Source organism: Candidatus Coatesbacteria bacterium (assembly GCA_014728225.1).
Lineage (GTDB): Bacteria > RBG-13-66-14 > RBG-13-66-14 > RBG-13-66-14 > RBG-13-66-14 > WJLX01.
This window is the reverse complement of record WJLX01000059.1, coordinates 1-45,853: the sequence shown is the minus strand read 5'-3', so window position 1 is coordinate 45,853 and position 45,853 is coordinate 1. Positions and strand designations below refer to the sequence as shown.

37 protein-coding genes and 1 tRNA gene are annotated in these 45,853 nt (G+C 66.2%); 18 read left to right on the top strand and 20 right to left on the bottom strand.

What is annotated here, in order from left to right; genetic code table 11:
- Positions 1 to 74: 74 nt before the first annotated feature.
- On the bottom strand, positions 75 to 2,039 hold the full coding sequence (locus GF399_04760) for a hypothetical protein (GenBank protein ID MBD3399623.1): 1,965 nt from the start codon (positions 2,037 to 2,039) through the stop codon (positions 75 to 77).
- A 180-nt stretch (positions 2,040 to 2,219) separates the two neighbouring features.
- On the opposite strand from GF399_04760, the gene GF399_04755 reads away from it, so the two are divergent.
- From GF399_04755 to GF399_04745, 3 genes are all read left to right on the top strand, one after another.
- The gene (locus tag GF399_04755) at positions 2,220 to 2,399 is read left to right on the top strand and encodes a hypothetical protein (protein ID MBD3399622.1); all 180 of its coding nucleotides are present in this window, start codon (positions 2,220 to 2,222) and stop codon (positions 2,397 to 2,399) included.
- A 719-nt stretch (positions 2,400 to 3,118) separates the two neighbouring features.
- Positions 3,119 to 3,478, top strand: coding sequence for a hypothetical protein (locus GF399_04750; GenBank protein ID MBD3399621.1), 360 nt, complete (start codon positions 3,119 to 3,121; stop codon positions 3,476 to 3,478).
- A 66-nt stretch (positions 3,479 to 3,544) separates the two neighbouring features.
- A tRNA-Met gene (locus GF399_04745) sits at positions 3,545 to 3,621 on the top strand.
- A 302-nt stretch (positions 3,622 to 3,923) separates the two neighbouring features.
- On the opposite strand, the gene GF399_04740 is transcribed toward GF399_04745, so the two are convergent.
- Positions 3,924 to 4,568 carry a hypothetical protein gene (locus GF399_04740; protein ID MBD3399620.1) on the bottom strand — a complete coding sequence of 215 codons (645 nt, stop codon included), beginning with the start codon at positions 4,566 to 4,568 and terminating at the stop codon, positions 3,924 to 3,926.
- Between the two features lie 174 nt (positions 4,569 to 4,742).
- Positions 4,743 to 4,985 carry a hypothetical protein gene (locus GF399_04735; protein ID MBD3399619.1) on the bottom strand — a complete coding sequence of 81 codons (243 nt, stop codon included), beginning with the start codon at positions 4,983 to 4,985 and terminating at the stop codon, positions 4,743 to 4,745.
- Between the two features lie 280 nt (positions 4,986 to 5,265).
- Here GF399_04735 and GF399_04730 point away from each other — a divergent pair, with 280 nt between their 5' ends.
- Positions 5,266 to 6,522 carry a radical SAM protein gene (locus tag GF399_04730; protein MBD3399618.1) on the top strand — a complete coding sequence of 419 codons (1,257 nt, stop codon included), beginning with the start codon at positions 5,266 to 5,268 and terminating at the stop codon, positions 6,520 to 6,522.
- A gap of 302 nt (positions 6,523 to 6,824) precedes the next feature.
- Here the strand turns inward: GF399_04730 and GF399_04725 are convergent, their stop codons facing one another.
- Positions 6,825 to 8,321, bottom strand: a complete 1,497-nt coding sequence (locus GF399_04725; protein ID MBD3399617.1) for an aldehyde dehydrogenase family protein — start codon at positions 8,319 to 8,321, stop codon at positions 6,825 to 6,827.
- Between the two features lie 175 nt (positions 8,322 to 8,496).
- Here GF399_04725 and GF399_04720 point away from each other — a divergent pair, with 175 nt between their 5' ends.
- Positions 8,497 to 8,688 carry a hypothetical protein gene (locus GF399_04720; GenBank protein ID MBD3399616.1) on the top strand — a complete coding sequence of 64 codons (192 nt, stop codon included), beginning with the start codon at positions 8,497 to 8,499 and terminating at the stop codon, positions 8,686 to 8,688.
- 49 nt (positions 8,689 to 8,737) lie between these two features.
- Positions 8,738 to 9,022 carry a hypothetical protein gene (locus GF399_04715; protein MBD3399615.1) on the top strand — a complete coding sequence of 95 codons (285 nt, stop codon included), beginning with the start codon at positions 8,738 to 8,740 and terminating at the stop codon, positions 9,020 to 9,022.
- A gap of 367 nt (positions 9,023 to 9,389) precedes the next feature.
- Here the strand turns inward: GF399_04715 and GF399_04710 are convergent, their stop codons facing one another.
- Positions 9,390 to 9,812, bottom strand: a complete 423-nt coding sequence (locus GF399_04710; GenBank protein MBD3399614.1) for a hypothetical protein — start codon at positions 9,810 to 9,812, stop codon at positions 9,390 to 9,392.
- A 317-nt stretch (positions 9,813 to 10,129) separates the two neighbouring features.
- Between GF399_04710 and GF399_04705 the strand changes: the two genes are divergently transcribed.
- Together GF399_04705 and GF399_04700 are read left to right on the top strand one after the other, a co-directional pair.
- Positions 10,130 to 10,663, top strand: a complete 534-nt coding sequence (locus tag GF399_04705; GenBank protein ID MBD3399613.1) for a hypothetical protein — start codon at positions 10,130 to 10,132, stop codon at positions 10,661 to 10,663.
- A 252-nt stretch (positions 10,664 to 10,915) separates the two neighbouring features.
- The gene (locus tag GF399_04700) at positions 10,916 to 11,083 is read left to right on the top strand and encodes a hypothetical protein (GenBank protein MBD3399612.1); all 168 of its coding nucleotides are present in this window, start codon (positions 10,916 to 10,918) and stop codon (positions 11,081 to 11,083) included.
- Between the two features lie 412 nt (positions 11,084 to 11,495).
- On the opposite strand, the gene GF399_04695 is transcribed toward GF399_04700, so the two are convergent.
- A complete protein-coding gene (locus GF399_04695) occupies positions 11,496 to 13,115 on the bottom strand; it encodes a hypothetical protein (GenBank protein ID MBD3399611.1) in 1,620 nt (539 codons plus the stop codon).
- A 55-nt stretch (positions 13,116 to 13,170) separates the two neighbouring features.
- Complete coding sequence (locus GF399_04690) at positions 13,171 to 13,905, bottom strand: type III pantothenate kinase (GenBank protein MBD3399610.1); 735 nt, start codon at positions 13,903 to 13,905, stop codon at positions 13,171 to 13,173.
- A 69-nt stretch (positions 13,906 to 13,974) separates the two neighbouring features.
- Between GF399_04690 and elbB the strand changes: the two genes are divergently transcribed.
- From elbB to GF399_04665, 5 genes are all read left to right on the top strand, one after another.
- Positions 13,975 to 14,637, top strand: a complete 663-nt coding sequence (gene elbB, locus GF399_04685) for an isoprenoid biosynthesis glyoxalase ElbB (protein MBD3399609.1) — start codon at positions 13,975 to 13,977, stop codon at positions 14,635 to 14,637.
- 48 nt (positions 14,638 to 14,685) lie between these two features.
- On the top strand, positions 14,686 to 15,681 hold the full coding sequence (locus GF399_04680; protein MBD3399608.1) for a radical SAM protein: 996 nt from the start codon (positions 14,686 to 14,688) through the stop codon (positions 15,679 to 15,681).
- 234 nt (positions 15,682 to 15,915) lie between these two features.
- The gene (locus tag GF399_04675; protein ID MBD3399607.1) at positions 15,916 to 16,542 is read left to right on the top strand and encodes a hypothetical protein; all 627 of its coding nucleotides are present in this window, start codon (positions 15,916 to 15,918) and stop codon (positions 16,540 to 16,542) included.
- Positions 16,543 to 16,729: 187 nt separating this feature from the next.
- Positions 16,730 to 16,900: a 4Fe-4S dicluster domain-containing protein gene (locus GF399_04670; protein MBD3399606.1), complete on the top strand. Its 171-nt coding sequence runs from the start codon at positions 16,730 to 16,732 to the stop codon at positions 16,898 to 16,900.
- Between the two features lie 190 nt (positions 16,901 to 17,090).
- Positions 17,091 to 17,546: a prepilin-type N-terminal cleavage/methylation domain-containing protein gene (locus GF399_04665; protein ID MBD3399605.1), complete on the top strand. Its 456-nt coding sequence runs from the start codon at positions 17,091 to 17,093 to the stop codon at positions 17,544 to 17,546.
- A gap of 173 nt (positions 17,547 to 17,719) precedes the next feature.
- Here the strand turns inward: GF399_04665 and GF399_04660 are convergent, their stop codons facing one another.
- Both GF399_04660 and GF399_04655 read right to left on the bottom strand, forming a co-directional pair.
- Positions 17,720 to 18,328, bottom strand: coding sequence for a hypothetical protein (locus GF399_04660; protein MBD3399604.1), 609 nt, complete (start codon positions 18,326 to 18,328; stop codon positions 17,720 to 17,722).
- A gap of 390 nt (positions 18,329 to 18,718) precedes the next feature.
- The gene (locus GF399_04655) at positions 18,719 to 21,295 is read right to left on the bottom strand and encodes a T9SS type A sorting domain-containing protein (GenBank protein ID MBD3399603.1); all 2,577 of its coding nucleotides are present in this window, start codon (positions 21,293 to 21,295) and stop codon (positions 18,719 to 18,721) included.
- A gap of 439 nt (positions 21,296 to 21,734) precedes the next feature.
- Between GF399_04655 and holA the strand changes: the two genes are divergently transcribed.
- Positions 21,735 to 22,796: a DNA polymerase III subunit delta gene (gene holA, locus GF399_04650; protein ID MBD3399602.1), complete on the top strand. Its 1,062-nt coding sequence runs from the start codon at positions 21,735 to 21,737 to the stop codon at positions 22,794 to 22,796.
- 103 nt (positions 22,797 to 22,899) lie between these two features.
- Here holA and GF399_04645 read toward each other — a convergent pair whose 3' ends face one another.
- The 5 genes from GF399_04645 to GF399_04625 form a co-directional block, all read right to left on the bottom strand.
- Complete coding sequence (locus tag GF399_04645; protein ID MBD3399601.1) at positions 22,900 to 23,523, bottom strand: hypothetical protein; 624 nt, start codon at positions 23,521 to 23,523, stop codon at positions 22,900 to 22,902.
- Positions 23,520 to 24,557 carry a hypothetical protein gene (locus tag GF399_04640; GenBank protein ID MBD3399600.1) on the bottom strand — a complete coding sequence of 346 codons (1,038 nt, stop codon included), beginning with the start codon at positions 24,555 to 24,557 and terminating at the stop codon, positions 23,520 to 23,522. The genes GF399_04645 and GF399_04640 overlap by 4 nt, the downstream gene beginning before the upstream one ends.
- Positions 24,558 to 24,696: 139 nt before the next feature.
- Entirely contained in the window at positions 24,697 to 25,830 is a 1,134-nt protein-coding gene (locus tag GF399_04635) for a hypothetical protein (protein MBD3399599.1), read from the bottom strand.
- Between the two features lie 326 nt (positions 25,831 to 26,156).
- Complete coding sequence (recG, locus tag GF399_04630; protein ID MBD3399598.1) at positions 26,157 to 28,556, bottom strand: ATP-dependent DNA helicase RecG; 2,400 nt, start codon at positions 28,554 to 28,556, stop codon at positions 26,157 to 26,159.
- The gene (locus tag GF399_04625) at positions 28,553 to 28,894 is read right to left on the bottom strand and encodes a cupin domain-containing protein (GenBank protein ID MBD3399597.1); all 342 of its coding nucleotides are present in this window, start codon (positions 28,892 to 28,894) and stop codon (positions 28,553 to 28,555) included. The genes recG and GF399_04625 overlap by 4 nt, the downstream gene beginning before the upstream one ends.
- A 238-nt stretch (positions 28,895 to 29,132) precedes the next feature.
- Here GF399_04625 and GF399_04620 point away from each other — a divergent pair, with 238 nt between their 5' ends.
- Entirely contained in the window at positions 29,133 to 31,658 is a 2,526-nt protein-coding gene (locus GF399_04620) for a T9SS type A sorting domain-containing protein (GenBank protein ID MBD3399596.1), read from the top strand.
- Between the two features lie 301 nt (positions 31,659 to 31,959).
- The gene (locus tag GF399_04615) at positions 31,960 to 32,487 is read left to right on the top strand and encodes an NYN domain-containing protein (protein ID MBD3399595.1); all 528 of its coding nucleotides are present in this window, start codon (positions 31,960 to 31,962) and stop codon (positions 32,485 to 32,487) included.
- Positions 32,488 to 32,663: 176 nt separating this feature from the next.
- On the opposite strand, the gene GF399_04610 is transcribed toward GF399_04615, so the two are convergent.
- The 4 genes from GF399_04610 to GF399_04595 all read right to left on the bottom strand — a co-directional run bounded on the left by GF399_04610 (position 32,664) and on the right by GF399_04595 (position 39,641).
- Positions 32,664 to 35,627, bottom strand: coding sequence for a hypothetical protein (locus tag GF399_04610; protein ID MBD3399594.1), 2,964 nt, complete (start codon positions 35,625 to 35,627; stop codon positions 32,664 to 32,666).
- 351 nt (positions 35,628 to 35,978) lie between these two features.
- Positions 35,979 to 36,713 carry an ABC transporter permease gene (locus tag GF399_04605; GenBank protein ID MBD3399593.1) on the bottom strand — a complete coding sequence of 245 codons (735 nt, stop codon included), beginning with the start codon at positions 36,711 to 36,713 and terminating at the stop codon, positions 35,979 to 35,981.
- Positions 36,706 to 37,686: an ATP-binding cassette domain-containing protein gene (locus GF399_04600; GenBank protein ID MBD3399592.1), complete on the bottom strand. Its 981-nt coding sequence runs from the start codon at positions 37,684 to 37,686 to the stop codon at positions 36,706 to 36,708. The genes GF399_04605 and GF399_04600 overlap by 8 nt, the downstream gene beginning before the upstream one ends.
- Before the next feature lie 839 nt (positions 37,687 to 38,525).
- Positions 38,526 to 39,641 carry a hypothetical protein gene (locus tag GF399_04595; protein ID MBD3399591.1) on the bottom strand — a complete coding sequence of 372 codons (1,116 nt, stop codon included), beginning with the start codon at positions 39,639 to 39,641 and terminating at the stop codon, positions 38,526 to 38,528.
- A gap of 106 nt (positions 39,642 to 39,747) precedes the next feature.
- Between GF399_04595 and priA the strand changes: the two genes are divergently transcribed.
- A complete protein-coding gene (gene priA, locus GF399_04590; protein MBD3399590.1) occupies positions 39,748 to 42,180 on the top strand; it encodes a primosomal protein N' in 2,433 nt (810 codons plus the stop codon).
- A gap of 337 nt (positions 42,181 to 42,517) precedes the next feature.
- On the opposite strand, the gene GF399_04585 is transcribed toward priA, so the two are convergent.
- Both GF399_04585 and GF399_04580 read right to left on the bottom strand, forming a co-directional pair.
- A complete protein-coding gene (locus tag GF399_04585; protein ID MBD3399589.1) occupies positions 42,518 to 44,002 on the bottom strand; it encodes an aminomethyl-transferring glycine dehydrogenase subunit GcvPB in 1,485 nt (494 codons plus the stop codon).
- Positions 44,002 to 45,357 (bottom strand): aminomethyl-transferring glycine dehydrogenase subunit GcvPA, encoded by a 1,356-nt coding sequence (locus GF399_04580; GenBank protein MBD3399588.1) that lies wholly within the window; start codon positions 45,355 to 45,357, stop codon positions 44,002 to 44,004. Before GF399_04580 ends, GF399_04585 begins: the two co-directional genes overlap by 1 nt.
- Positions 45,358 to 45,577: 220 nt before the next feature.
- Here GF399_04580 and GF399_04575 point away from each other — a divergent pair.
- A partial coding sequence (locus tag GF399_04575; protein MBD3399587.1) for a hypothetical protein occupies positions 45,578 to 45,853 on the top strand: 276 nt, incomplete at its 3' end.

Here is a 45,853-nt window from a genome sequence, read left to right as displayed (position 1 = left end):
TTTCATTACTTACGTCCTTAGCTTACTTATGACGTACTAATTTTACACGGATATCATTCCATAGTAAAGCATTATTACTCTCCCTCCCCCTCCTCCTTTTCCTGCCACGGTATCTGATACCTGATCGCGAAGGCCCGCTCGCGGGGCGAGCGGCCGCCCCAGACCGCCCCGGCCGCGGGAGCGTGCTCGGCGGTGTACTCGTAAGCGTACCAGCGGGGCCTGACGGAAACGGTCTCGCCGGGGGCCAGCTCGCCGATCTCGATCGTCCCGCCCTTGGTGACCGAGGAGTACCGGGTGGGCTCGGAGCGCACCTCGAGGTTGGTGACGGTCTCGCCGGAGATGTTGGTGACGTCGACGGGGAGTTCGAAGAGGAAGGCGCCGATGGGCTGCGGGCGGTGGACCTCGAGGGTGACGGGACAATCGCCCGTTGCGGCCCGGAGCTCGCTCATCGCGGCGGCCCCGGCGATGACGTAGTCGGCCAGCCACCAGCCGCCGTTGCGGTAGGCCATGCGCTCGAGGTCGTGGAGGAACAGGCCCTCGGTCAGGCCGTCGGCGCGCAGGGCGGCGTAGGACTCGGGCTCGGGGAGGTCGTCCCAGGGGCCTGCGGCGTGGGCGAGCTCGAAGGCGGCCTCGGCGGCGCGATTTCCCAGCTCGAGGGGGTAGGGGGCGCGGGGGTTGTAGGGGTTCTCGAGTTGGGGCGGGTCGGCGATGACCCCGGCGACGACGTTACCGCGGCCGTCGCGGTAGGCCTCGCGCCAGTCGGTGGTCATGCCGTCCCACTCGTTGCGCGAGGCGTCGTACATCATCACGGCGCAGAAGTCGGCGCCGGCGTCGGTCATCATCAGGATGTCCTGGCCGTGCTGGTGGCCCATCTCCCAACCGAGGGTGAAGCACCAGAAGGGTTTTGTTACGCCGGCTTCCTCTTTCACTTCCTTGAGGGTTCGGGCGGCCTTGGAGGCGCGCCACCACTGCCAGAGGTTGATCATCGCCCGGTTGCGGCCGCGCAGTTGGCCGACCAGCCAGGTCATCTGCTCTTCGAGGGGTGCTTCGAGGAAGCCCTCCCAGGGGACGAGGTTGAGTTCACGGGCGAAGTCGCTGACCAGCTCGTAGCCGCCGGGCCCGGTGCGGATGTAGTCCAGGCCGATGTAGTCGACCTGGGGCTCGGCCTCGAGGCGGCGGGCCATCGCGATGAGATGGCTCTTGCGCAGCTCGCAGTTGAGACTGGCGTTGAGCGTCCACCAGAATTCACCCTCGGAGGAGGCGGCGCCGTCGTCGGTTTCGGGGAAGACGTAGTTGCGCGAGTAGTCGTAGTCGATGGCGGGGCGCCGGGCGCCATAGGGGAAGAAGGCGGAGATCCAGGCGCCGAACTCGAGCCCGGCGCGGTGGGCCTCCCGGGCCAACAGGGGGGTGAGGTCGACGTTGGGCTGGTACCAGGGGTTCTCGGCGGTGGGGTTGTAGACGGCCTTGGTGAGGGCGGCGCCGAACCAGAAGGAATCGGCCCCGGCGTATTCGGCCCATGCGATGACGTTCTTCCAGCCGGGGACGCGCAACCGGGGACCCTGGAGGCCGGCGGTGAAGTAGTCGGCGTCGGTCTCCAGGGTCAGGGCGAAGTGGGGCAGCTTGACCCGGGTGCCGGGAGCCCGGCCGCGGAGGCGAAAAGGCACGGTCGTGGTCTGGACGACCGCGCCGGCGGCGTCGCGGCCCTCGACGCGCAGCTCGTAACCGCCGAGCTCCGGGTCCCAGGGCATGGCCCAGCAGGCCCGCCAGCGGCCGTCTCCCAACGGTTTGAAGGGCACTTCGTCAAGTCCGCTGACACCGGGGACGGCTTCGCCGTCGAGCAGCGGCAGGCCGACGAGCTCGGTAACGCTCGGATCGACGCCGTCGGCGAAGAACTCGGCCACCTCGTAGCGCCAGTAGGCCTCCTGGGTGCTGACGACGAGGAGTTCGGGTCCCTGGGCCGGGGCGCTCCAGACGAGTATTGCGACGATTATCCCCAGCGTTGTCAAGGCTATGGCGCTTTTTTTCAAGATGACGACCACGAATCCTCCCGCTTGGCCCGCTTTTTGCTTGTCTTGCAATCACTGCCGTTTTGTTATATGTAGTATACGCTGGGTGATGACACACGTCCAGGGGGCCAGACAGCCTTGCTGACGTGACCAATAGCACACCCGGCGACGGACTCATTCACCAGTACGAAGAACCGCCATCAGGAGGAGCCCATGACCCGGCCCAAGGGAGGCAAGAACGCGGAAGAGCAGGCCCGGAGTCTGCGCCAGATCATCAACCACGCCCTCGATCGACAGGCCAGGCTGCACAGCCGGGCGATGATCACGGCGCGCCACGGCCGCAGTCCGGGCGGCTACAAGCATTCCGAAGGCCGGGGATACCGCGAAAGCTGACCCGACTGGAACACCGCCTCCCGGGGAGCCCACGCGGGTTCCCCGTTTTTTTCAATCCCGCTGGTCGCCGCCGGTGAGACGGGCAATATTTTAAGGGATCATCACAGAAGCTGAACATCAGCTGTTGCAGTTGGATACTTCCAGCGGCGTGAACGGGTCTGTCAGCTCGCCACCGACGCGGGGGGCAATGTGGCGGGGAAGTGCGGGTCGGAGTACCGGCACGCCAGCTGTTCCAGCTGCAATTACCGCCATCACTAACGCTGCGCCGACGGACGTTAAAAAGGCGAGTGTCGCGGCAAGCTGTTCAAGCGTCGTCCCCAGGAACGTCGCAAAGCGCCGCCGCCGGCAAAACGCGGCGAGACAGCCCGTCTGTTCCGGCTCGGCGTCCCGACCGTCCGAGCCGCCGGGGATTTGGGCAGCCGGCGCAATACGGCATATCGCTACTAGAAGCTAATCCGCGAGCGCATCGCCGCCGAAAAGCCTGCCACGACGGCTTCAAGCACAGCTTCGGACTCTTGATCCCTGAAAGGTCGTTCAGCTTCATCCATCGAGACGCCGAAAGCACACTATACATTCTCAGGACCATACTTCGCGCTTGTTCATAATTAGGTGATAATCCCTAATTTAATATGTTCACCCAATCCCTAACCTGGAGGAGACTTCTGCGGATACCAATTGCTCTATCAGCGCTGCTGTTCCTGATGTTGTCGGCCGGCGCTGTGTCGGCCCAGGAAGACGAGTGGTACTGGGACGACGCCTCGCAGATGTACTACGCCATGGACGAGTACGGCGTCGTCTACATGTACGAACCCTACAAAAACGCCCTGTTCGCCTTCGAGATCTCGGACAGTTGCTACTACTACTACGAACCGGCCTACGACGAGTTTATCTACATGAGCTATATCGATGACGGCGGCACCTCGGGTACGGGCTACACCGAAGGCGAGGCTTACGCCGAGGGCGGCGGCGGTTCCGAGTACGACGAGGCGATGAACGGGTTGATGATGCAGAAACACATGGACTGCATGAACACCATCAACAACGCCATGGGCGATTTCGGCTACTTCTACGGCTACTAGCTTGCCAAACCCTCCGCCGGTGGCCTATAATACCCCTCCGCGGCAATCCTGCGGCGATCGGAGTACGGCGGAGTAGCTCAGTCGGTCAGAGCACACGGCTCATATCCGTGGCGTCAAGGGTTCGAGTCCCTTCTCCGCCACCACGGGGGCCTGGATTTGGGTCCCCTCCATTCTCGAGACCATGGGTGGTCCCGGCCGGGACCACCCGTTTTACGATTGCCTCGACTGACCGTGGGGGTCGAGTCGGATCCCGACCCCTCACCTGCGCAACGGGCGGTTCCAGCCGGGAACCGCCCGTTTTCTTCACCGTTCAGCCACCCGCCGGTCCCATCCCCAATCCGGGCCTGTGTCGTTGACCTATTGAACGCCGGGGGGGGTTCTCAGCTTCAGGGGGTTAGCTCGATAGCGCTGCTGTCAGCCCGCCGCGAGCCGACAGTGTTCCGAGTTAGAACTGGTAGAAGACCCCGAAGCCGAGGCCCAGGGCGTTGAGGTTGTCCTCGAGGTCGCCGGTCTGGACCTCGCCGTCCTCGTCCTCCCAGCTCAGCTCCTTGACGGTGTTGAGGTGGTACTCCGCCGCCAGGCTGAGGCCGAGACCCCGGCTGAGCCAGTAGCAAACCCCGCCGCGGAGCTCGACGGCCAGTCCGGTCCCCTGGCCGCTGTCCTCGTAACTGCTTTCGAGACCGCCGGTGTTAACGGTTAGCGTCGCGTTGAGGTTGGCCCAGCCGAGACCGACGTCGACACCGAACCAGGGTTCGAGGTCGCCGCCGGTGTATATCTGGTAGCGCAGTCCGCCGCCGAAGATCAGCTCGACCCAGTCCAGGTCGGAGTGGTAGCTGAAGCCGGCGGAATCCTCCGTGCGGCCGTCGCGGTAGAACAGCCCGCCGATACGCGGACCGAGGTAGAAGCCGGATAACAGCTCGAAGTCGTAGCCCGCGTGGAAGCCGAACTGCGCTCCGCGGTCGATGACGTCGCCCTCGTCGCCGTAGGGGTCGCCGAGGGGGCTCAGCAGGCGCAGGTGGAGGCTGCCCGTATCGAGTTGGGCCGCCGCCGCCGCGCAGACTATCAGGATCAGCACAAGGCTCCGCCGCACCGTTTCACTCCCGCGTAGGTTGTCGAGGCAATCTTACCCGAGCCGGAGACAACAGGCAACGGGGCCGTTACGGCCCCGTCGACTTGTTGGGCGATGGTGTGTCGACACAGTGACCGGGTGGGGTGGAAGCCGGTTGGCAGTCCGGCTTGAACGCAACCGGGCATCAAGTGGTAGTTAGAATTCCTCGATGGAGCGGATGTGATCGCCGTTGCCCGGGGCGCCGTGGATCAGGTAGCGGCGCGAGCAGCACTTCTGCGCCCTGGTGGGGCGCTGCTTGGGGTCCGGGGAGAGCCGGCCCATCATCAGTTGGTGGCAGTAGGGGCAGATCCAGGCCGCCGTGTCGCCGATGGCCATGGCCCGGCAGACCTCGCCGTCCTTCATCTTGACTTCGACGTAGTAGTATTCGTGGGGGTCCATCGCCACCCTCCCGTAGGTTGAAGCCTCACGATAATAATAACCCGAGAGCGGCGATGTGGCAAGGGGGGGGGATAGCAATTTAAAAAAAAGGTGACTATAGTCTGTAGACAATCATCATATAATACGTTTAAATCGCCTTATGTTACACAACCTAACTACCGGAGGTTAAGATGAGAAAGCCCGCAGATGAGAACGAAAAACCTAAGGTTATCGGAGTGATTGAAATTGTCCATCGTTGTGCAAGGATATGCGTCCTCGGCGCTTAAACTGATATATTGATATGAATAATAACTTATTATGCCCATCTGTTATAATTAACGAAAACAATGGACGCTATTATATAACTAATTTGAATATTGGTATGCGAGTTGAGTTAAATCATCAAGGTTACATTATAGCGAATATGCTTTTTGCAGGATATAATATTAATAATATTATAAGTAAGTTGAGCAAAAACAATAATATTGAACTAAATGATATCTATAATTTTATACACGAACTTAAACATTTACGATTTATGAAAGAACATGATGGTTATAACAACTGGACTGTTGAGTGGGATATAACATATGAATGCAACCTAAACTGCAAACATTGCATGGTAAATGCAGGTAATTCATTAGATAATGAATTAACATATGAAGAATGTAAAAATTTAGTAGATGAGTTATTTGATAATCATTTTAAAATAATTGTATTTAGTGGTGGCGAGCCACTAATAAAGCCATATTTTTATAAACTACTTAAATATATATATAATAAAGGTTTTATTGTAAAAATACTTACTAATGCATGTCTTATCAATGATAGTATTGCTAAATATATGTCACAGTGTAATGTTATTTATGCTCAAGTATCATTAGATGGTCATAATAAAGAACAACACGAGCATATACGTGGAGCTAATACTTTTTATTCTATGCTTAGAGGGGTAGAATCGTTAAAAAAGAGTAATATTAACTTTGGCATGGCAATGGTGCTTACAAATGATAATTATTACTATCTGGAAGATACAATTAATTGTGCAATAAAATGTGGCGCAAGCGCGTTTTCTTCAGGTGCATTAGTACAAGCTGGTCGCGCTTTATATGCTAAGCTGATGGCCCCAACAATAGATAGCAATAAACTTGATATGATCTGCTATAAATTGGCAGTCAAATATGCAAAATCAATTAATTATAACAACTATATATCAACAATAATACGTAATATCAAATTAGAAGAAGAGGGGTACTCGTTCAACGCTTGCTCAAGAATATCAAATGGTATTGCAGTATCACCTAATGGTGAAATATCCTTTTGCAAGGGGTTTTTTGGTAAATGCGATCTTGCAAATACATCATCTAATGTTTCATTTGTTTTAGGAAAATATCCGCAAGAATCTCTCAAAGATATACTAAATAAACGCAATAAGTACAACTTTGATGTAGTTGATAATTCATATGATTGTCAAAAATGTGAATATATTAAATATTGCAAAGGGGGGGGTGTCCAGCTGAAGTATACTCAAAGTATGGAAAATTTAAAATACCTATAAATAAATGTAACCAAAAAGAAAGATATAAACAACTCAAAAATATAATAGACGATTTGATGCCTAATTATGCTGAAAATTAATTAGCTATTTATACTGTCATTGTTGATAACTATTGAAACTACATCTGTTAGGTGGGAGGGGTATAAAACTCCGCCCTTCTTTTTTACACAAGGCGGGGCATGGAGCCCCGCCTTGTTAACGTTGGGAGACCGTCTACCTTACCCCGTTCCCCCTTCACCCCGGCCCGTGGGCTGGCTCCTCCCAGAGGGGAGAGGGCGAGGATATGATGGGGGTTACTTTATCTACTTGTTATCGATCTGGGCGCGTTGGAGCTTGCCCGAGTAGTCGACGTAGACGGTCTTCCACTCGCTGTAGAAGTCCAGCACGGTCCAGGCGGCCTCGCGGTGGCCGTTGCCGGTGCCCTTGACGCCGCCGAAGGGCAGATGCACCTCGGCGCCGATGGTCGGGCCGTTGATGTAGGTGATGCCGGCCTCGATGTCGCGGATGGCCTTGAAGGCGCGGTTGACGTCGCGGGTGTAGAGCGAGGAGGAGAGGCCGAACTCGGTGTTGTTGAGGATCTCGACGGCCTCCTCGAACTCGCGGAACTTGATCACGGCCAGGACGGGGCCGAAGACCTCTTCCTGGGCCAGACGCATCTCGGGGGTGACGCCGGTGAAGATGGTGGGCTCGATGAAGTAGCCCTTGTCGTAGGCGCCGCCGGTCAGGCGCTTGCCGCCGAGGACCAGCTCGGCGCCGTCCTCGTTGGCGGCGACGTCGACGTAGTGCAGGTCGGTCTTGAGCTGGTCCTCGCTGACGGCGGGGCCCATGTCGACGGACTCGTCGAGGCCGTCGCCGACCTTGAGCTCTTTGGCGCGGGCCACGAGCTTCTCGACGAACTCGTCGTGGATGTCCTTATGGAGGATCAGGCGGCTGGTGGCGGTGCAGCGCTGGCCGGTGGTGCCGAAGGCGCCCCAGAGCGCGCCGTCGAGGGCCAGGTCCATGTCGGCGTCGGGCATGACGATCTGGGCGTTCTTGCCGCCCAGCTCGGCGGAGAAGGGTTTTCCTTTGGCGCCGCACTGGCCGGCGAGGAGATTACCGATCTCGACGGACCCGGTGAAGGAGATGCGGTTGATACCGGGATGGTCGACCATGGCGCGGCCGACGGTCGAGCCGCCGCCGGTGACCATATTGACCACGCCGGGCGGGAAACCGGCCTCCTCGAAGGCCTCGATGAAGTTGCCCACGCTGGCCGGGGTCAGGGTGGCGGGCTTGATGACGCAGGTGTTGCCGCATATTAAAGCTGGAAACATTTTCCACGATGGAATTGCTATCGGAAAATTCCAGGGGGTGATCATGCCGCAGACGCCGACGGGCCGGCGGATGGCCATGCCGAATTTGTCGGGCATCTCGACGGGGGTGTGACGGCCGAACAGGCGGCGGCCCTCACCGGCGGCGTACATCCCGCAGTCGATGGCCTCCTGGGTGTCGCCCCGGGTTTCGGCGATGACCTTGCCCATCTCCCGGGTCATCATCTGCGAGATCTCCTCCTTGCGGCGCTTGAGGATCTCGACGACCTTGTGGATCAGCAGGCCGCGCTCGGGAGCGGGGACCAGGCGCCAGGTCTTGAAAGCCTCGGCGGCGGCGGCCACGGCGGCGTCGACGTCGCGGGCGTCGGACTTGCAGTGGGTGGCCACGACGTCGTCGGTGTCGGCCGGGTTGAGGTTCTCGTAGCGCTCGCCGGTGGCGGACTCGACCCACTTGCCGCCGATGTAGTTCTTGAAGTGTTTGAGTTCGGGCATGTTGCGGCTCCTTGTGCAGGTTGATGGTCAATCGGTCGGCGGGCCGCGGATACGCTGGGCCCGCAGTTGCTGGACGAAACGATGATAGCAGCCGGGGCCGGGGCGGTCAACGCGGCGGTCCGACCCCGTCAGGGGGTGGATTTACCATCGTCAGCGTAACCCCGATCAGCTTGATGTGAAACGAACCTATTCGCTCCCCGCCGCCGCCGTCTGGCTGACCGCCCACTGCCGGGCCCAGCAATGCACGCTGCGCGACGACGACGGCGTCCACCGCTGCCTGGCGGCCCTGCTGGACCGGCGGGAGCGGCTGACCACCGCCGACGCCCCGCCGGCAGGGTATTTACAAAACGACCCCGAGGGAGTATAATTCAACACTGTCAACAAGATAAACAAACAACCACCCAGCGGGGTTGACGATGAAGCACGCCATGCTGACCTTCGATCTGCGCGACGGCAGCACCAAACACCACGAGGCGGCCCGCGAGGCCCTCAAGGAGCTCGGCCTGGCCGACAGCTGGACCGGTGACGGCGTCCAGCGCCTCTGCCCCCAGAATACCTTCGTCGGCCTGGTCGCCGACGACGTCACCCGGGAGGGGCTGATCAAAACCCTCGTCGAGGCCGTCGAAGCCAAGGAGGGCGAAGTAACCAGCCTCTACTGCCTGATCGGCGACGAGACCCATAGCGACTGCGGGGGTATCTAACGCCGCCGCTGTGGGTCGGAAATCTGGAAAACGGGACGGCCCACGCCGTCCCGTTTTCCTCGGCCCCGGCCGCGGCCGCGCTCGCACCACCACCCTCAACCTGCACCGGCCGCTGAGCCCCCGGAACTGGCACGGTTTTTGCAACAGGATAACCCGGGGGACGGTCCACGGGTTGCGACGCTGCAAAAACCGTGCCAGTTCCGGGGGCGGGTTCTGGACATGGGCCGAGAAGTGAGCGAGGTCGCGGCCGGGGGCGTGAGCAATCTCGAAATGGTGTTCAGTTTGGCGTGACGGTTGAAAAAAAGCCGGGTCGGCAACCCGGTGCTATTACTGGGGGGGTGTGAGCGGGGGTCGATACTTCAGTCGTTCAGTCGTCGCGGAAGAGGGATTTCCAGGTACCGTTGCTGGAAACACGTCTGCTGTAGACCTCGGGTTGGGGCGGATTGACGTAGAGCGGGTCGGCGGAGGCCTCGTTCTTGTTCAGCAGGCCCAGGCGCTCGCGCAGTAGGAGGATGAAGGCCTCGGCACCCAAGCGCCGGGCGTCGTTGTGTTCGACGAAGTAGGAGTAGGTGATTTGCCGTTTCCGGGCTTCCAGGTAGGCGCGCAGCTCGGGATCGTCGGCGGGGTCGAGTTTCGCGTGTTGCTTGAGGGCGGCGAGGAGTTCGCCGGAGCCGGCGTAGACGATGCCGTCGTCGCTGAAGAGCAGATAGACGCCCAGCTCGCCGGCCCTGGGCTCGGCGGCCCTGGCAATGCCCTTCAACGGCTGTGCGGGGTTCCAACTGACCTTCATTGCGTACCGCCGGGTTTCGATTATTCTTTGAACCTGCATTGGTTAAGTATAGCGAAAAACTAAAATTGTTTCATGCCGTTGCGAAGCTGAGCGGCGCGGGTGAAACTGATGGACCTGCTTCGTATTCGACCATCACCGATGGCTGTTCGGCGGTGTCGTTTGCGGCAGGTTGTCGAACGATCGTCAGCTCCGAAGCTGCAAATAGCGGTGACTCATTCTCGCCGCTGTCGGTTTTTGGTATAGTGGTTAGGTGTCGTACTGAGCCTTTCGGCCGATCAAACTGCTTTGTTAGCACATGGTGCAAGGGAGTGACAGCAATGAGCGAGAACCTGAAAGGGATCATCATCGTCGTGGCGCGGGAGTATGCGAAACACAGCCTGGGTCCAAGGCGCACCCGGGAGTTGCTCGAGCAGTGCGGCCTGGCGGACAAGCCCATCCTGGCCACCAAGGATTACCCCAACAAGCTGGTCTTCGGCTTCATCACCCTGGTGGGCAAGGATCAGGAGATGAACATGCTGGAGGCCATCCAGGAGGGGGGCCGCTACTTCGCCAGCACCTACGCCCCGCAGAATTACCGCGCCTACTACCTGCTCAACGGGGACTTGAAGAAGGCGCTGCTCAACTTCCAGAAGATTTTCTCCATCGCCACCGAGGGTCAGGACGTGGGCACCTACGCCGCGCTGACCGTCAGGGAGACTGACGATGGCGCCGTCCGCATCCGCTACGACTCGCCGCTGCAGAACACCGCCTACCCCAAGGGGTTGGTCCAGGGGTTGAGCGATTACTACAAAACGCCGATTACCATCCGGGACCTCTCCAATATCGAGTTCGAGGTTCAGCTCAAGGGGTGAGCAACCGGGTCGACCGTGGCGGGCCGCCCGATATCGTCTAAAAAGGAAGTGAGGGAGTAAACGCCAAGTGGTAGACAACCTTAAGGCCGTCATCGTCGCTTCACGGGAGTACGCCAGAGAGCTCCTCGGCTAGGAGAAAACACGAGAGCTGCTGGAAAAGAGCGGCCTGGCGGACAAGGCCCTCCCGGCCACCAAGGACTACCCAACAAGCTGGTCTTCGGCTTCATCACCCTGCTGGGCAAGGACCGTGAGATGAACCTGTTGGAGGCCGTTCATGAGGGGGGGCGCTTCTTCGCCAGCACCTACGCCCCGCAGAACTACCGCGCCCTTTACATCTTCAACCGGGAGTTCCGCAAGGCGCTGCAGAATTTCCCGCGGGTCTGCTCCATCGCCCTCGAGGGCCGGGAGATAGGCAATTAAGCGGCCGTCGATGTCCGTCGGCCCGACGAGGGAACCTACCGGGTGCGCTACGAATCGCCCTTCGGCAGCACCGCCTACTCCAAGGGGTTGGTCGAAGGCCTGAGCGATTACTACAAAACGCCGATTACCATCCGGGACCTCTCCAATATCGAGTTCGAGGTTCAGATCAAGGGGTGAACCAGCCCGGAGGCGGCGTCATTGGCCTCCGCCGCCCCCGAGGGCTTGAAGCGGAAAACCCGGACGCCCGCCCCGCTTCGTCGCGACGGCGGACGGAGGGTGCGGTGGCGGTTGAGCTTCGGCGGGACCGTTGGCCCGCGGAACAGGATCCAGACGAACTGCAAACGACAGGAACAACGGGACCCGAGTCGGGTCCCGTTGTTCCGCGTGGATGGGCGACGGGTGCCGGTAAGGCTCAATACGCCGACGACGGGGCCATCCGCCGGGCCGCCAGGGGATGGATGAAGCCCCAACTGCGCCGCCAGCTCTCGTCGGGCAGACGCTCCAGACCGGCCTCGTCGTCGCGGCGGTGCAGCACGGCCCGGGTAGGTTCGACGGGCGCCAGGGCGTGGTAATCACGCCACAACTCGGGCCGGGCCACCAGGTCGCGGTCGGGCAGGAACTCGGGCACCGTGCCCGCGAACAAGGATTCCGTCGTCAGGCCTAGGACGATCCACTCCGGTGTCCGCTCCAACAGGTAGTCGTTGTCGTAACGCTCGTGGCCCGGCGAGGCCAAGCCGCCGAGCTCGACGCCGTGGCGGGCGATGTGGCGGTCGTTGAGACCCAGGGCGTCGATGGTCGTCAGGCGGGTGACCCAGGGCATGATCCCGGCGCTGGAGACGGCCATGACATCGTCGGGATCACTGACCGCGGCCAGCCACTCCCCCGTGGTGAAGTGGAGGGATTCGTGGAAGGTGAAGCCCTCCAGATGGGCGTACTCGCCCCGGGTCGTCGAGAGCGCCAGCAAACCGCCGCCGGCGACGACCGCCGTCAGCACGGCGGCCCACCTTCTGGCGGACCAGACCCGGCGCAGACGCTCCAGACCCAGCCCGGCGCAGACAGCCAGCAGGGGCAGAATCGGGACGAACAGGCGCCAGACGATCCAGTCCCCGCCGATCAGCACCAGATAGAGGACGTAGAGGCCGACGGCGATCAGCACGGGCAGCAAGCGGCGGGCCTGCTTGCGCGGCAGGGCCGGGGTCAACAGCACCAGGGGGGCGTGGCTGAGCAGGAACAGACCCAGATAACGCAGACCGCGCAGCAGCAGGCGTCCGCTGAGTCCGACCTTGGCGTAGAAGGTGTTGGGCAGCAGTTCGCCGTAGTAGGCCAGCCGGAAGACCTCGTGGCCGCCGACGAGGACGATGACGGGCAACAGATAGAGCAGCAACCGCTTTGTCCGGCCCTCCCGTCCCGGCCAGACGTAGGCGATGCCCGCCAGAGTGAACAGGTTGCCCTCGGGTCGCAGCAGCCCGGCCAAAGCGAAGAGCAGACCGGCACCCAACAGCAGGCGGCTGCGCCGCGTCCCGGCCTCGGCGTCCCTGAGCTTGAGCAGCAGGTAGAAACCCGCCGTCAAGGCCAGGGCCAGGGGGGCGACCTCCATCGCCCCGGCCAGACCCCAGAAAGCCGCCGTGCCGGACAGCGCCACGCCCCAGGCCGCCGCCGGTCCGGCCCAGCCCTCCTTGCCGCCCAGGCGCCGGCCCAGCAACCAGGCCATGATGATCGTTCCCAACAGGGCCAGCTCGGCCAGCACCTTGGCCGTCAACGGCCCGGGCAGCCCCAGCTTGAGCGCCAGGGCCAGCAGGCCCGTCCAGGCGAAATTAGTGTAGCCTTCGACGGGGGCCTCGCCGGGGTTATAGACGGGGCCGTGCCCCTCGGCCCAGTTGCGGGCGTAGCGCAGGCTGATGTAAACATCGTCCAGGGAGAGCCAGTCGAAAGCCAGGGCGAAGTAGACCGACAGGGCCAGCGAGACCGCCAGGGCGCCGATCAGCCACCATTGTGCGCCTTTCCCGCTCCGTGTCGCGACATCACCCATCATGGCCTTCTCCCGTTGCTGCAACCCCAACCAAGCCTACCCCAGGTTGGAGCCGCCTTCAACCCCGCTGTTCACCGGCCAGACGGGCCAGGGCCTCGAGGACGGCGTACTCCCGCCGTAAGACCCCCCGCCGCCCGCCGAGGTAGCGCGCGGCGTCGCCACCGTGGACGAGGACGGGCAGCCCCGCGGGCCCCGGAGCGCTGCGTTCGTTGTACTCCGCCAGCAGGGCGGCCACGGCGGCTTCGACCTGGGTTCGGGCGCCGTGGAGCATGTTGGCGGCCGTGCCGCCGTTACGTTCCAGTTCCGCAGCGCCGGGCGTCAGCTCGGGCAGGGTCGACAGCCCGCCCAGCGCCGCGAGGATCAGCCGCTCTCCGGCCAGGATGGCGCCGCCGACGAATAGCGGACCGTCGCGTTGCTCGACCAGATCGACGGTCACCGCCGTGCCGCAGCCGACCACGGCGCAGGGGGCTCCCAGGCGCCGCACGGCCTCGAAGGCGGCCAGGACGCGGTCGTCGCCCAAGCCGAGGCCGTAATCGACGGCCAGGGGGCAGCGTTCCCGGCCACGGATCAACGTTAGACCCCGCTCGGCCGCCAGCTTCGCGAGGGCCGCCGTCAGCTCCGGCCGCGTCGAGCTGTACCAGACGGCCTCGACGGTCGGCCGGGCCTCGAGCAGCGTCGCCGGGTCCTTCGCGATTCGCGCCGTCGAGCGCGCCTTTACCCGGCCGCGACCCCCCGTCGTCAGCGGGGCGGTTTTTACCCGGCTGTTGCCAATGTCGAGCAGGAGTTTTACCATGGTTGTAGTCTACTACAGTGGAACTGTCTGAGCAATCGTCGGCCCACCGCCGGCAACAAGGGAGGCAACATGCCCACGGTAGCCGTCATCCTGTCCGGTTGCGGCGTCAAGGACGGCGCCGAGATCCACGAGGCCGTCAGCGCCCTGCTGGCGATCAACCGCCGCGGAGCCGAGTACGTCTGCTACGCCCCCGACAAGACCCAGCGCGACGTCATCGATCACCTCAAGGGAGCCGCCGTCGGCGGCGAAACCCGCAACGTCCTCGTCGAGGCCGCCCGGATCGCCCGGGGCGAGGTGCGGAACCTCGTCGATTTCGACGCCGAAGAGCTCGACGCCCTGGTGATCCCCGGCGGCTTCGGCAGCGCCAAGAACCTCTCCGATTACGCCTTCAAGGGTGCCCGGGCCACTCCGGACCCCGAGGTCTCCAAGGCCGTGCGCGCCATGCACGCCGTCGGCAAGCCCGTCGGGGCCATCTGTATCTCGCCCACGGTCATCGCCAGCATCTTCCGCGGCAGCGAGGTCAAGCCCCGGCTGACCATCGGCCGTGAACCCACGACCGCCGCCGACCTGGAACAGATGGGCGCCGTCCACGTCGAGTGTCCGGCCACGGACTGCGTCGTCGACGAGGACAACCGGATCGTCTCCACCCCGGCCTACATGAGCGCCCGCAATATCGCCGAGGTCTACACCGGCATCGACCGCCTCGTCGAGGAAGTTCTCAAGCTGGCCTGAGCGCGGACCACGCTTCACCGGACCCAGCCGCCTCGCCGGACCCGCTGCATCAGACGGCCACGGCGACGTCCGGTGTTCCTCAGCTCCACCGCCAAAGGGAGCAGTGTGACCGACTTCATCTACGGACCCGTGCCCAGCCGCCGCCTCGGGGTCTCCCTGGGCCTCGACGTCGTCCCGGCCAAGGTCTGCAGTCTGAACTGCGTCTACTGTCAGCTCGGGCCGACGGCGACGCCCCAAACCCGGCGCCGCCGTTTCTTCGCAACCGACGTCTTCTTCAACCGCCTCGAACGCCGGGCGCCCGAACTGCCCCAACTGGACTACGCCACCTTCGCCGGCTCCGGCGAGCCCACCCTCAACGCCGACCTCGGCGCCCTGATCCGCGGTGCCGCACAGCGCCTCGACGCCCCGACCTGCGTGATCACCAACGGAACCCTGACCACCGACCCCGAGCTGCGCCGGGAGCTGAGCGCCGCCGATCTGCTGTTGCCCAGCCTCGACGCCGCCGACCAGCCGACCTTCCAACGGATCAACCGGCCCGCGGCGGGGCTCGAGATCGACGCGATCATCGAGGGCCTCAGCGCCCTGCGGCGGGAGAGCAGCGGACGCTTCTGGCTGGAGATCATGCTCGTCGCCGGACTCAACGATAACGAACAACACCTCGAGAAGCTGCGCGACGCCGTCGAGCGCATCGACCCCGACCTCGTCCAGCTCAACACCGTCGTCCGCCCCCCCGCCGAAGAAAACGCCCGGCCCCTCGAACCGCAGCACCTGCGAGAGATCGCCGCCACCTTCGACCACCCCGTCGAGGTCATCGCCGGTTTCCACGGCGCCACCACCAAACACCGCGCCCTGGACCTGGAGCGCGAGGTGCTGACCTACCTGGGTCGGCGGCCCGGACGGGTCGAGGACCTGGCCGCCATGCTCGGCCAACCCGCCGAGGCCGTCGCCGGGGCGCTCAAACAACTGGTCAGCGCCGGACGTGTCCGACTGCGACGGATGGAAGCCGGCGACTTCTATGTCCCGCGCCGCAACGCCCCCGAGTAGCCGCGCCCGGCGAAACCCGCCCCGGCGCACCGGTCGATACACCCGCCCCCCCGGAACCGGCACGGTTTTTGCGGAGGCGGACCGTTATCATCCTTCGTAACGGGCGCCGAGATGCAAAAACCGTGCCGGTTCCGGGGGGCGGCCGTCGCCGTAACGTAAGCCGAAGGCGGGTGGCGGGTTTCGCCGGGCGCGGCGGACGCGGTTTTTCCAGGTACTGAAACTGAAAGAGGTAACATGGATTATCGAGAGCTGGCCGAGGTATTCGAAAAACGTCGCAGCGTGCGGCGCTACACCGACGAGCCCGTTGCCGACGAAGACCTGGAACGGATGCTCGCGGCTTTCCGTTGGGCGCCCTCGGGCTCCAACAAGCAGCCGTGGTTTCTGATCGCCAGCCGCGACAGCGCAGTCAACAGTGCCGCCGCGGGCGCCATTCGCGAGGAGGTGGCGGCGATCGGTCAACGGCATCCCGCTTTCCGCGCCACCGGTGAGCGCCTGGAGCGCTATTCGACCTTTTTCGAGAACGCGCCCCTGGTGTTCTACGTCTGCGGCGAGCCGCAGCAGTCGAGCTGGCGCTCGACGTTGCGCGAGCTCGAGCCGGAACACCCGGCGGCCGGCAACAGCCAGTCCTGGCTGGTGTCGACGGCGGCGGCGATCCAGAACCTGCTGTTGGCCGTTCACGCCCTGGGCTACGGCGCCTGCTGGTTGGGGGCGCCGCTGATCGCCCGCGGCCGTCTCGAAACCCTGCTCGAACCGCCCGCTGGTCGGCGGCTGGTGGCGATCATCCCGGTGGGTCGGCCGGCCGAGGAACCGGGGGCACCGCGCCGTCGCGCCGCGGAGGAGACCGTCCGTCGCCTGGGTTGACATTCGCTAAACCTAATGCAATTGGAGCGATTTGTCTTCTTGGCCAACTTTTTAGCGGCGACAGTTGAGACAAATAATCGATTAGGCCTCGTTTCGGCCCATCTCTTGACCTGACCGGTCAAAAACTCTAGTATGCCTGCGGGTCGGCAATGCGCTTCCCAGACAAACCCCCAAGGAGGAACTGAAGATGGCCTACGTCATCAACGACGATTGTGTTGCTTGCGGCTCCTGCCTGCCGGAATGCCCGGTCGACGCCATCAGCGAGGGCGAGCCCTACGTGATCGATCCCGATCTGTGCACCGACTGCGGCGCCTGCGCCGAGGTCTGCCCCGTCGAGGCCATCAGCCCCGGTGACTAAGCAACAGCCAAATCGCTACGGGCCCCGAGGGGCCCGTTTTTCTATCCGGGAAGAACCGCCGATTTCGGCTCAAGCGTTGCTTGACCCGCCGCCCGAAGGGGGGCTATACTCTTTGTCTGTCTGACTCAACCTTGGAGAGTAAACGATGCGTCGCCTGGTCCGTCGTTGGATCCACAAGCTGGGCTCCACCTTGCGCCATATCAGCGAGCGGGGCTTCTCGCTCATCGAGCTGATGATCGTCTTGGCGATCATCGCCGTGCTGCTGGCCATCGCCGTGCCCAACATCATCGACTACATCAACGACGCCAACCGCACCGCCTGTATCACCAACCAGAGCAACCTCGAGCTGGAGGTCAGCCGGTACCTGACCACCCACCCGACGGTCAAGCCCGGCCCCGCCGGCGCCCGCCTCTCCGATCCCAACGCCCACCCCAACGCCACCGAGCTGATGGCCAACTCCGCCACCCCGGACAACATCCGCCGGATGATGGTCTGTCCCGAGATCGGCGAGGATGAAAATCCCGTCGGCTACCATTACGCCTACTCCGACGATGAGGGCCACATCGAGTGCGCCGTCGACAATACCGGCCGGGTCAGTTCCGCCGACGCCGACTTCAACCACGGCCGCCTCGGCGGCGGCGAGTAGTCACTGATCCGCCCTGATCGATTTAGGCCGTTTCTTACCGCGGCAAACCAGGCCGGTCGAGCCTGGTTTTTTTAATCGGTCGTTTAACAGCGGGCGGCGGTAACGGGTGGATCCGTCGACGCCGCACCGCTGATGCTCAGAGCTCGAGCCACACCTGAATAAAACCCCGGCGGTTAATCGAGAACCTTGATCCGCCCCCAACTGGCCGGCTCGATGTTGCTGCCGCTCCACTCGCCGTAGACGGTGAAGACCAGTTGGTAGCTGCCGGCGATTTCCTCCCAGCCCGAGCCGTCGTCCCGGTGGGCGTTGCCGTCGGTCTCGTCGGCGAACCAGTACCAGCGGTCACCGCTGTAGTGGACGCAGAGCCAGTAATCGCCGGGGTCCAGCAGGATAGGATCGGCCAGGACGAGGTCCGTTCGGTAGACCGCGTAGTCGTGGTAGCCCCAGGTATCGCCGCCCCAGTAGTTGTCCGGGTAGCAAACCTCCGCGATCAGCTCGGCTCCCGGCGCACCGCCGTCGTCAGTGTAGAGGAAAACGTCGAAGTCCGAACCCGGAGTACCGTTGATGTAGCAACCGTAAACCCGGACCGATTCAACCGACGCCGCATCGCTCAGCTCGAAGTCGTCGGCCATGTAAAAGTCGCCGTAGCTGCCGGGGAGGTTGTTGTTGCCCTGGTCGATGTCGTAGGGCCACTCCCAGAGCACCTCGGCGTAGGTCGGGACCGTCAGGGCCAGGAAGACGATGACCAGTAAAGCTGCGAATCGATGGTTGGTCTCAAACATCTTGATAAACCTCACTCGGTTGGCAGGTATGGTTGGTAAACAAAAAGGCTCTGATAATGATAACATAAGATATGATAAGCACTTGCGCATTAACTAAGCGCTGATGGATCAGCGCCGCCTGGAAAAACAGCCGTGCTGCAACCGCGCCGCTCATCGTGACTGCCCCCCGGAACTGGCACGGTTTTTGCACCTCGGCGACCGTTACGGACGACGATAACGGTACGCCTCCGCAAAAACCGTGCCAGTTCCGGGGGGCTGAGCGGTCGACAGGGTTCGGTTCGGCCGTCGGCTGTTTTTCCAGGCTCCCGCACCGCTGTTCAGCATATGGCTCAGGATTTAACAGGCGGCCCCGCCAGGGGCCGCCTGTCGTTTGCGTTGGTTGGTTTGCCGTTAGCGGGCGATGACCAGACGTGATGTCAGCACGCCGGCTTCGCCGACCAGCCGGACCAGGTAGAGGCCCTCGGGGGCGGCGGCGCAGTTCCAGGCGATGAGGTGTCGACCGGCGGACAGTTCGCCCTCGGTCAGGGTGGCCACGCGGCGGCCGGAGAGGTCGTAGACGGCCACGTTGACGTTCTCGCTCTCGGGCAGGTTGAGCTCGAGGCTGACGGCGTCGCGGGCCGGGTTGGGGTAGGCGGCCGACAGGGCGCGGACGCCGGAGGTTTCGGGCAGGACCACGGTGACCGGTCCGTACTCGGTGGAGCGGCCGGAGTGGTCGATAAGCTCGAGGTAATAATCGGCGGAGCCGGCGGCTTGGCGATCGAGGTAGCTGCCGGCGGTGCGTTCGAGGGGGCTGTTGGTCAGGCGCTCGCCGTCACGCAGGATATGCAGGCCGGCGTAGTCGGCTCCGTCTTCGAGCCGCCAACTGATCAGGGCGCCTTCCTCGGTGGCGCTGCCGTTGAACTCGGCCACGTCGCTGTCGGTGCTGACCACGGAGCAGTATCCCTGGTAGTAGTATCGGTTGGGCGCGGTGACGGTGATGGTGATGTCGCCGTCTAGGGGATCGCTGGAGAGGTCGAAGGTCACCTCGCCGGCGGCGTCGGTGTAATCGACCTTGTGCAGCATATCGGCGATGAAGAGGCAGACCGTGGCGCCGTTGACGGCGGCCCGGGTGGTGTCGTCGACGCTGACGGTCAGTTCATAGCCGTCGAGGGTGTCGGGATGATCGACGACCAGATCGTAGGGCGTGTCGGTCCAACTCGGCGTCTCGCAGGGGCCCAGCACGTTCTGGACGTACATGCACCAGCGGATGGAGGTGTTACCGGCCTGGGGGACGAAGTAGTCCTTGCTGTAGGACTGGGCGGCGCCGAAGGCGGTCAGGCCCTCGGTAAAGACGCCTTCGAAGTAGGCCTTATCGAGCACGTTGCTGGGGCCGTACTCGGGGCTGCCGGGCTGGTAGAGCCCGTAGCGCGAGTTGCACATCGAGGCCACCGAACCGCCGTCGGCGTTGACGACCAGGCCCTCACAGGCGCTGCGCGAGCGGTCGAAACCGCCGCACATGCAGCCCTGGAGGTAGATCCAGCCCGAGTAATCGCCGTTGCTCATCGACATGGCGTCGGAGGTATAGATGTAGTCGTAGCCGGCGCCGATAACGGTGTAGCTGGAGTGGTGCAGCTGGTTGACGACGGCGGAGTTGCCGGCCTCGTACTCGACGATGATGTCGGCGGCGTTGTAGGTCATGTCGCGTTCGTAGAACGTCGAGTAGGGCAGGAACTGACTGGGCAGCTCGTCGGCGACGTAATCCTTGCCGTCACCGCCCCAGGTGGGATTGCTGTCCAGCCTGCCGGCGAAGAACAAGGTGGTCAGCGGGAAATCGGCGGGGATTGACTGCTCGTAGACCAGGACCTTGTCGACCATGCCTTCGGCCTCGGTTGCGTTCTGGGCCGGCAGGCGCGAGACGTGGACATCGGCGTAGAGGTCGACGTTGTCGGAGCCCCACTCGCCCCACTTGTCGTCGCCGTCGGCGTTCCAGTCACCGTCCAGGTCGGAGTAGTAGTAGTCGCAGGGGATGCGGCTGGTGTCGTCATCGGTGTAGTAGGTGACCCAGCCGCGGCGTTCGCGGACCATGTTGCAGTCGCCGCCGAGGACGACGTACTGGGTCGACCAATTCTCGAAGGCATCGATGATGAAGTTGCGGATCTTTTCCGCGGCGTCGACGCCGGAGTAGTTGTCGGCGATGAACTGGGTGGTGACGATCGCCGTAGTCAAGCCCTTCTGCAGTTTCCACTCGGCCAGGGGTTCGAAGGCGTCGACCATCGACTCGTCGGTGATCAGCACCCATTCGGCGGTGTCGCCGTAGTCGGGTTCATCCTCCAACGGCTCGTATCCCCTGCCGATCACGTTTGGTTCGACCACGGGCGCGGGCAGACCGACGGCCTCGGGGTTGATCACCAGGTTGCGGACCCGCTCGGCGTTGGCCTCGGCGACGCGGGGGGTCAGGGCGGCGGGGCGCCGGACGCTGTAGGGCAGGCTCTCGTACTCGATCGTGAAGGTGATCTCGGTGATCAGCTCCAGCTTGCCGCTGTCCGGATGGTAGATGAAGGGGCAGAAGTTGACTCCGGCGACGCCGTGTCCGGCCAGGTTACCGCCGCCGGCGGCGCGCAGGGGTTCGGCCGGGTAGGGAGTGTCGGCGGCGTAGACGGCCTGGTCGAAGTTCTCGACGAAGTCGCCGGGCTGGGAGATCGGCCGGGCTTGCTGGGTGGGGAAGACCACATGGAAACCGGGCAGTTCGATCGTGCGCAGGTTGACGACGTGAACGTCGGCGGTGCCCATGCCGGCCTCGGTGGCGATCTGCAGGGGCAGCCAGGGCAGGGCGGGGGAGCCGGGCTCGTTGATGTCCCCGGCGCCGGCGATGACGGGCCGGGTATAGCCGTGGCTGGTCTTGAGCTCGACCTGGGCGGGATCGATGGTGTAGGTGAAGCCCAGACAGACGACGGGCAGCACGAGGAGTGTCAGCAGCAGTTTTCGCAACGGTCCTCCTTCAAGGTAAACGGGAACGCAAGGTCAACGAAGAATGATGGCGCTTTTCTAATATCTTCCAGATAGCTTAGGGCCGTTCTATGTATTAAGATAAAACTTCCCGTATGGCAAGGGCGGACACAAAAAAACCGACCGTTATTTACTGTGCGTCCGTTACCGGGCGGTATGTAGCGGCTTGCGCGGCTTGTCGCCCGGCGGCGTTGCCGACGGCTTGTGCGCGGGATCGAGCGCAGCGCCGGCCGGGCGGTGACTTTGTCGCTCAGCGAGGTCGGCTGTTTGATACACCGGCGGCGGGATCCCCCTGTGACCGGTTACGCGGGAAACCTCGCCGGCGCACAAGCGTCGTGACCGTGGACGCGAAGGCGACCCCTTGCCATCCCCGGCGGGGGGCGTTATCCTTGGCGGGACGACTAAGGGAGCCGCCGTGCCGATGAAACCCGCCCAGTGGCGCAAGCACCTCAAACAGCAGCTCCCGCCGGTCTGCCTGCTGGCCGGCGAGGATCCGGGCCTGCGCCGCCGAGCCCTGGAGCACCTGCGCTCGGCCCTCGGGGGTGACGTCGACGAGGAACACTTCGACGGCGATTTCGATCCCGCCGAGCTGGCCGACGCCCTGCAGACCCTGCCCTTCTTCTCCGGGGCCCGGTTGACCGTCCTGCGCACCGGCAGGTTGACCGGCGAGCGCGCCGAACGGCTGCTGGCGCTGGCCGCAAGGGTCCAGGCCCCCAACTATCTGGCCTTGCTGCTGGAGAAGCTCGATAAACGCTCGAAGCTCTACAAGAGCCTCGCCGAGGTGACGGTGGATTGCTCGGCCCTCGGTGAGGCCGAGCTGCGCCGTTCGGTGCAGTACTTCCTCAAACAGCGCGGCGTCCGGGCCGACGCCGACGCCGTCGAGTACATCCTGCTGGCCGGGGGAAGCAGCGTCGAAAGCCTGGAGAACCGGGTCGAGGCCCTGGCCCTGCTGGTCGGCGAAGGCGAGACCCTGACCGCGGAGCAGGTACGCCGGGCGCTGTCGGCCTCGCCGGATTTCGACCGCTTCGGCCTCTGCGATCTGCTGACCGCCGGACGGCCCGCCGCCGCCGTCGCCCAGGCCCGCATCGGTCTGGTCGCCGGCGAGGAGCCCCTGGCCCTCGTCGGCCTGATTGCCCGTCACTACCGCATCGTCCAGCTCGTCGGCCATCTGCTGCGGTTGGGGCGCTCGGACAAGGAGCTGGGTTCGGCCACGGGCGTTTACTACAAATACCTGGGGCAGTACAAGGCCGCCGCGCGACGGTTGTGCGCCGAGGAGGTCCTCAACGCCCGCCGGGTGCTGACCTCCTTCGACGCCGCCCTCAAGCTCGGCCTGCCCGATCCGCAGACCGCCTTCCTCGAACTGATCTACGTCCTGGCCCGGGGCGGGGAAGCGGGCTGGCCCAATTACCTCGCCGACCTGCCCGGCGCTGTGGATCCGGAGTCGACCGCCGCCGCACCGGCGGTCCTGCGGCCGCAAAGCTGAACAAGCCCCCGGACGGGGTCGGGCGATTAGCCAACGGGTCGGGTCCCCGGACCCGACCCGTTCGACTATCACCGACGATGGGGATGAAGACAACGGCCCACGCTCAGCCCAACGGCAGCCAGGCGACGGTCAGTTCCTCCAACCCCTCCAGGGTCCCCCGGCCGACGAGGTCGACCAGCCAGCCCTCGAGGTCGGCCGCGGCGGGGAAGGCCATCTCGACGCGCACACCGGCGCCGTACTCCAGGGCCTCGCAGCGCCCCCCCAGCTCGTTGACCCGGCTGCGCAGCGCTGCCAGAGCAGCGTAATCCACCACGGCCCGCCAGCGGCGAAAGGGCGCCACCGGGGCGATGCGCGCCGCCTCCAGGGCGGCCCGGGCCGCACCGCCGTAGGCGTCGATCAGGCCCCGAATCCCCAGCTTGGTCCCGCCGAAGTAGCGCACCACGGTGACCAGGGCGTCGACGACCTCACAGGAACGCAGGGCGTCCAGCAGCGGCTTGCCGGCAGTGCCCGACGGCTCACCGGCGTCGCTGCCGAACTCCTCGCTGCGCTCCCGGCCCAGCCGGTAGGCGAAACAGACGTGGCTCGCCCGGTGGTGCTCACGACGCAATCCGGCGACCAGACCGTCGACCTCGTCGCGATCGATGACGGCGCGGGCGGCGGCGATAAAACGCGAGCCGCGGGCGACCAGCTCCGCCGCGCCGGCGGCCGTTAGCAACCGGATCATCATTCCTCACCCCCCAGCTCCCGGGCCTCGTCGAGGACGGCGTCGAGTTCGGCCAGGCTCTCCACCCGGACGATCCGGCGGCGCAGCTCCCGGGCGCCGCGAACCTCACGCAGGTAGTAGAGGGCGAAGCGGCGGATGCGCATCATACCCGTCTTCTCACCGTAATAAGCGGCAAGTCGGCGGCCGTGGCGCCGGGTCCACTCCAACCGGTCGGACCAGTCGGGTTCCGGCGGCGGCTCCCCACCGCGCAGCGCCGCGCTGATACGCCTCGCCTCCCAGGGCGCCCGGATCAACCGCCGACCGACCATTACCCCGTGGCAACCCGTCCGCTCGAGCATCCGTCGGGCGTCCTCCGGTCCCTCGATGTCGCCGTTGCCGATCACGGGGATCCCGACGCTCGCGACCAGCCGCTCGATAGCGCGCCAATCCGCCCGGCCGCCGAAAACCTGCTCCCGGGTGCGGGCGTGGAGGATCAAACAGGCCACCCCGGCACCGGCCAGGGACTCACCCAGGCGCAGGTAGGCCTCGGGAGCGTCGGCGAACCCCAGGCGCAGCTTGGCGCTGACCGGCAACGCGACGGCCTCGACCGTCGCCCGGGCGATCTCGACGGCCAGACCCGGCTCGCGCATCAGGGCCACGCCGTTGCCCGAGCGAACGACCTTCTTGGCCGGACAACCGTAATTGAGGTCGATCGCCTCGTAGCCGCAGGCCTCGACGAAGGCCGCCGTCTGGGCGAAGGCCTCGGGCAGATGACCGAAGAGCTGGCAGGCCACCGGCACGCCGAGTTCCGGATAGGCCCGGGGATACTCGCAACCGGGCAGCCGCCGCCCGCCGTCCAGACCGCATATCATCGACCGGGTCTTGCGGCTGCCCCGGAAGAGACCGTCGGCGGTGATCATCTCACCGTAGAAGGCCGCCGGCTCGGCGTCGGCCAACAGACCGTACCAGGCCGGATCGCTCGTCCCCGCCAGCGGGGCGACCAGCAGCCCGCCGGCCAGGCGCCGCCGGTAGGCCGCGACTTGCTCCCGTTCACTCATCGAGCCGACTGCTCCAGGATCGCTTTCGCGGGTTTGATCAGCGATACGACGTAGGCGGCGGCGCGGTTGTTGCCCGCGTTCACCCGCCAGGGTGAACGCGGAATGCAAGAACCGTGACGCCGCCGGGGGGGGGGCGAAGCTAACGCGCCAGCCACTCCAGGGCCCGGCCGAGTACGGCGACGGCTTCCTCGTCGACGACGGTGTTGACCCAGGCGAAGCTGAAGAAAACCGAACGGTAGCCGGGCTGCTCTACGGCCACACCGCAGTAATCGCCACTGCCCAGATTGCTGAAGACGGGCTCGCCGCGATCGTTGAGTTCCAGTCCGTCACCCCAGCAGCCGACGTTGTAGCGGCTGCCGAAGAGCTCCAGGGACAACCCGGCGTTGATCTCGTGGTAGGGCTCGCCCAGGGCGATCGTGCTGCAGACGTCCCCCGTCCAGCGGGCCACGCCGAGGGCTTCGGCCAGGGAGCCCGCCCCGGCGCTGCCCGAGGAGCGTACCTGATCGAGGTAGTTCTGACTGATCAGCAGCAGGCGGCCGCCGTTGTCCAGATAGCTGCGCAGGTTGCGCCGGTCGGCGGCGCTGAGACAGACCTTGTAGGCGTCGCCGGCGGTGAAGTAGACGACGACCTCGTAGCCGGCCAGTTCGACGGCGGAGGGACCGTTGGCGTGGTGCGAAACGACGCGCAACTCGTAGGGCGCGCCCAGCGTCTCCAGCGCCCCGATGTAGCGCTCTTGGGCGTCGACGCCGAAGCGGTTGCCGTTGTTGGGGCCGTCGTCGTCATCGACCAACAGGATCGGCCCCCTGGTCCAGCCCGAGAGGTCCGGCGGCCTGGGGTAGGTGTCTTCGCTTTCATCGATCTCGTCGACCTCGACGGCCGTCCCGCCGTTTCCGGCGTCCCCGCCGGGCAGGATCTCCAGCACGGCGCGCCAGGGATCGCGGGCCAGATAGACGCGATAGCTCCCCGCGCCGGCGGCGGGGTAGAGAAAGAAGACGGCGTCGTCACCCCGGGCCTCGTAGCCGCCGCCGGCGGCCAGACCGACGGCCTCGGTCAACCGTCCGGCACCCTCCAGCTCGCAATCGTAGACCACCAAGCCGAGGGAGGGGCGCTCGGTCAGTTCCGTCGAGAAGCCGACCTCGGCGGCGGCGTCGAGTTCGAGGACGGCGTAGGTCACGCCCTCCTCCTCGTAACAGCCCGTTCCGACGACCTCAAGGCCCAGGATCGGCGCGACGATCGTCAGTATCAAACACAGCAGGACACGGCTCTTGATCATCGACGGTTCCTCGCTTGCTTGGCGGCCCGGCTCGTCGACCTGTGCCGCCGATTTGGCAATCGCTGCCCATGCTCGTAGTCCCGTCCGGGTTCCGGCCGGGAGACCTTTGAAAAACAGCCTCGTGCGCCGCGGGTGTCCTTCGCGGGCCGGAACCGGCACGGTTTTTGCATCTCGGAGACCGTTACGGCTGATGTTAACGGTCCGCCTCCGCAAAAACCGTGCCGGTTCCGGCCCGCGGGTTCGGCGGAGTTGGTCGGGTGGGGTTTTTTTCAAAGGTCTCCCGGCGCGCTGGGTACGTTGCGGGGTGATTGTAGCAGACCGTGGACTCAGCCGACCAGGGGCGGGGCGTCGTCGCCGTAGCGCAGCTCGAGGGCCTCGCGCAGCAGGGGGTGATCCTCGAGTTCGGGCGCGGCGTCGAGCAGGCCGCGGGCGGTTTCGCGGGCGTCCTCGACGAGGCGGCGGTCGGAGACCAGGGCGGCCAGTGCGGCGTCGGGCATGCCGTGCTGGCGGGTGCCCAGCAGTTCGCCGGGGCCGCGCAGCTCGAGGTCCAGCTCGGCGAGTTCGAAGCCGTCGGTGGAGTTGGTCAGGGCCTTGAGTCGGCGGCGGGCCTCCGGGGTCGGCTCGTCGCCGGAGATCAGGTAGCAGCGGGCGGGATCGTCGCCCCGACCGACGCGGCCGCGCAACTGGTGGAGCTGGGCCAGGCCGAAACGCTGGGCCTCCTCGACGATCATGACCGTAGCCTCGGCGACGTCGACGCCGACCTCGACGACGGTGGTGGCGACGAGGACGTCGAGCTCGCCGTTGGCGAAGCGGCGCATGGCGCGTTCCTTGTCGGCGGCCTCGAGCCGGCCGTGGACCAGGCCGAGTCGCAGTCCGGCCAGCTCGCCCGTGGCCAGCTCCTCGAAGCGGGGCACGGCGGCGACGGGTCCACCGGCCTCGTCGTCGACGAGGGGGCAGACGACGAAGCCCCGGCGGCCGGCTTCGACCTCCCGGCGCAGGCAGGCAAAGGCCTCGGCGGCGTCCTTGCGGCGCAGCCAGCGGGTGGTGACGGGGCGCCTGCCCGGGGGCGCTTCGTCGAGGACGCTGGTATCGGTGTCGCCGTAGATGGTCAGCGCCAGGCTGCGGGGGATCGGCGTGGCGGTCATCACCAACAGGTTGGCCCGCTCGTCGTAGAGCCCGGCGCGCTGGGCGACGCCGAAGCGGTGCTGTTCATCGACGACCACCAGGCCGGGCCGCTGGAGGTTGAAGTCCCGGGAGAGCAGGGCGGTGGTGCCGATCCAGACGCCGGGTTCCCCGGCGGCGGCGGCCTCGGCGTTGAGGCGGCGGGTGCGGGCCTTGACCGAGCCGGTCACCAGGCGGCAAGGCACCTCCAGCGGCTCGAGCAGGCGGCGCAGCTTGCGCTGGTGCTGCCGGGCCAGCACCTCGGTGGGGGCCATCAGGGCGGCCTGGTAGCCGGCCTCGATCACCAGCAGCATGGCCAGCACGGCGACGAGGGTCTTGCCGGAGCCGACGTCGCCCTGGAGCAGGCGGTTCATCGGCCGGGGGCGGCCCAGGTCGGCGCGGATCTGCTCGAGGACGCGCCGCTGGGCGCCGGTCAGCTCGAAGTCCAGGCCCGCGGTCAGGCGCCGGGCCAGCTCACCCGCGGGCTCGATGACCGCCCCGGCGAGTTCGCCCAGGCGGCGCCGCCGCCGCAGAACGGCCAGTTGGAGCAACAGCAGCTCGTCGAAGGCCAGGCGCCGCCGAGCCCGGCGGGGTCCGTCGGGGTCGGCGGGGAAGTGCAGCCCCTCCAGGGCCTCGGCCAGGGGGGGCAGACCGAGGACCGTGCGCTCGGCTTCGGGCAGGTGGTCGACGAGGTCGGGCAGGCAGCGGTCGAGCAGGCGGCGGGCCAGGTGGCGCAGGAAGCCCTGCCCCAGCCCTTCGGTCAGGCCGTAGATCGGCACGATCCGTCCGGCGGCCAGGGGGTCGCTGTCGGCGTCATCGCCCAGGAGCTCGAAGTCCGGGTTGATCAGTTGGCCGCCGCCGTAGGCGTCGACGCGGCCGAAGGCCACCAGTCGCTGTCCGGCGCGCAGGAGGCGCTTGAGGTAGGGGGCGTTGAACCAGGTCAGCAGCAGGGTGCTGGAGTCGTCGGCCAGCAGGGCCACCAACCTGCCCCGGCCGCCCCGCCGGCGGCTGCGTTTGTATTCGACGCTGCGCAGGCGGCCGATGACGGCGATCTCGTCGCCGACCCGGGCCTTGTTCAGCGGGACGAGGCGGCGGCGGTCCTGGTAGTCCCGGGGCCGGTAGGTCAGCAGATCGGCCACACTCTCCAGACCCAGGCGTCGCAGGCGTTCGGCCCGGGTAGGCCCGACGCCCCGGCGTCCGCGCAGGGGCACGGCGGCCAGCCGGGCCAGGGTGGACGGACCGGTCGGCGGGGCGCTGTTGACGGGTTGGGGAGCGGGAGCCGGGTCCTTCCCGGCCGTTCCGACGTCGACGACGGCGGCCCAGCGCCGGGCGAACTCCCGCAGGCGGGCGCTCCTCTCCCGCGGCGCCCGGTCGTCGAGACTGGCCAGGGGTTCGCGCAATGCGGCCAGCCGGCCTTCGGCGAGGACCCCCTCGAGCTCGTCCAGCCAGCCGCTGATCGTGGCCCCCAGCGTCGGCATGCGCGCCGCCAGGGCGAAATCGCTGCGTCGCAGCGCCCTCAGGGGGCCGGCGAGCTTGGCTGCCGCTCTGGCGAGGGCCTCGTTCATTCCAGCAGTTCGGTCGGCTCACTCTGGGGCGGCGTCTTGAGGACCAGGATCCGCAGCGGGCCGTCGCCGGTGTTGCGCCAGGTGTGGGGCAGTCCGGCCGGGCTGTCGACGAGGGCCTCGGCGTCGACCTCGGCCTCCTCGACGCCGACGGTGACGACGCCGCGTCCCTCCAGCAGGTAGAACAGGGCGTCGACGGGGGTGCGGTGCAGGCGCAGCCGCTCCCCGGGTTGCAGGCTGACCAGGGAGACCTGGGCGCGCTCGCCGCGAAAGAGGCCGCGGACGTCGACACCGTGGGGGTTGTCTTTTAGGGGACGCTCGGCGGGCTTGATGATCAGCACAGGGACTCCAGTCTCACGGGGGCGCCGCCGAGTTTACTATGCCTCGACGGCCGGGGCAACCGCACCCGGCAGCGATTGCTGCGCTCACAGGTTGACAGCGGCCATCTTTTCGGTTAGCTTATCCTTTGTATTCACAACGACGCAAGTGTCCTCGACGCCCGGGGCGCACGGCGGGCCGCCGCCCACTGCTCCCGGCGGCTGTGTTTACCGGACCCCACCCGGCAACAAGGAGATCTGAATGAAACGCCTGCTGCTCGTCCTGCTGCTCATCGTCCTGCCGACGGCCGTGGTCGCCGATTCGTGGACGGTGATCGTCTGGTGCAACAACCAGAACAACCTCTATTCCTACGGCCATGACGACCTCAACGAGATGGAGACCTGCGACTACAGCCAGTACGCCGACGGAGTCGACGTCATCTGGTTGTTGGGCACCACCGGGGGCTACGGCAGCCACGAAGCGCAGCTCTACCATGTCGACTACGATCCCCAGTACTACGACGGTGACGAGGGGATGAGCCATGTCGTCTCCACGGAGATCGACGGTCACGGCATCTGGGACGACACCCTGGACATGGACACCGACATCGACGCCTTCGAGAACCTCGTCCAGTGGTGCGTCGACAACTACCCGGCCGATCACTACGCCATCTCGGCCTGGGACCACGGCTCGGGCATCTGGCGCGACGACACCCTGGACTGGATCGATCGCGGCGCCTGCGGCGATCTGAAGATCTGGGAGTTCGAGAGCGCGCTGAAGAACGTCGGCACCTATATCGACATCCTGGGCTACGACGTCTGCCTGCTGGGTCAGATCGAGACCGGCTACCAGATGGAAGACGACGTCGTCGGCATCCAGATCGCCAGCCCGGACTCGGAGCCCGGCGAGGGCTGGGACTACCAGGCCTTCGAGATCTTCCAGGAGGACAGCGACGTCACCCCGGAGGAACTGGCCGCCCGGATCGTCGACGACTACCTGGACTTCTACGGCAGCGGGGTAACCCAGGGCGCCGCTGATGTCAAGAACTGGGACAGTGTGATGTCAGCCGACTGGGACAACCTCTGCCAGTTGCTGTACGACTACTGCTACGAATACGAGTCCGACATCACCGCGGCGCGCAACTCGGCCAGCTACTGGAACACCTCGGAGGACCGCGATCTCTACGACTTCATTAGCGTCCTGGCCGCCGACGGCGACCTGCCGGCTGAGCTGCGCGACGCGGCCGCCGCCGTGGAGAGCAACCTGGAGAGCTACGTGCTGGCCGGCGGGATGCACAACCCCATCGACGGCTCCGGCGGGCTGACCATCTGGTTCCCCACCAACGGCTCCGGCGATTCGAGCTGGACCAGTTACCAGAACAACATCGACTTCTCGGAGACCCTCTGGGACGAATTCCTCGAGATGTACGCCGATCCCTTCCCCGTCGAACCCGTCATGCTGGCCGTCGACGGCGTCAGCTTCGATGATTCCGCCGGCAACGGCGACGGCAAGATCGATCCCGGGGAAACCATCGTCGCCACGGTGACCCTGATCAACAACGGCACCGACACGGCCACCGGTGTCAGCGCCGAGCTGGCCATCGATGACACCTACTTCACCGTCACCGACGGTTCGGCGGATTTCGGCACCATCGCCTCGGGCGGCACCGCCGCCGAGGATTACACCTTCGAGGTCGCCGAGGAATGCCCGCCGCCCTACAACACCTCCGCCGACCTGACCGCCAGCGCCGACGGCGGCTACAGCAACGACTTGACCTTCGGTATCGTCGTCGGCGCCGGCTTCGTCGACGACATGGAGTCCGGCGACGGTCTGTGGACCCATCAGGGCGCCAATGACGAGTGGCATCTCTCCGACGAGGACGCCGTCTCGGGCACTTATTCCTGGAAATGCGGCGACACCGGCTCCGGTGATTACGCCGACGATCAGGAATCGACCCTGACCACGGTGCCGATCTTCATCGACGCCGACCACTACGAGCTGACCTTCCAGACCAGGTACTACGTCGAGTCCGGCTATGATTACGTCTACCTCGAGATCGACGACGGCGGCGGCTGGGAGACCCTCGATACCTACAACGGCAACGAGCTGAGCTGGCAGGAGCTCGAATACAACCTCTCCGATTACGAGGGTTCCGTCGTCAAGCTGCGCTTCCGCTTCTACAGCGATTACAACGTCAACTACGAGGGTTTCTACTTCGACGACTTCTTCATCGATGCGGTCCAGCAGGGCTTCGACGACGTCGTCTTCCGGGCCGACGCCGAAGATGAGGGCGTCCTGTTGAGCTGGAGCGTGGGCGACCCCGCCGAACTCAGCGGCGTCAACATCCTGCGCAGCGACGGCGGCGACTACCTCCGCCTCAACGATAACGCCATCGGCGACCGCCGCTTCCTCGACCGGGGTGTCGAGACCGACGCCAGCTATTCCTACAAGCTGGAGTTGATCGACACCGCCGGGCGCAGCGAGCTTCACGGTCCGATCAGCGTCAGCTTCTGCGCCGCCGACCGCGTCACCAGCCTGGGACAGAACTACCCCAACCCGACCGCCGGCGCCACCACCATCCCCTTCGAGCTGGCCGAGAGCGGCGTTGTCACAGTGCGGATCTACGATCTCGCCGGCCGCCTGGTCACCACCCTCGTCGACGAGGAGCTGGCCGCCGGTCGCCACGAGGTCACCTGGAACACCGCGAGCCACAGCTCCGGCATCTACCTGATCCGCCTCGAGGCCGCCGGTGACACGGCGACCCGTCGACTGGCCGTCACCCGCTAATCCCGTATCAAGAGCAGTCAGGCAGCGACGGGGGAGCTTCGGCTCCCTCGTCGGTCTAAAGCGTTCGTCTCGTCTGCCGGAAGCCGGGGTCGGGAGCGCGGGGAGCTGCCGTCGTCGAGCGGGAGCGCTCGTCCCCCGTCTTGACAGCCGTCACATCCATTGCTAAACTCTGCCTTCAGTATCGGACCCCATAGCCTGCAGCTACCTCCCTATCTTCGCAAACCACCAACCGCCCCGGAGTTACCGGCATCCCGCAACGGCTCCACCGTAGGGCTTCTCCAGCCAACGAGAGAGGATTACGATGGTCAAATCCCAGGACAATAAAACCGCTCTGTTCGTCGACGGCGTCAACATGTTCTACGCTCAGAAGAAGCTGGGCTGGCACCTCGACTACAAGCGTATCCTGCATTACTTCGTCCCCAATCCGGAGAACCTCTACAACGCCTTCTACTACACCGGCGTCCAGCAGCCCACCGAGTCCAAGGAGGAGAACTTCCTCAATGCCCTGACGATGATGGGCTATACGGTGCGGCGCAAGAAGGTCAAGGTCATCTTCGACCTCGACACCGGCGAGGAGGTTCGCAAGGCCAATCTCGACACCGAGATGGTCGTCGACATGTTCAACACCGTCGACAACTACGACCGGGCGATCGTCTTCTCCGGCGACTCCGACTTCGAGCGCGCCCTGGAGCTGCTGCGCACCAAGGGCAAGGAGGTCATCGTCGTCTCGACCCGGGGGATGGTGGCCATCGAGCTGATCAACGCCGCCGATCGCTACTACGACCTGCAGTACCTGCGCGAGGAGTTCGAGAAGCTGCCCGGGACGTAGACCGCGCCGCTACCGACGCTTTCCAGCGCAATCAACCAGAGGCCCCGCGGGGTCTCTTTTCATCGACCCCGCGCTCTGCGCACCGGGCCCGTCACGGTTCTTGCATGCCGAACCCTCCCGTCGCCGGGAGGGTTCGGGCAAGAACGCGCGCCGGGCCCATGGCGGTCTTGCGCCATTCATTCGCCGATGATGATCCGGGGGCGGATGACCCCGGCGCGGATCTGGGTCCGCGGGGCCAGGGAGGCGGTCCGGCCGGCGGCGGCGGCCAGCAGCTCGCGGTAGTCCTCGCGCATGGGGTACTCGCCGAAGCCCTCGGTCAGCAGCAGGCTGAAGGGCGGTTCCTCGTCGCCGGTGAGGGCCACGCCGAGCTCGAGGCCGGAGAAGTCGATCCAGTCGGCGTTGGGGAGGGCGGGAGCCACGACGCCGGCGACGTCCGCCGCCGCGGCGGCCCGCAGGAAGTCCCCGTCGAGAGGTGCGGGACTGACGACGATCCCGGCGGCGTGTTTGACCGTCGGGGTGGCGCCGGGGTCGAGGACACTCAGGCATCCCCAGGCCTCGGCGCCGAAGCCGACGGCGCCGTGCAGGATGGTGCCGCGCCCTTGGAGGGTCACGGCGCGGCCCTCCTCGATCCCGCCGACCGTCCCCTGAACCGCGGCGCACAGGCTGACCGGGTTGAGTTCGTACTGCACGGTGATGGTGCCCTGTTCGGTATCGATGTCCTTGAGGGTGCCGGTCATCTCCTTGTCGGCGACCAGGGTGCGGGTCTGAAAGAGGATCTGGGGGGCGATGATCTGGCCGTGGGAGATGAAATCGCCGACGTTGAGTCGCAGGTGCCGCTTGATTTTGGCCGGTTCGATGCCCAGCCGCTCGGCGACGTTGATGACGTGGGGCTCGCCGTCGTAGTCCTGCAGCTCGCGCACCAGGACGACGCCGCGGGGCTCGATGCGGAAGACCCGGCCGCGGATTGTGGCCGAGTAGTCCTGGGCCTGGGCGACACCCGTCAGGCTGCGGAAGTCGAAGACGCGTTGTCCGGGCTCGATGACGTCGCCCTCCCCGACCAGCAGGCAGCGCCGAACCTCCTCCTCGCTGAAGGGTTCGTGGCGGCCGGTGATGTGGTTGAGGTCGAGGACGAACAGCCGGGGCGGCTCGTAGTTGTTGACGGCGACCTCGTCGCCCGGCTGGACGGTGTCTGCGGGGCGGACCAGGATCCGACCGGGATAGGGCAGGCGGCGCTGGACCTCGAACTCCCCGCGACGGGGTTCTTCGCGCTCGCCGGGCTCGATGGCCGTCTCCACGGGCCAGGGCCGGAAGCTGAAGGCCGAGACCCCCGAGCGGTTCAGCGGATCGCCGAGCTGTCTCGCCGCCTCGTCGGTCAGCTCGTCGCGCCCCCGGCAGTCGAGCAGTACGGGCAGGTCCGTGGCGAGCTGGAACCGCCGCTGCGCGCCGCGCAGGCCCACGCCGCGGTGGGTGGTGATCTCCAGCTCGCCGCCGCGGGCCAGATAGAGCAGCTCGCCGCCGGCCAGCCGCTGGACCTCGCCGCCGCGGACGTCCTCGACGCTCAGGGCGGTCTTGTCGGGTTCCAGACGCCCCGTCGGTGCCACGACGTAGCCCAGCTCGCGCAGGCATTCGCGGCGGAAGAGCCCCAGAGCGGCCTCGGGCAGCAGCGTCGACAGCACGCCCAGGTGGGGGCTCTTGAAGGCCCGGTCCAGGGCCAGTTTGACGATCCCCCGGGGCTGGAAGCCCTCGACGAGCATCCAGAAGGCCTGGACCGGGGTGTCGACGTGGGCGAAGATCCCGCCGGCGCCTATCAGCAGGTCCAACTGCGAGAGCTGCAGCGGTCGGCCCTGCGGGTCGAGGTAGACGTCCTCGCAGCGGTTGCAGGCCGCGTCGCGCCGCCAGCGCCGCCCACCGCCGTCCTCGGCCAGCTCGAAGCCCGTCTGCCGGTGCTGCAGCCAGGCGATCCGCAGGCCTTCGACGGCCGCCGCCCGCTCGATCAGCGCCTCGGCGTCTTTTTGCGGCACGTAGGTCGGGTTGAGCGTCTTGTTGACCAGGTAGTCGCGGGTCGGCTCGGCGGGGAAGTAGTCGGGCAGGTGGCGCAGGATGCTCTCCAGCCCGGCCTCCTTGAGGATGTTGGCCAGGGAGTAGCTCAACCCGATGTTGGCCGCCACGGTGCGCTGGAAGTCGCCGCCCAGCAGGGTGAAGATGTCCGTGGTGGCTCCGCCCATGTCGACGAGGAGCACATTCTCCTCGCTGTCGGCGGTGTGCAGGCGCAGGATGCGCTCGACGCCGGCGGGCGTCGGCAGGATGTCGGCCGCCGTCCAGTCCTTGAGAGCCTCGTAGCCCGGCGCGCGCTCCATCACGTTCTCCATGAACAGCTCGCGCACCTTGCGCTTGGCCGGTTCCAGGTTGAGGGTTTGGAAGTCCGGGCGCACGTTGTCCACCATGTGCAACTCGAAGCCGTCGCCCAAGACCTCGGCGATGAAGCGCCGGGCGTCGCGGTTGCCGCAGAAGACCAGGGGCGGACGGCCGCCGCCGAACTTGGGCTGCGGATCGGCCACCTTGAGCAGCTCGGCCAGCCGCACCACGCTGGTGATGGCCCCGCCGTCCAGCCCCCCGGCCATCAGCACCATGTCCGGGCGCAGCTCCCGAATCAGCCGGACCTTGTCGGCCGCCGACAGCTCGTCGTCGATGGTCAGTGTCCGCAGGATCACCCCGCCGGCGCCGTAGGCCGCCAGCCGGCCGATGCGCCCCGTCTCCACGGCGCTGTTGCCGAAGACCAGCATCTGCAGGCCGCCGCCCGCCGAACTCGTCGTCAGGTAGGGCACCCGCGGACCGTCGTCGTCGAGGAGCGCGACGGCGGAGCTTGCCTGCAAGGCGGCAATCGCCCGGCGCACGCCGACCCGCACATCCTCGACCGGCTTCTCCACCGTCGTCGGCACCTCGGCCTGGGCGGCGAAGCGGTAGCCGCCCGGCCGACGCTCCAGCAGCAGGGCCTTGGTCGTCGTGCTGCCGATGTCGGTCAGCAACAGGTGCCGGGCTTGGTTCAACCGTGTCTCGTTCATCGGGGACCTCGACGGATTTGGGGATTTGACAGGCTGCCCGCCTGGAGACAAAACCGTGAACCGGCCGCCCCGCTCCATGACCAAGGCCGGCTCAGACCCCGCTGCCGCGGCGGGGCTCGCCCCACGCACCAAGCCAGGGGTCCGACGGGTGGTTTTCACAGCCCGTAGATGGCGGTTTGGCGCCGGGCGGGGCCCGGAACGGTTAAGAATAACTATGCCCGGGAGCACCTCGTTGCGATTGACCTAAGGCTACCGGCAAGTTATTTCGCTCAAGGCGGTTAGGCAGCAAATTGGTCTGCTGATCGAACGAGCTGGTTGTGGCGGTTCACCTATGATTATCAGCTGCTCAGGCTGCCGGGTCAGGGGGTTCGCGGCTGCTTGAGCAAACCCCCCGTCACCGCTGGCCCTGAGCATCTTCCCGAACTGACCTCAGAGGATCCAGTGGCGCTTGATGTTGCGCAGGCTGAGCAGGAACAGCAGAACGCAGAAACCGGACAGCGCGGTGAAGTCCAGCCACAGCGGCAGATACAGCCCGCCACCGAGGCCGCCGCGCAGGGCGTCGACGCCGTAGGTCAGCGGCAGGGCGTAGGACAGCGGCCGCAGCCAGACCGGAAGCTGGGCCAGGGGCAAAAACAGCCCGCAGAGGAAGAGCATCGGGAAGCGCAGGAAGTTGGAGAAGGTCTGGGCCTCGAAAACCTCGCTGACGCTGACGGCGACGAACAGCCCGACGAGGGCCGCCGAAAAGGCGATCAGCAGGATCGCCGGCCCGACGACCAGCCACTGGACCGGGCCGACGTCGGTCAGGATGAAGCCCAGGCCCAGCGGGACGGCGGAGTTGAGCACGCCGAACAGCACCGCGCCGCCCAGCTTGGCCAGCATCAACCCCTCCAGGGGCAGCGGGGCCAGCAGCAGACGGTCGAAGGCCGCCACCCGTCGCTCGAAGGTGATCGTCACCGCCAGCATCGAGGTGGTGCCGAAGAGAATGCTCATCGCCGTCACCCCGGGCAGCAGTCGGACGATGTCCAGTTCGCCGCCGGAGCGCAGAAAGAACATCAGCGTCCAGGCCAGGGGAAAGACCAGGCCCCAACTGATGTTGGGTGGCTTGAAGTAGTAGGCCCGCAGGTCCTTGCGCAGGATGGCCCAAAAGGCGCTGCGTTTACCCACGACCGCCCCCCTTCTCGCGGACCGCCTCCCCGCCTTTATTCCCGGTGACGGCGATGAAGACCTCCTCCAGGCTGGGGCGCAGCCGCCGGGCCTCGAAGACCCGCACACCGTGGGTCGTCAGCAGGGCGGTCAACGGCGCCAGCTCGATCCCGTCGAGGCTGCTGACCCGCAGCCGTCGCCCCGGCAGGATCCGCCACTCCAGCAGGGGGAAGGCGTGGCGCAGGATCGGCAACAGCGCCGCCGGCTCGGTGTCCAGCTCCAACTCCAGGCTCTGACGCCCCTCGGCGTCGGTCAGCAGCTCGGCCACCGAAGCCAGCCGGACGATCCGACCGCGGTCGATGAAAGCCGCCCGGTCGCAGAGCCGCTCGGCCTCCTCGAGGTAATGGGTCGTCAGGAAGATCGTCGTGCCCTCCTCGCCCAGGCCGGCCAACAACCGGCGGATGTCCCGGGCGTTGGGCACGTCGATCCCCGTGGTCGGCTCGTCCAGAAACAACAGCCGCGGCCGGTGGATCAGGGCCGCGGCGATGCACAACCGGCGTCCCATCCCCCGAGAGTAGCCGCCGAAGGGCCGCTCGGCGGCCCCCTCCAGACCGAATCGCTCCAGCAACTCCGTGGCCCGCCGCCGGGCCTCCCCGCGCTCCACGCCGTAGAGCGCGGCGCAGAACTCCAGATTCTCCCGCCCGCTGAGTTCGTTGTAGAAGTTGTTGCCGTCGGCGACGACGCCGAAAAGATGCTGGGCCGCCTTGAGCCGGGCGGTGTAATCCTCGCCGTAGTAACGGATCCGGCCCCCGTCGGGCCGCGCCAGGCCCGTCAACAGCTTGATCGTCGTCGTCTTGCCGGCGCCGTTGGGACCGAGGAGGCCGAACACCTCGCCGGGGCGAACGGCGAAATCCACCCCCGCCACGGCGACGACCGCGCCGAAGCTCTTGCTCAGGCCCGCGACCTCGACCGCCGCTGTTGTCGACTCGCGCAATCCGTACCTCACTCGTGTTGTCTTACGATTGGAGCCGCCCCGGAAAACCGCTCCTGAGCTTGTTTACCGCTGATCACACCCTCCCCGCCCCGGAACCGGCACGGTTTTTGCGGAGGCGGACCGCTATCGTCGCTCCAACGGTCGCCGAGATGCAAAAACCGTGCCGGTTCCGGGGCGGGCGGCTTGGTGACGGTTTCGCTGGAGCGGTTTTCCGGGGCGGTCCTGCGGCTGGAACGCGGTGCTCGGTGTTCGGCTCCTCGACCCGGTCCTCTTCGATGTAGCTCATCCCCGTTCGGCCACGGGCATTGCGTTGCGAACCAGTCGGGTAGCGCGGGAAAGAGGTGGATTCGTAGCTGAAGGTTTTCGAAGCGATACTGATACTCGCCGTCGGGGTCTCCAATGATCGATGATCGGCGCTGTAGGCCTCCGGCGGGCCAATAACCAGTGCTCGCAGTGGGAGCGGTGGGCGTCGCCGGCCGGACGCCGTCGGCCGCGCGGGGGATAGGTCTCCAACTGCGGCGGCAGACCGGTGAAGGACGGCTCGTCGGTCGAAGCATTGCGCCTGCTCGATGGCTCCCGACGGAGCTAATCCGGTAGTAATCCGCCGCTTCCATCCGCGGGTCGCCGACGGTTGAACAGTGGCCTGCGGCCTTAGTTCACCGGCGGAAGCGCTGTTCAGCCCGGGAAGCCCGGCCGACGGCTGGATTGAACTCACCCCGTTCACCACCGAGTTCATCTTTCAGCAGTGAAAATGGCCCGGACAGGTGTAAATACTCGTTGAAGGAACGTCTCGGGCTTATTCGCGGCTGAACGGCGGTTAGGCGAACAGCCCCGACAGTTCATTCCCCATCCTCCTCCGGCGAAAGCTGGCTTCCCGGCAGGGCGGGCCGTCCGGTGTAGGGTTCCAGGCCGAGGTGGTCGAACAGTTCGCCCAGGGAGAAGCCCTCGAGGCGGCAGTCCACCCGGGTCACGGCGCGGTAGCTGGCGCGGTCCTCCGGGGTGGGGGTGGCGCTGAGGACTTCGCGCAGCAGGGCGGCCTCCTCTTCGGTCATGCCCTCGGCGAGGTGTTCGGTCAGCCAGTCGTCTTCCTCTTCGTCCTCGTCGCCTGCGGCGGGTTCGGCGTCCTCGGCGTCTTCTGCGTCCTCCTCGGGTTCGATTTCCTCGACCGCGGTCCCGCGCACCTCGACGGTGATACGCTCGGTCAGGGTCAGATACTCGGCCAGCTTGGGTTCGGAGACGAGGGGCTCCTCTTCGCCGGGAGGCGGTCCCAGGTTGAGGACGGTGCTCAGCTCGGCGGCGAAGCGCCCGGGGGCGCGCAGTTCGGCTTCGTGTTCGGCGGCGCCGACATCGGAGCGCGCCGTGGAGCGGCTGTGGTACTCCATCTCGCCCTGATGCTCGTAGGTCCAATCCAGGTCGAAGTCCCGGGCCAGCCAGCCGTCCATCAGGGTTTGGAAGCGCTCGAGGGCGGCGGAATCGGCCCGGCGGGCCAGCCCGGCCAGCTTGACCGTCAGGGCGTAGTCGATGCTGTCGCTGCTGGAGGAGGCCTCGGCCACGGCGTAGAGTTGGGGGCCGAGGAGGTCGTCGACGATGACGTCGCCCTCGGGGTGATCGTCGATCAGGCGTCGCAGGACCTCGACGGCCTCGTCGGCCTTGTCCTGTTCTAGGAGGATGCGTCCCCAGAGCAGCATCAGGTCGTCGACCAGCTCCTCGTCGTGGCGGGTGTAGGCGTAGGTCACCAGGCCGAGGGCCCGCTCGAGATCGCCGGCGGTGCGGGCCTCCTCGGCCAGTCCGAGGAGGCGGGCGGCCTCGTCGCTGGAGAGGGAGCCGAAGAACAGGCGGGCCTCGACGCCCTCGACGACCTCCTCGGTGCGGATGTTGAGCAGTACGGCCAGGGTGCCGGCGGCCAGGGCGGCGGCGACGATGATGACGATCTTCCAGGTCTTGCGCGACTCCACGGCTGACCTCCGGGCGGGTGATGTCGGTTGCGAGAGTAACTATCATACAGGAGACGCGGGTTCCCTAGCAAGCGCGCGGGCCGTCCTTCGTGCTAGAATGCAACCCATGAGCGACGAGGTGCCAGTGTTGCCGGAGCGTCCGCCCTACCTCGAGGTGGCCCTGCCCCTGGATCTGGGCGATCCGTTGACCTACCGCCTGCCCCGGGGGATGGACGCCCGGCTCGGGGCCCGGGTTCACGTGCCCCTGGGCGGTCGGGGGGAGGTGGGCTTCGTCGTCGGCGTGACCGCGGAGCCGCCGCCGGGTCTCGAGCCGGCCAAGGTCAAGGCCGTCCGCGGGGTGATCGACCGCCGGCCGTTGATCGACGCCGAGCGGCTGGAGCTGGGCCGCTGGCTGGCCGAGTACTATCAGGCGCCCCTCGGGGCGGCCCTGGACGCCATGCTGCCCGTTTCCTCGCGCACCCGGCGGATGTACGGCTGGGGTCCGGCGGGTCGGCCGCTGGAGCTCGTCGGGCCGGCCCTGGAGCTGTGGGATCGCCTCGGCGACGGCCCGCTCAACCGGCGGGCCCTGCTCGATGGACTGCCCAAGGAGGCCGCCGCCGAGCTGAACCGTCTCGTCGAGACGGGGCACCTGCGGAGCTGGGACGAACCGCTGGCGCCGAAACTCAAGACCAGAGAGCGCCTGGCGGTGCGCCTGACCGACGGGCTGCCCGACCTCGATGAGCTGGCGGACAAGGCCCCGGCCCAGGCCCGGCTGCTGGCGGCCCTCGAGGCCCACGGGGCGCCGGGGGAATACGTTTGGGCCGCCGACGCCTGCCGCTGGGCCGACACCGGCCATTCGACCCTCCACGCCCTGGAGCGCCGGGGCTGGGTCGAGTCGGCCCGGTTGGAGCGCCTGGGCGTCGACGAGGGCGACGACGCCGGCCACGATTTGAATAACGAGCAGGCCCGCGCCGTGGGGCGGGTCTGCTCCGCGCTGGGTTCCTGGTCGGCCTTCCTGCTGCGCGGAGTCACCGGGTCGGGCAAGACCGAGGTCTACCTGCGGTGTGTCGCCGCGGCCCTGGAGCGCGGACGGGGCGCCATCGTCCTGGTGCCCGAGATCGCCCTGACCGCCCAGTTGGCCCGGCAGTTCGGCGCCCGTTTCGGCGACGCCGTGGCCCTGCTGCACTCCCGCCAGGGTCCGGCGCGGCGCCGGGGCGAGTGGTTGCGGCTCTACGAGGGCCGGGCCCGGGTGGCCCTGGGGCCGCGCTCAGCCGTTTTCGCGCCAATCAAAGACCTGGGCCTCGTCGTCATCGACGAGGAGCACGAGGACGCCTACAAGCAGGCCGAGGTCCCCCGCTACCACGCCCGCGAGGTCGCCGCCCGGCGCTGCCGCCTCAACGATTGCCCCCTGCTGTTGGGGTCGGCCACGCCCAGTATCTGGAGCGCCCACCTGGCCCGGGAGGGTCGGTTGGAGACCCTGGAGCTGACCGAGCGCGTCGACGGCGCCGCCCCCCCCGCCGTCCAGCTCGTCGATCTGCGCGGTCGCGAGGCCGAAACCCTCGTCCCGCCCGAGCTCTCCACAGCCCTCGGCGAGGCCGTCAAGCGGGGTCGCCAGGGGATCGTGCTGCTGAACCGCCGGGGTTACGCCGCCGGGTTGCAGTGCGAACGCTGCGGCTTCATCCCCGTCTGCGGCCAGTGCAACGTGCCCCTGGTACTGCATCGCACCGGCAACGAGCTGCGCTGCCACCACTGCGACGCCGTCGAGCCGCTCCCGCCCCGCTGTCCGAGCTGCGGCGGCACTGGAACCCTGGCGCCCCTCGGCGTCGGCACCGAGCGCATCGAGCAGGAGCTCAACCGCCTGCTGCCCCTGGTGCGGGTGGTACGCCTGGATTCGGACACCGCCCGGGGCTCCGGGGGACACGAGGGCGTGCTGGCCCGCTTCGCCGCCGGGCAGGCCGACGTTCTGCTGGGCACCCAGATGGTCGCCAAGGGCTTCCACTTTCCCCGGGTCACCGTCGTCGGGGTGTTGCGCGCCGACGCCGGTCTGGCCCTGCCCGATTACCGCGCCGCCGAGCGGACCTTCAACCTGCTGACCCAGGTCATCGGCCGGGCCGGACGGGGCTTGTGGCCGGGTCGGGCGATCATCGCCGCCCATCAGGCCGAGCACTACGCCGTCGACTGCGCCGCCCGGGGGCGTTACGCCGAGTACCTGGAGGCCGAGCTGGATTTCCGGCGCCGGGCCCTGCTGCCGCCCTACGTCCGGCTGGCCTCCCTAGTGGTCAGCGCCGAGGCGGCGCCGCAGGCTCACGGCGCCGCCGTCGATCTGGCCGACGAGCTGGGCGGCCTGCTGGCCGAGCACTATGATCGGCGGCGCTATCGGCTCCTCGGCCCGGCTCCGGCGCCGTTGGAACGAGTGCGCGGCCGCTGGCGCTTCCAGTTGCTGCTCAAGGCTTCCAGCGGGGAGATCCTCAAGCGGGTCTTGAAGACGGCCCGGGACAGCGCCCGGGGTTGGTCCAAGCCGCACCTGGCCGTGGATGTCGATCCGGTGAGTCTGATGTAGCGACGGCTCGTCCGTTGATCCGGATAACGCCGGTTCAGGCAGGGCGGACCCGGGGATCAAGCCCCGCGGACCGCCCGGCGTGGTTGATCTCTACAACGGCTGGGTCAGCTTCCCGCTCCCTGCTGGAGACGGGGCCGGGGTGAGGGGGGAACGGCTGATCGTGGCGAGGGCGGGAGCTTCCACTCACGCCCCCGCCTTGGATGCTTATCCGAATCGCGACCCCTTCAGCAAACGCGGACGAGCTTATCATCCCGTTCCGACAGGGGGGATACGACCTTGCCGCGACGGCCCCGGGGAGGCCTCCCCCGGGGCCGCGGTATGTATACGCCACCTTCGCTCAGTCACTCTCCTCGGGCCAGCAGACATCCAGCTCGCGAACGGCCTGAACCTCGTCGACGCGGCGCACCGGCGCCGTCCAGGGCGCCCCGTGGAGCAGCTCCGGATCAGCGGGCGCCTCCTCCTCGATGATCTGGCGCAGCGCGGCGGCGAAGGCCTCGAGGGTCTCCCGGGTCTCCGTCTCCGTCGGCTCGATCATCCAGGCCTCGGGCACGATCAGGGGGAAATAGTTCGTCGGCGGATGGAAGCCGTAGTCGATGATCCGCTTGGAGAGGTCGAGGGCGCTGAGCCCGGTCTGCTCCTTGAGCTCCCTGGCGCTGACGACGAACTCGTGCATGCAGGTCCGGTCATGGGCCGGCGGCAGCAGGTCCTTGATCAGGGCCAGCAGGTAGTTGGCGTTGAGGACGGCGTGGGCGCTGACGTTCCTGAGGCCCTCCAGACCGTGGAAACGTAGATAGGCCCAGGCGCGCAGGTTGACCAGGAAGTGGCCGTAGAAGGCGTTGAGCTTGCCGATGGAGTCGGGACGGTCCCAGTCCAGGGTCCAGCCCTCGCCGTGCCGCTCGATAGTCGGCACGGGCAGGTAGGGCGCCAGGTGCTCCTTGACCCCCACGGGTCCGGAGCCCGGGCCGCCGCCGCCGTGGGGCGTGCCGAAGGTCTTGTGCAGGTTGAGGTGCACGGCGTCGAAGCCCATGTCGCCCGGACGGATACGGCCCATCAGGGCGTTGAGGTTGGCGCCGTCGTAGTACAACTGGCCGCCGACGGAATGCACCAGCTCGGCCACCTCGAGGATGTGCTCCTCGAACAGGCCCAGTGTGCTGGGATTGGTCAGCATCAGGGCGGCCACGTCCTCGCAGAGCAGTTCCTTCAGCGCCGCCGGGTCGACGTTGCCGCGCTCGTCGGAGGCCACCTCGACGACGTCGTAGGAGCACATCGTCCCCGAGGCCGGGTTGGTACCGTGGGCCGAATCGGCCACCAGCAGCACCTTGCGCGGGTCGCCCTGGGCGGTATGGTAGGCCCGGATCATCTTGATGGCGGTGAACTCGCCCTGGGCGCCGGCGGCGGGCTGCAGGGTGTAGCGGTCCATCCCCGTGACCGCGCTCAGCATCCGCTCCAGCTCGGCCAGGATCTCCAGGGCCGGTTGCCAGAGCGCTTCGGGCAACAGGGGGTGCAGGGCGTTGGGTCCGGGCAGCTCGGCCACGGCGTCGGCGATCTTGGGATTGTACTTCATCGTACAGGACCCCAGGGGGTAGAAGCCGACGTCGACGTTATGGTTGAGCTGGGACAGCTTGACGTAGTGCCGGACCAGGGTCGGCTCGTCGACCTCGGGCAGCGCCGGGGGCTTGTTCCGCCGCAGGCCGGCGGGGATCAGTTCGTCGATTGGTTTGGCGGGCACGTCGACCGCGGGGGGTCGATAGCCGCGACGACCGGGGGTCGAGTGGGCGTAGATCGCGGGCTCGATCGGCTGTTGCGGGCGCTTGTCGGCCATCAGAGCACCTCCTCGAGGGCGGCGGCCAGGTGGTCGATCTGCTCCCGCGAGCGCCTATCGGTAACGGCGACGAGGAGGCAGTCGGCGTAATCGTCGTAGAAGCGGGCCAGGGGCAGGCCGGGGATGAAGCCGACGGCGGGCAGTTTCTCCCAGGCCGCGGCGGCCCCGCCTGCGGGCAGGCGCAGGGCGAACTCGTTGAAGAAGGGCGAGGCGGGGAAGCGCAGCTCGACGCCGGGCAGCTCCGTCAGCTTGTCGGCGGCGTAGTGGGCCTTCTGCAGATTGAGCTCGGCCAGCTCGCTGATGCCCCGCGGGCCGAGCAGAGCCAGGTTGATCTCGGCCGCCAGGGCCATCAGGGCGTTGTTGGTGCAGATGTTGCTGGTGGCCTTCTCGCGGCGGATGTGCTGCTCCCGGGTCTGCAGGGTCAGGGCGTAGCAGGTCTTGCCGTCGGCGTCGACGGTGCGGCCGACGATCCGGCCCGGCATCTTGCGCGCCAGCTTCTTCGTCGCGGCGAAGAAACCGACGAAGGGCCCGCCCCCCGCCGGTGTGCTGCAGACGGGCTGACCGTCGCCGACGCAGATGTCGGCGCCGCAGGCCGCCGGGGTCTTGTAGAGCGCCAGGGCCAGCGGTGTGGCCAGCTGGACCGCCAGCGCCTTGCTCTTTTCGTGGACCAGCTCCCAGATCGCTGTCGGATCCTCGACCACGCCGAGGAAGTTGGGGCTGGCCAGGAAAACCGCGGCTACCCCGCCGTCCAGCAGATCCTCCAGGGCGGCGAGGTCCGTTTTGCCGTCGCCGTCCAGGGGGATTTCCTCCAGCATGGTGCAGCGGCCGTCGGCGCAGTCCAGGTCGCCGACGTAGGTGGCGATGGTCCGCCGGTAGAGGGGATGCAACCCCCGGCTGACCAGGACGCGGTTGGCCTTGCGCACGTTGCGCGCCGCCAAAGCCGCCGCCTCGCCCGCCGCCGAGGCCCCGTCGTAGATGCTGGCGTTGGCGATATCCAGGCCCGTCAGACGGCAGATCGAGGTCTGGAACTCGTAGATCGTGGTCAGGGTGCCCTGGCTGATCTCCGGCTGGTAGGGGGTGTAGGCCGTCTGGAACTCCGGTCGGCCGATCAAGCGGCCGATGACGCTGGGGAGGTAGCTGTCGTAGACCCCGGCGCCGAGGAAGCTGATGTAATCGGGCGCCGTGATCCGTGCCGCCCGCTCCAGCAGCTCCGGCTCGCTGAGCGCCGGAGGTAGCTCGATCGCCGGATCCAGCAGCCTCTGCGGCAGGTCCCTGAACAACTCCGCCGTCGAGGACGCCCCGATGCGCTCCAGCATCAACCGGCGGTCCTCGTCGGTGTGCGAAAGATAGTCCATCTGCTTCTCCGTGGCTGACTTGAGGTTGTCGTAGTGGAATCGCGGGGGTAAAAAAAGGGGTGCGTCCGACCTTATCACCAGCAAGATTACGACGGGAAGCGGTGAAAAAGCAAGACCCGACGACACCGCCGGGGGAGGTGCGTCCTTGCGGCGAAGCGCCGGGGGGTGCTATAGTTATCTCGTCACAAAAGCTTACCGAATGCACACCGTAGGAGGAACGATGAAACGGCTGGTAGGTCTTTTATTTACTCTGTGCCTGCTCCTCCCCGCCTTTGGCGACGAGGCCAACCAGACCGACTGGAGCGGAGGCGACGGCGTGCCCGGGCCGGTAACCGACTGGGGCGACCAGTTCGATACTTCTACCGATATCAACTGGTCGGGAGTTCCCGGCGAAATCGGTTTAAGCAGAGCGGTTCTTGACCCGACGATAGAGCACAGCGTTGACGGCGGCTTCGACGGCGCCTATTCGGTTTACGCCGCGGATGTGGACGGCGAC

What these genes read in the sequence shown, in the direction of transcription:
- GF399_04755 (MBD3399622.1), top strand. Translation starts at nt 2,220, where the DNA reads ATGACCCGGCCCAAGGGAGGCAAGAACGCGGAAGAGCAGGCCCGGAGT.
- GF399_04735 (MBD3399619.1), bottom strand. Translation starts at nt 4,985, where the DNA reads ATGGACCCCCACGAATACTACTACGTCGAAGTCAAGATGAAGGACGGC.
- GF399_04730 (MBD3399618.1), top strand. Translation starts at nt 5,266, where the DNA reads ATGAATAATAACTTATTATGCCCATCTGTTATAATTAACGAAAACAAT.
- GF399_04725 (MBD3399617.1), bottom strand. Translation starts at nt 8,321, where the DNA reads ATGCCCGAACTCAAACACTTCAAGAACTACATCGGCGGCAAGTGGGTC.
- GF399_04715 (MBD3399615.1), top strand. Translation starts at nt 8,738, where the DNA reads ATGAAGCACGCCATGCTGACCTTCGATCTGCGCGACGGCAGCACCAAA.
- GF399_04710 (MBD3399614.1), bottom strand. Translation starts at nt 9,812, where the DNA reads ATGAAGGTCAGTTGGAACCCCGCACAGCCGTTGAAGGGCATTGCCAGG.
- GF399_04705 (MBD3399613.1), top strand. Translation starts at nt 10,130, where the DNA reads ATGAGCGAGAACCTGAAAGGGATCATCATCGTCGTGGCGCGGGAGTAT.
- GF399_04700 (MBD3399612.1), top strand. Translation starts at nt 10,916, where the DNA reads ATGAACCTGTTGGAGGCCGTTCATGAGGGGGGGCGCTTCTTCGCCAGC.
- GF399_04695 (MBD3399611.1), bottom strand. Translation starts at nt 13,115, where the DNA reads ATGATGGGTGATGTCGCGACACGGAGCGGGAAAGGCGCACAATGGTGG.
- GF399_04690 (MBD3399610.1), bottom strand. Translation starts at nt 13,905, where the DNA reads ATGGTAAAACTCCTGCTCGACATTGGCAACAGCCGGGTAAAAACCGCC.
- elbB (MBD3399609.1), top strand. Translation starts at nt 13,975, where the DNA reads ATGCCCACGGTAGCCGTCATCCTGTCCGGTTGCGGCGTCAAGGACGGC.
- GF399_04675 (MBD3399607.1), top strand. Translation starts at nt 15,916, where the DNA reads ATGGATTATCGAGAGCTGGCCGAGGTATTCGAAAAACGTCGCAGCGTG.
- GF399_04670 (MBD3399606.1), top strand. Translation starts at nt 16,730, where the DNA reads ATGGCCTACGTCATCAACGACGATTGTGTTGCTTGCGGCTCCTGCCTG.
- GF399_04660 (MBD3399604.1), bottom strand. Translation starts at nt 18,328, where the DNA reads ATGTTTGAGACCAACCATCGATTCGCAGCTTTACTGGTCATCGTCTTC.
- holA (MBD3399602.1), top strand. Translation starts at nt 21,735, where the DNA reads ATGAAACCCGCCCAGTGGCGCAAGCACCTCAAACAGCAGCTCCCGCCG.
- GF399_04645 (MBD3399601.1), bottom strand. Translation starts at nt 23,523, where the DNA reads ATGATGATCCGGTTGCTAACGGCCGCCGGCGCGGCGGAGCTGGTCGCC.
- GF399_04640 (MBD3399600.1), bottom strand. Translation starts at nt 24,557, where the DNA reads ATGAGTGAACGGGAGCAAGTCGCGGCCTACCGGCGGCGCCTGGCCGGC.
- GF399_04635 (MBD3399599.1), bottom strand. Translation starts at nt 25,830, where the DNA reads ATGATCAAGAGCCGTGTCCTGCTGTGTTTGATACTGACGATCGTCGCG.
- recG (MBD3399598.1), bottom strand. Translation starts at nt 28,556, where the DNA reads ATGAACGAGGCCCTCGCCAGAGCGGCAGCCAAGCTCGCCGGCCCCCTG.
- GF399_04620 (MBD3399596.1), top strand. Translation starts at nt 29,133, where the DNA reads ATGAAACGCCTGCTGCTCGTCCTGCTGCTCATCGTCCTGCCGACGGCC.
- GF399_04615 (MBD3399595.1), top strand. Translation starts at nt 31,960, where the DNA reads ATGGTCAAATCCCAGGACAATAAAACCGCTCTGTTCGTCGACGGCGTC.
- GF399_04610 (MBD3399594.1), bottom strand. Translation starts at nt 35,627, where the DNA reads ATGGAGCGGGGCGGCCGGTTCACGGTTTTGTCTCCAGGCGGGCAGCCT.
- priA (MBD3399590.1), top strand. Translation starts at nt 39,748, where the DNA reads ATGAGCGACGAGGTGCCAGTGTTGCCGGAGCGTCCGCCCTACCTCGAG.
- GF399_04585 (MBD3399589.1), bottom strand. Translation starts at nt 44,002, where the DNA reads ATGGCCGACAAGCGCCCGCAACAGCCGATCGAGCCCGCGATCTACGCC.
- GF399_04580 (MBD3399588.1), bottom strand. Translation starts at nt 45,357, where the DNA reads ATGGACTATCTTTCGCACACCGACGAGGACCGCCGGTTGATGCTGGAG.